A 57510-nucleotide genomic window follows, 5' to 3' on the forward strand; every position below is an offset into this window, starting at 1 on the left:
GCACCACCCATGACGGCGTGGCCAAGCGGATCCGGTTCCTCCAGGGCACCCACTTTCTGGAACTGGTGAACATGAACTTCCTGTACCAGGTCACCGACGGCGCCTTCCGTTTCCTGGGGCGGCACGACCTGGTGCGCGGGAGGAAGGGCTGACAGGAAGATTCAGCCCGTTGACCCAAAGCGAAGATTCCCATTCCGCCGCGCAGAGGCTCCGCGTTCGCCAGGGCGTTCAAGCGCGAGTACGGCACAACACCCGGGCAGTACCGCAAGAGCCGGACAGGTCGGCTGACCGAAGAACCGGCCATCACCCCGGCCGGCGCGGAGCCGTGGTCGAACTGCGTACCACCAGCCGGGAACCGACGCGGATGAGCCGGCCGACACCGTCCGGGCCGGGGCCGCCGTTGTCGGGGCGGCTGTCGATGCGGCGCAACAGTTGCTCCGCGGCGAGTTCGCCGAGGTCGCGGGCGCCGTTGTCGACGACGGTGATCGGCGGGTGCCAGTACGGAAACCAGGGCGCCTCCTCGTGGCACACAAGAGAGAGCTGCTCCGGCACCCGGACGCCGAGCTGCACCAGGGCTCCGAGCGCCCCGAACGTCGCTTCGTGGTTGGCGCTGTACAACGCGGTGGGCGGGTCGTCCGCGGCCATCACCCGCATGACCGCCTCCGCGCCGAACGGCACGGTGTACGGGCCACGGGCACAGAGCGTGGGTTCGGGTTCGAGCCCGGCGGCGGTCAGGGCGGCAGCGAATCCCACGTAACGGTCGCGTCCGGAGTCGACGCCCGGCGGGCCGCCGATGAAGGCGATGCGCCGGTGTCCGAGTCCGAGCAGGTGCTGGACGGCCAGTTCGGCGCCTTCCCGGTCGCCGGCCATCACGGAGTCACCGGGAGCGCCGTCGGGTGTGCGCATCAGGTTGACCACGGGGATGCCTGCCGCGCTCACCTGCCGGACCGTCGCGGTGTTGTCGCCGGTGCCCACGATGATCAGGCCGTCGACGCGGTGGTCCAACAGCATGTCCAGGTAACGACGTTCGCGCACCGGGTCGGAGTCGGTGACGCACAGCAGCACCTGGTAGCCGCACTCGTCCAGCCGTTGCTGGAGCACTCCGGTGATGGTGTGGAAGGAGGCGTTCACCAGGTTGGTGATCACCAGCCCTATGAGGTTGCTGCGCCGCGTACGCAGTCCGCTGGCGATCCGGTTCGGGCGGTAGCCGAGGCGTTCCGCCGCGGACTGCACCGCGCGCTTCGTCCGGTCGCTGACCCGGCTGGAGCCGCTCAGCACTCGCGAGGCCGTGCTCTTGGAGACCCCCGCCGCGTCCGCCACCTGGTCCAAGGTGACCGCCATCGGTCCACCCCCGATCATGAAATCGATCCCATGTCGACTCTCCGCAACCCGAGCCGATGAACGTCATCATGTCAGACGCCTTGAAGTCCATGGCGTAAAAAGTACGTTTCGCAGGCAATTTCAAGCCAATCCTGCCTTGACCCCGCCCCGATCGACTGCAACGGTTCGGTGGAATCGATCCCACAGAGTGGCGTCCTGAGGTGTCACGAAGGGACAGCCACGCGATTGGAGCTCACCATGATCCCCACGGGTGCCGTCTCCTGGCACGGCTACTGGCCGGCCGCACCCACGCCGTTCACCGCCGACGGCTCGCTCGACGAGAGCGCCTGGCGCGCACTGCTGCGGCTGTACGCGGAACACGGCGTGCACGGGGTGCTGGTGAACGGCACGACCGGCGAGTGGTTCTCCCAGACCCCCGAGGAGCGCCGCCGGGTGGCCGAGATCGCGGTCACCGAACTCTCCGGACAGATACCGGTGGTGATCGGCTGCGGCGCGTACACCGCGGAAGAGTCCGCGCGATACGGCGAACACGCGCGCTCGATCGGCGCGGACGGCATCCTCACCACCCCGCCGCCCTACGTCCATCCGAGCCAGGACGAGATCCACGCTTTCTACGCCACACTTGCCCAGGCGGTCGACCTGCCGCTCATGGTCTACAACTGGCCGCGCGGCACCGCCGTCGACATCACGGTCGACACCCTGGCCATGCTGGCCGAACTCGACACCGTGGTGGCCGTCAAGGACAGCTCCGGTGACGAGCTGAAGGTCGCGGACACCTGCGCCGCCCTGGCCGGGAAGGTCCAGGTCTTCGGCCGCTTCATCCACCGCCGGGGCATGGCCGTCATGGCCGAGTTCGGCGGCGCCGGAAACATCGACGGCGGCGGCCTCGGCGCCCTCTTCGCCGTCCCCTTCTACGAGGCCTACTGGGCCGGTGACCTCGACCGGGCCCGGGAATGGTCCGCACGCTACGAACGGCTTGTGAACCTGCTCGTCAACGACGACTACAGCTCACGGTTCGCCTCACCCACCTCGCAGCTCAAAGCCGCCATGCGGCTGCTCGGGCAGCCCGGGGGGCACGTACGCCCCCCGCTGCTCCCCCTGGAGAACCCGTCCGCTCTGCTCGGCCTGTCCGCGGCGCTCGACGAGGCCGGGCTGCACCCCTGTTCCACCAGCACCGGAAAAAGGTGAACCGACCGTGCGCAGACTTCTCATCGCGGCCTCCTCCGCCGCCCTGCTTCTGACCGTGGCGGCCTGCGGCAGCGAGGCCTCGCCCTCGTCGTCCGGCGCCGCGGCCCCGACCGGCTGCTCACCCAAGGTGGGCAAGTCGGACCTGGTCAAGGCGGGCACGTTGACGATTTCGACCAACGCGACCCTGCCTCCCATGCAGTACCTGGACGCCTCCAACAAGATCGTCGGCATGCGGGTGGACCTCGGCAACGAGATAGCCAAGCTCCTCTGTCTCACCCCGAAGTTCGTCAACATCCCCTTCGACGCGCAGATCCCCGGCGTGCAGTCTGGGCGCTGGGACATGATCGACACCGGCATGTTCTACACACCTGAGCGCGCCAAGACCATCAAGCTCCTCCCCTACGAGATCCAGGGCGTCTCCGTCTCCGTCGCCAAGGGCAACCCGAAGAAGATCACCTCCGAGGACGACCTGTCCGGCAAGACCATCGCCGTGGAGGCCCCGGGCTACGAGTTCGACACCCTCACCGCGCTCAACAAGGAATTGAAGGCCGCCGGGAAGTCGCAGGTCGCCGTCCACACCTTCACGACCACCGCCGACGCCTACCAGGCTCTGTCCGCGGGCCAGGTCGAGGGCGTGGCCATCGTCGAATCGGTCACCAGCTACTACCAGAAGGACGGCCGCTTCGAGACGGCGGTCAAGGGCATGAACCCCGCGCCGCTCGCCCTCGGCTTCGGCAAGCAGAAGCCCGCCGACGCGGTCGCGGGCGCGCTCAACACCCTGCGCGAAAACGGCTACTTGGCCAAGTTGTTCAAGAAATACGGCGTCACGGCCTACCGCGGCGACCTCAAGGTGACCACAGGCGCGATCAGCGCGAAGTAACCAGCGAAGGGCGAGAGCCATGTGGTCCTGGGATGCCTTCCTTTCCTTTCTCAGCAATCCCCAGCTCATTCAGGGAGCTTGGACGACGATCTGGCTGACCACGGTCAGCATGGCGCTCGCCCTTCCGCTCGCCGTGTTCGTAGCCCTGGGCAGAGCGTCCCGGATCGCGCCGATCCGGCTCGTCACCGGCTTCTACGTGTGGCTGATGCGCGGCACCCCGCTGCTGGTCCAACTGGTCATCATCTACACAGGGTTGCCCCAGGTGGGCCTGCGCCTCGGCGTGATCAGCGCGGCACTGACCGGCCTGGTCCTCAATGAGGCGGCGTACCTCGCGGAGATCGTCCGCGCCGGGGTCCTCTCGGTCCCGCGCGGCCAGTCCGAGGCGGCCCGCGCGCTGGGCATGCCGCCCTTGAAGGTGTTCCGGGTGGTGGTCATGCCGCAGGCACTGCGGGTGATGGTCCCGCCGCTCGGCAACAGCTTCAACGGCCTGCTCAAGACGACCACGCTCGTCTCGGTGATCTCCGTCGAAGAACTGCTGCGCCGCACCCAGTTCGCCGTCCAGACCAACTTCCGTGTCCTGGAGGGCCTCACCGCGGCGGCCCTGTACTACCTGGCGATGACCACCCTGTGGGGACTGGTCCAGCGGTGGCTGGAGATCCGGGTCGGCCGTGGCCACCAGACGGGGCCGAGCCGTAGCCGCCGCATCAAGAGCGCCACCGTACCGGCACTCGAATTGGAGACCCGATGACCGTCGAGAAGACAGCCGCTCCCGTGGTCGTCGAAGCGCGCCAGGTCCGCAAGTCGTACGGCGAAGTCGAGGTCCTCAAGGGCATCGACCTGACGGTCCGGCAGGGCGAGGTCGTCCTCGTCCTGGGTCCGTCGGGCGGCGGCAAGAGCACGTTCCTGCGCACCCTCAACCACTTGGAGTCCCCCGACTCGGGCACCGTCAGCATCTGCGGCGGACGCATCGGCTACGGCGACCGGGCCGGACGCCAGATCCCTCTGCGGGAGCGCAGGATCGCGGTCCAGCGGCGGCGCACCGGCATGGTGTTCCAGCAGTTCAACCTGTTCCCGAACATGACCGCCCTGGACAACGTGGCGGCCGGCCCCGTGCACGTGAACGGCGTCCCCAAGACCGAAGCCCGCGCCGCAGCAAGGGAGTTGCTGGCCACTGTGGGCCTCGCCGACAAGACCGGCTCCTACCCCTCCCAGCTCTCCGGCGGCCAGCAGCAGCGGGTGGCCATCGCCCGCGCCCTGGCGATGCGCCCCGAACTGCTGCTCTTCGACGAACCCACGTCGGCGCTCGACCCGGAGATGGTCGGCGAGGTGCTCGACGTCATGATCCGGCTCCGCGAGAAGGGCATGACCATGATCGTCGTCAGCCATGAGATGGGCTTCGCCCGCGCGGCGGCCGACCGGGTGGTGTTCATCGCCGACGGCCTGGTGGTGGAGGACAAGTCTCCGGACCTGTTCTTCTCCGCGCCGGAGCACGAACGCACCCGGCAATTCCTGGAGCGGATTCTGTGAACCCCCCACCCCCCTTGAGCCCTGTGAGCACAGCCATGAGCACCAGCCACCTACCAGAGACGGTCACCGTGACCATCGACGGCACCCCCAGCCAGGCCTGGGCGGGCCAGTCCGTAACCGCGGTCCTGGTCGCGGCAGGCATCTGGCCGCTGCGCCGCAACCCGGTCAACGGCCAGTTGCGCGGCCCGTTCTGCGGAATGGGTGTCTGTCTGGAGTGCGAGGTGACGATCAACGGCCGCCCGAGCACCCGCAGTTGCACCGCGCATGTCGCCGAGGGCACCGACATCCGCACCCACACCGAGCCCGTGCCGACGGCCGCACATGGCTGACCACAGCGAGGAGTTGGAGGCGGACGTCGCGGTGGTCGGCGGCGGGCCTGGCGGACTGCACGCGGCGCTGGTCCTCGCCCGGGGCGGACTGCGTGTGGTCCTGCTCGACGAGTCCGACACGCTCGGCGGCCAGTACTACAAGCGTCGGGCCGAGCAACTCGCCGCCGCCTTCGGTGACTTCCGCCCACGCGGCACCGAACTGATCCGCCAGGTACGGGCCGCCGGGGTCGTCTGCCGTACCGGCACCCTGGTCTGGGGCGCCGAGGACGCCGGCCGCACCCTGTTCACCTGCGACGTGCGCACCGGCGCCCAGGCACGGGTACGCACCCGTGCCACGCTCGCCGCCACCGGCGCGTACGAACGCACCCTGCCCTTCCCCGGGTGGACGCTGCCGGGTGTGGTGACCCCCGGGTTCGCCCTGCATCTGGCCACCATGGACCGGGTCCCCGTAGGCCAACGGGTGGTGCTCGCCGGGACCGGGCCGTTCCTGCTCCCGGTCGCCTGCGCCCTGTTGGAGGTGGGCGCCAAGATCGAGGCGCTGGTCGAACTGAACCACCCGTACCGCCCCCGGGCCGCTGTGACCGGCGGCGCGCTGCGGCAGCCGGCGCGGCTCGCGGAGGCCGCCCGCTACCTGCTGACCCTCGCCCGCCATGGCGTCCGCGTCGAGCAGGGCTCCCGCGTACTGGCGGCGTACGGCGATACCCAGGTCACCGCCGTGGACATCGGCAGTGCGGACGGAGGCGTCCGCCGGGTCAAGACCGACGCGCTGTGCGTGGGCTTCGGCTTCCGCCCCAGCACCGAGCTCCCCCAGCTGCTGGGCTGCCGTACCGAGGCCGACCCGGCGGGCACGGAGCGGCTCCCGGTCGTGGACGCGGACGGCGCGACCTCGGTGGACGGGCTGTACGTCGCCGGGGACTGCGCCGGCATCGCGGGCGTGCACGCGGCAGGCGTACGAGGACAGCTCGCCGCCCATGCGATCCTTCGCCGCCTGGCACCCGAACGCGCGCCCGTGCGGGTGGAGGGCCTCCGCCGCCGGGCCCGCGCCCTGGATCGGTTCGCGGCGCTCACCGACCGTCTCTACCCCCTGCCCGCCGACGCCATGGCCGACATCGCCGACGCCACCCAGGTCTGCCGCTGCGAGGGGGTCACCGCCGGCGAGATCCGGCGGGCTGCCGCGACCGGCTGGAACGACCTGCACGGCACCAAAGCCGCCACCCGCGCCGGTATGGGCCCCTGCCAGGGCCGCGAATGCGGCCACATAGTCGCGGCGCTGGCCGCGCCGGGCGAGGCGGAGTGCTTCGCGGCCCGTATGCCGCTTCGACCGCTGCCCATGGCCGGCACGGTCGAAGGGCGGGAGGTGACGGACCAGTGATCGGCGCACAGCCGGACGTCATCGTCATCGGCGCCGGCATCCTCGGCGCCAGTACCGCCTTCCACCTCGCCGAACGCGGTTACCACGTCGTGGTGTTGGAGCGCGGCGCCCCCAACAGGGAAGGCTCTGGCACCACCGCGGGCAACCTCCACATCCAGGCCATCCACACCCGTCGCCCCGGCCAGGAGATGCCGGTCGACAGCGCCCGCCTGCTGCCGCTGCAACGCCGGGCGTCGGACCACTGGGCACAGATCGAGGAGCGTCTCGACGCGGACGTGGAACTGCGGCGGAGCGGCGGCTTTATGGTCGCCGAAACTGCCGCACAGGAAGAGGAGTTGAGGGAGAAGCACGAGTGGGAGCGCCGGGCGGGCATCCCCACCGAAGTGCTCACCGGCGACGAGGTCCGCAAGCAACTGCCCCTGCTTTCGGAGAGCGTACGCGCCGCCAGTTGGTGCCCGCTCGACGGATACGCCAACCCGCTCCTGATCACCCCCGCCTATCTGACCGCCGCCCGGCGCCTCGGCACCCAGTTGCACGCCTTCACCCCGGTGACCGGCATCCAGCGGGTCGGCGACGACTACAAGGTGCTCTCGGGGGACCGCAGTTGGACCGCCCCCGTGGTCGTCAACGTGGCCGGCCCGTGGATCACCGAGGTCTCCGCGCTGGCCGGAATCCACGTCCGTATGTCACCGGTCGCGATCCAGATGCACGTGACCGTGCGGGTGCCGCCGGTGATGCACCACCTGATCCAGCACATCGGCGAGGGCATGTCGGTCAAACAGGTCAGTGCGGGCAACCTGCTGATCGGCGGCGGCTGGCCCGCCGCCGGACTGGACATGGCGGGCCGCAGCACCGTCAGTCCGGCCAGCATGGCCGGCAACCTCGCCCAGGCCGGGCGGATCCTGCCGTTCCTCGGCGGGCTGCGCCTGCTGCGCATGTGGGCCGGACCACTGGCCGCGACCCCGGACGAGATGCCGGTGATCGGCGAAGTCTCCGGGCACCCCGGGTTCTTCGTCGCGGGCGGCACCTACGCGTTCACTCTCGCCCCGGTGTGGGGCGACACGCTGTGCCGCCAGATCACCGGAGAGCCCCCGGCCGACCCGGTGGACGACCTGGGCCCCGGCCGCCTGCTGTACGACGCCGCCACCACTCCCGTATCGCCCTGAAAGGCACTCACCCATGACCTTGAAGATGTTCGTCAACGGCCAGGCCATGGCCGGAGGCAGCCTCAACCACGCGCTGAAGGACGCACGGCTGCTCGGCCCCGCCCGCACGGCGCCCGCCTACCGCTTCTTCTCCGTACGCGACGAGTTCCCCGGCCTGCACCCGGTCACGGAGGGCGGCGCGGCGATCAACGGCGAGGTGTACGAGGTCAGCTACGAGGCGCTGCGCGAGCGGCTGCTCCCCGAGGAGCCCCACGAACTCGAACTTGGCGTCATCACCCTGGAGGACGGATCGGGTTCCTTCTCGATGCGCATGCGTGCCTCCGCACTGACGGCCCCCGGTGTCCTCGACATCACCGCCCACGGCGGCTGGCACGCCTACCTCGCCACGCTCTGACCCCTCGTCCCCCTGTACCGGCCTACTGGAGGCTCGCCATGTCCCTTTCCGAACCGGTCGACCTCGTCGTCCGAGGCGGCACCGTGGTCAACGCCGACTGGCAGGGCGCCGCGGACGTCCTGGTCGGCGGCGGAAAGGTCCTGGGGGTGGTGGAACCGGGCGCGTACCGTTCCGCACAGCCGCCCGGCATCACCGAGATAGACGCCGCCGGACGCCTCGTACTGCCCGGCGGGGTGGACCCGCACTGCCATGTCGGTTTCACCTCGGGGGACTTCACCTCCCTCGACGACTACCGGCAGGCCACGACCGCCGCTGTCTTCGGCGGTACGACCACGATCGTCGACTTCGCGATCCCCCGCCCCGGGCAGAACCCGGCCGATGTCGCGGCGGCCCAACGCGCCAAGGCGGGGCAGGGGTTGTGCGACAGCGCACTGCACGCGTGTGTGGTCCAGTGGGACGACACCGTGCCGGAGCAGCTGCGCTCACTGACCTCCGACGGCATCGTCACGGTCAAGATGTTCACCACCTACCGCGGCGAGACCATGGCCGACGAGAAGACCATCCTCAACGTGATGACCACGCTGAGGGACCTCGGCGGCATGGTGGTCATCCACTGCGAGGCCGACCACATCATCTCCGACGTGCAGGAACGCGGTGAAGCGGCCGACGCGATCAGTGCCTGCCACCACGCCGGCACCAGGCCGGAACTGGCCGAGAACGCCTCCGTCGCCGAGATCCTCGCCATCGCCGAATCGGTCGCAGCTCCCGTGTACTTCGTGCACCAGTCCACGCCCGAGGCCGTCGACCTGGTGGCGCGCGCCCGCAGCCGAGGAGTGCGCGCCTTCACCGAGACCGTCGCCCACCATCTCGTCCTGGACGACACGGCGTACGCGGGCCCGCACCCGGAGCGGTTCGTGTGCTGCCCCCCGCTGCGCGCCGCCGACACGGTCACCGGGCTGCGCTCCCGAGTACTGATGGGCCAGGTCGCCACCATCGGCAGCGACCACTGCTGCTACGACACGGCCCAGAAGGAGTCGGTGAGCCACGACGTACGGGCGATGCCCAACGGTCTACCGGGGGTGGAGACCCGTATGCCGGTGATCTTCAGCGAGCTGGTGCTCAAGGGCGGCCTGTCGGCGGCCCGCTTCGTCGGATTGATGTGCGCCAACCCGGCCAGGCTCAATGGCCTGTACCCCCGCAAGGGAGTCATCGCGCCCGGCTCGGACGCGGACCTGGCGATCTGGGACCCCACGGCCACCCGGACCGTCCGCAGCGCAGGCCTGCACATGGCCACGGACTACACGCCGTACGAGGGCATGACGGTCACCGGCTGGCCGGAGACCGTCGTGGTGGGCGGCCGTCCCGTCGTCGAGGCCGGCCGGCTGACGGACGCCGAGCCCCGCGGCCGTCATCTGCGCTCCGGCCCGCTGAGCCGGTCCCTGGTCTGCTGATCCCGCGGGTCCCCTTGACGCGGCGAACGGCGCTGCAGCGGCAGCGGCAGCGGCAGCGGCAGCGGCAGCGGCAGCGGCAGCGGCAGCGGCAGCCCAACGATCACGCAACTGTGATCGAGCGGGTCGCCAATCCGATTCTGGCAACCCGCCGAAACGCACGGCCCGAACCAGCCCAACCCTCTGCAGCAGCGCTCGGCCATCAGCGAGACAGCGTCCCGGCCTCCGCAATGACCTCGGCCGCAGTCGTCTTCAGTGGCCGCCGCGCTTGCGGTTGGTCCGGTGCGTGCCGACGACCGCCGACCGCGGTGGCCAGGTCCGGGGCAGGGCACCCCGGACCTCGATCGGCTCAGCCACGCACCGGTGGACCGTGGTGATGCCGACGCCGAAACGGGGCGTCGGCTGTAGGTATGACGCACTACACGTGGCCCCCGCATGAGCGCGGCAATCCGCAGCACGCTTTCCCGAGCCGCCCTCAGGCTCAGGGACTCGGCCCGGCAAGGGGTTGTGCAAAACGTTTTGGGTCCATAGCGTCCGGTTCGGACGGAAGGATCCGCATCATGCGCCGACTGATCGTGACCTCCTGCTCGGTGCTGGTCGTGCCCGAATCGGGCCCCTGCCGGGTGGAGGAGGACCAGGACATCCTGGTCGAGAACGGAGTGATCACCTGGCTGGGCCCGGCCGGCTCCGGGCCGGACGCCGTCGGGGCGGAGACCGTGGACGGCACGGGACTGACCGCCGTACCAGGTCTGGTGAACGCCCACACCCACGGCCCGATGACGCTGATGCGCGGGGCCGCTGAGGACGTGAGTGTGGAGGCCTGGTTCAACGAGCGGGTGTGGCCGATGGAGGTCAACCTCACCCCCGCCGACATCGGTCTCGGTGCCGAGCTGGCCTGTGCGGAGATGCTGCTCGGCGGGGTGACCACGTTCGCCGACCACTACTTCCACCCCGGGCGGATCGCCGACGCCGTCGTGCGTACGGGAATCCGGGCCGACATCGCACCGACCTACTTCAGCAGCCGGGGTCGCGCGGCTCTTGAACAGAGCGCCGAGACCGCCGCCGCCCTGCACGGCACCGCCGGCGGGCGGGTCACCGCGTCGCTGGGCCCGCACGCGCCGTACACCGTCGAGGACACGGACCTGGTCCGGCTCGCGGAGCTGGCCCGGGAGACGGGTCTGCGGATCCACATCCACGCCGCCGAGCACCTGGAACAGACCGAGTCGAGCCTGGCGCGGCGCGGCATCACCCCCATCGGAGTGCTGGAGCGGACCGGCGTGTTGGAGGCGGGCGCGCTCATCGCGCACGGGTGCGGCATCGTCCGCGAAGATCTGCCGCTGCTGGCGGCGCACCGGGACCGTACCGGCGTGGCCTGCTGCCCCAAGGTCTACCTGAAGCACGCTCTGCGTCCGCTGACTCCGGTACGGAGCCTGCTGGACGCCGGTGTGGCTGTCGGAGCCGGGACTGACGGGGCGGCCGGGCACAACACGCTCGACGTGTGGGAGGCGATGCGGCTGGTCGCGCTGACCCAGAAACAGGCGGAGCGGGACGCCACCTGGATGACGGTCTCCGACACGGTCCGGCTGGCCACGCGCGGCGGGGCCCAGGCGCTCGGGCTCGGCGACCGGATCGGCGCCCTCGAGCCGGGCCGGGCCGGTGACATCGTGCTGGTCGACCTGGGCGGAGTCCACTGCCGCCCGGTGCACGACCCGGTGGCGGCCCTGGTCTACAGCGCGCGGGCGAGCGATGTGCGCGCGGTCGTGGTGGACGGGCGGGTCGTGGTGCGGGACGGCCGGCTGCTGACCGTGGACCTGCCGGGGCTGCTGGCCGAGGTCGAGGCACGCGTGCCCGCGCTGCTGGACACCTCGCACGGCAGAGCGGTGCAGCACTATGACCCGTGAGCCGGACGAGGACGCGGGCCACCGCCGGATGCGGCGGCCCGCGTCGATCAAGGACGTGGCGGCGGCCGCCCGGGTCAGTGCGACCACGGTGTCGCACGTGCTGAGCGGCAACCGGCCGGTCGCGGAGGAGACGGCCGAGCGGGTCCGCACGGTCGTCAGCCGACTCGGCTACGTTCCCGCCTCAACGGCCCGCAATCTCCAGGCCGGTTCGACCAACGTCATAGGGCTGCTGGTGCCCGACATCACCAACCAGTTCTTCGCCGAACTCGCCAAGGGTGTCGACGACGCCGCCCACGACCTGGGCTACGGGGTCATCCTGTGCAACACCGAGTTCGACCCCGACCGCGAGGACCGCTATCTGGAGATGCTCCGCGGCCGGTTCATCGACGGCATGGTGTACGCCTCCGGCTCGCCGCCCTCCCGTGGCCGGCTGGCGTCACTGCTCGGGCGGTTCCCCATCGCTCTGGCCGACGAGGTCGTACCCGGTCTGCTGGAGCAGACCATCCTGGTCACCGCCGACCACCGGGCGGGCGGCCGACTCATCGGGCAGCACCTGCGGGAGCTGGGCCATCGCCGGGTGCTCGCGATCAGCGGCCCGGTGGACCTGGTCAGCAGCCTGGAACGGATCGCCGGTTTCCGGGAGGCGTTCGGCCACACGGGGGTCACCGAGGTCGAGGGCGCCTTCGTCGAACGGTCCGGCTACAACCTGGTCGCCGCGGCCCTGGAGGACGGCGGCCCGCATCACTTCACCGCGGTGTTCGCCGCCAACGACCTGATGGCGCTCGGCGCGGTCGCCGCCCTGGAGGACGCGGGCCTGCGCGTCCCCGACGACGTCTCCGTGGCGGGCTTCGACGACATCATGCTCGCCTCCCGTGTCCACCCCCGCCTCACCACCGTCCACCAGCCCGCCTACGACGTCGGCCGCACGGCAGGTGCCCAGTTGCTGAGCTACGTCCACCGGGATGAGGTACCCCCCGCCTCCCGGCACATCCTGCCCGTTCGGCTGAAGGTCCGCGCCAGTACGGCTCCCGTGCGTCCGGCCCCCTGACCACCTCACACGAGAACCACCGCACACATCACAGGAAAGGTCGTGCCGCGATGCCCCATGTCCTCGTCGTGGGTGAATCCTGGTTCACCCACTCCGTCCACCAGAAGGGGTTCGACTCCTTCTTCACCTCCGAGTATGTCGAGGGTGCCCAGGTCTTCCTCGACGCGCTGCGCGACCGCGGCCACACGGTGACGTACGTCCCGGCGCACGAGATTGCGACCGGGGTGCCCGCCACGGCCGAGGGCCTGGCGGCCTACGACGTCGTCGTGATCAGCGACGTCGGAGCCAACAGTTTCCAGCTCCCGCCTCAGACCTTCGCCCACTCTGTGCCCTCGCCGGACCGTACGGAACTGCTGCGGGCCTACGTGGAGCGCGGCGGAGGCCTGCTGATGGTGGGCGGCTATCTCACCTTCACCGGCATCGACGCCAAGGCTCGTTGGGGACGCACCCCGCTGGCTGCGGCGCTGCCGGTCGGTCTGCACGACCGGGACGACCGGGTGGAGCTGCCCGCCGGGGCCACACCGCGGGTCGTCGCCCGGCACCAGCTGGTCGAGGGGCTGGACGAGACCTGGCCGGATCTGCTCGGCCTCAACGAGGTGACGGTAAAGGACGGGGCGGACCTGCTCGTCGAGTGCGCGGGCCATCCGCTGCTGGCGGTGGGCGGCTACGGCGCGGGAAGGTCGGCGGCCTTTACGTCCGACCTGGCGCCGCACTGGGCCCCACCCACCTTCCTGGACTGGAAGGGCTACCCCGACCTGTGGGACCGGCTGGTCCGCTGGCTGGCACGGACCCCGGTGGAGGAGGACGTCTGATGGTCACCGCCCACATCTCGGCCGCCCCCGACGACTTCGCGCCGGACGTGCTGATGCCTGGCGACCCCCGCCGAGCACGCCGTATAGCCGAAACGATTCTCCAAGACGCCCGGCTGGTCACCGACGTGCGCGGCATCGAGGGATACACCGGAACATACCAAGGCGTGCCCCTGTCCGTCCTGGCCTCCGGCATGGGGATGCCGTCCGTCACGATCTACGCCACCGAGCTCTTCCGCTTCTACGGCGTGCGCAGCATCGTGCGGGTGGGCACCGCCGGCGGCATACCCGCCTCGGTGGGTCTGCGGGACGTCGTCGTGGCCACCGCCGCCCACACCGACTCGGCAATGGGCAGCCGTCGTATCGACGGAGTGCATCTGAGCCACGCCGCCTCCTTCGGCCTGGCCGCGGCCGCTGCACAGGCCGCCGGGGGCGGAGGCGGGATCGGGGACGGAGGCGGGATCGGGGACGGATCCGGACCGCGCGTGCACATCGGGCCCGTGTTCACCAGTGACCACTTCTACCTGGAGCGTGCGGCGCTGTTCGAGCGGCTGGAGGCGCACGGCACCCTGGCCGTGGAGATGGAGGCCGCGGGTCTGTACGCGACGGCCGCCGCCGAGGGCGGTCGCGCGCTTGCCGTACTGACGGTCAGCGATCACGTGCGCCGCGTGGAGGCGCTCACTCCGGCCGAGCGTGAGACCGACTTCGACCGTGCCGTCACCATCGCGGCCACCGCACTGTTCAGGGAAACAATCTCCTAACACAAGAACCCATAGCCAAATCGTTTTGCATTGCATAGCTTTCGGCCAATGACAAGGAACGGCCCCCGCTTGAGGACCCAAGAACTCAAGAACTCGAGAAAGAGATCGGAACGATGGACAAGATCAGAATTCTGGGGGCCGTCGCGGCGCTCTCCCTCTCCCTCACCCTCGCCGGATGCGGCGCCTCGACAGACACCGACTCCGCTCAGTCCGGAAAATCCGGAAAACTGAGAATCAAGTTCGTCGTCAACGGAAACCTCGGCGACCGTTCCTTCTTCGACTCCGCGTACGCGGGCCTGCAGAAGTCGGAGAAAGACCTCGGTTACAGCCTGAAGGTCGTCGAGCTGGGCAGCGACCGTACCAAGTGGTCCTCGGGCTTCGAGGACGCGGCTGCCGGCGACGACTACGACGTGCTCGCCGCGGGCACTGTCGACACCGTCGGCTTCGTCTCCAAACTGGCCCCGGAGTACCCGGACAAGAAGTTCTGGCTCTTCGACGGATCCGTCGACTACACGGGAAGGAGCGGCTGTTCCAACAAGTGCGCGAATGTCTACTCCGTCACCTTCAAACAGAACGAGGCCGCCTATCTCGCGGGATTCCTCGCCGACAAACTCGTCGCCTCCAAGGCCCTTCCCGGCGGCGCCGGAAACGGGAAGGTGGGGGTCATCGGCGGAGTGAAGATACCGGTCATCGAGGACTTCGTCGTCGGCTTCAAGGCGGGCTTCGAGGCAGCGGGCGGAAATCCGTCCTCCGATGTCCTCGTGCAGTACGTCGGCGGCGACAATCCGTTCGGCGACCCGGCCAAGGGCAAGCAGATCGCCTCGGCGATGTACGGGCAGGGGGCCGAACTGGTGTGGCCCGTCGCCGGATCCTCCGGCCTCGGGGTGTTCGAGTCGGCCGTCGCCACCAAGCGGTACGCCTTCGGGGTCGACTCCGACCAGTACAAGACGCTCACCGACGCGGCCCAGCGGCAGACCGTCGTCACCTCCATCCTCAAGAACGCCGGCAACGCCCTCTACCTGGCGGCGAGGGCGAACAAGGCCGGCACGCTCGCCTATGGCAAGCCCGCCGCCGTCGGCCTGGCCGAGGACGGCGTGGGCTACGTGGACAACGCCAACTTCGACAAGCTCGTTCCCGCCGCCGTACGCGCCGAACTCGAAGCGCAGGCCGCGAAGGTCAAGTCCGATGCCGTCAAGGTCCCTTCGGCCTTCTGACCTCCGAGGAACACTGGTGGAACCCATGGAGAAAACCGACGACACCGTGGACGGAACCCTCGACAAGGCCCCTGTCGCCCTGGAGACCGTGGGCCTGGGCAAGACCTACCCCAACGGCACCCGCGCCGTCAGCGACGTCGACCTGTCGGTCCCCGGCGGCGAGATCAGGGCGATCGTCGGACAGAACGGCGCCGGCAAGTCCACCCTGATGAAGCTGCTGTACGGACTCGAACAGCCGTCAATCGGGCACATCGGCGTGCACGGGCGACGGGTCAGGTTCTCGGGGCCTCAGGACGCCATCGCCCTCGGCGTGGGCATGGTCCACCAGAACTTCATGCTGGTCCCGTCGTTCACCATCGCCGAGAACGTCGTCCTCGGCGTCGAGCCCGGCCGGGCGGGCCGCGTCGACCGTGCGGCCGCCGCTGAACGTACCGTCGCACTCGCCGAGGAGGCGGGGCTCGCCGTCGACCCGGAGGCGAGGGTCGACGCGGTGTCCGTGGGGATGCGCCAGCGCGCCGAGATCCTCAAGGCCCTGCACCGCGGCGCCCGCGTCCTGATCCTCGACGAGCCCACCGCCGTGCTCACCCCCCAGGAGACCACCGACCTCTTCACGGCGGTCCGCAGGCTCCGCGACTCGGGCATGACCGTGCTGTTCATCTCCCACAAGCTCAAGGAGGTACGGGAGATCAGCGACCGCGTCACCGTCATGCGCGCCGGGTCGGTGATCGGCACCGTACGCACCGAGGAGGCGACGTCCGCGCAGCTGGCGTCCATGATGGTCGGCCGGGAGATGTCCCTCGACGTGCCGAAGCCCCCGGCGCGACCCGGGACGAGGGTGCTGCGCGTGCGCGGACTCTCGGGCCCTGCGGTGCACGGCGTGTCCTTCGACATCGCGGCCGGTGAGATCGTCGGCCTCGCGGGCGTCGAGGGCAACGGCCAGACCGAACTCGTCGAACTCCTCGCCGGACTGCGCCGCCCCACCGCCGGATCGGTCACCGTCGACGACGCCGACGTCACCCACCTCGACGCTGCGGGCCACCGCAAGGCCGGTGTCGCCCACGTGCCCGAGGACCGGCTGTCCAACGGGGCGGCCCTGGACCGGTCCATCGCCGACAACCTGATCGTCGACCGCCACGACCGACCCCCGGTCGCACGCCGAGGCATCATGCGCACCCGCCGCGTACTCGAGCTCGCGGAGGACCTGATCGGCCGCTACGCGATCCGCGCCCCGCACCCCGACACGGCGGCCGGGGCACTGTCCGGCGGCAACCTGCAGAAGGTCGTCGTCGCCCGCGAACTGTCCGCCCAGCCTGACCTGTTGCTTGCCGCGCAACTGACCCGGGGCGTAGACATCGGCGCCATGCACTTCATGTACGAGCGGCTCATCGAAGCCCGTGACGCGGGCGCGGCGGTGCTGCTGGTCTCCGCCGACCTCGGTGAACTGCTCGCGCTCTCCGACCGGTTGCTGGTGATCAAGGACGGCCGGCTCGTCGCCCGCTTCGACGACCCGGCCGGACTCACCGAGGAGGCCACCGGCCTGTACATGCTCGGTGTGCAGCGGCACCCGGACGAGCGGATCACGGCAGGTGTCCGATGACCTCCATCCTCAAACCGACCGTGGAACAACGAGAGCCGTCCAAGACGCGGGGGCGCCGGGATTTCCTCGCCACCCGACGCCGCACGGCAGTCGTCGAGCTGACGATGACGGTGCTGACCGTCGCCGTCGCCGTCCTCATCGCCTTCCTGGTGGTCCTGGCCACCGGCAAGGACGTCACCGGCGCACTTGACGCCCTGCTCACCGGCCCGCTGGAGCGCACACCTCGGATCGGCCGCTGGCTCGCCGACGCCACCACCCTGGCGCTGCTCGGCCTGTCCGTCGCGATCCCCTTCCGGGCCCGGCAGATCAGCCTCGGCGCCGAGGGCCAGGTGTACGCCGGCGCCCTGGCGAGCGCGCTCGTGGCGATCAACTTCCATCTGCCGCCCGTCGCCGCCGTCCTGGTACCGCTCGTGGTCGCCGCCCTCGCCGGGGGCGCGCTGGGCGCGGTGCCGGGGGTGATGAAGGCCCGCCTCGGCGCCAACGAGATCGTGACCACGCTGATGCTGAACGCCGTGGTCGTGCGGGTCTTCGACTATCTCCTCACCGACCATCTCAAGGCGCCCGACAGCAGCGCCGTACAGTCCGCCCCCGTGCGGCCCGACTCGGTGCTGCCCTTCCTCTCGGACTTCTTCGGCGTCCCTCTGGACCAGGCGAACGTCGGCCTCTTCGGGATGCTGGCGGTGGCCGCCGCCGTCTGGTTCCTGCTCGCCAGGACACCGCTCGGCTACCGCATCCGCATCACCGGTTCCAACCCGGACTTCGCCCGCTACGGCGGCCTCGACGTGCCGCGCACCATCGAGTGGAGCTTCGTCGTCGGCGGCGCGCTGGCCGGCCTGGCCGGAGCCCACCTCGCGCTCGGGATCTACGGCGGACTCCAACCCGACATGGCCGGCGGGCTGGCCTTCGAGGGCATCGTCGTCGCCCTGCTGGGCCGCAACAACCCGGCCGGCGTGGTCGCCGCCGCGCTCCTCTACTCGTACCTACGCGTCGGCGGCGACGTGATGGAGCAGCAGACGAACGTCGGCTCCGAGGCCGTGACCATCATCCAGGCGGTCATCGTGCTGCTCGTGACCGCCCGGGCGCTGCCCGAACTCGTCAAGCGGTACCTCGCCCGAAGGGAGGCACGCTGATGGGCCCCGTCCTCGACGTCGTGCTCAGCACCGGATTCCTCGCCGCGATCCTCGGGGTGTCGACGCCGTACGTCCTCGCCGCCCTCGGCGGGCTGCTGGCCGAGCGGGCCGGGGTGCCCAACATCGCCCTGGAGGGCTCGATGCTGTCCGCCGCCTGCACGGGCACGCTGATCGCCGGGTACAGCGGCTCGGTGTGGGCCGGCGCCGTCTGCGGGATCGCCGCCGGCGCGCTGCTCGCCCTGCTGCTCGGCGTGCTGCACCTGTACCTCGGCGCGGACGCCATCATCGCGGGCATCGGCCTGAACCTCCTTGCGGCGGGCGTGACCGCGTACACCGTGTACGCGCTGCTCGGCGACAAGGGCGGGACCAGCCGACTGCACAGCGGCGCGCTGCCCTCCGTCCGTCTGCCGCTGGTCGAGGACGTTCCCGGCCTCGGCGCGGTGCTCAGCGGGCAGAACGTGCTGACCTGGGCCGCGCTCGCCGCCGCCCCGGCGGTCGCCTGGCTGCTGTACCGGGCCCGGTTCGGCTTCCACCTGCGCGCGGTCGGGGAGCACCCCGAGGCGGCACGCTCGGTCGGCATCCACGTCCACCGGGTCCAGTTCCGCGCCCTCGCGCTGAGCGGCGCGCTGGCCGGGGCTGCCGGAGTGTTCCTGAGCATGGGCGCCGTGTCCTTCTTCGTCACCGGTATGACCGCCGGCCGTGGTTACATCGCCTTGGCCGCCGTCTTCCTGGGCGCGCTGCGCCCCTGGGGCGTGTTCCTGGCCGCCCTCGGCTTCGGCACCGCCGAGGCCCTCGCCGTCCAGCTCGGCAATCTCGCCGTCCCGTCCCAGCTGGTCTCCGCGATCCCGTACGTCTTCACCCTGCTGGCGCTGGGGTTCTTCGCCTGGCGCCGCCGTCGCGCGTCACGTACCGCTCCCGCATCACCGCCCGGCCTGCCCACCTTGGAGACCCCATGAGCATCCGCGCCGTCCGCGCCCGCATCATCGCTTCCGCCGTCGTTCTCGCCGCGCTCCCCGCCCTCGTCGGCACCCCGGCCGCCGCCCAAGGCAGCGGCATACGGCTGGACTTCCTCGGCGAGCGGGAACTACCGAACGCGATGACCTTCCAGGGCACCACCGTCGGCGGGCTGTCCGCCATCAGCTACGACGCGAGGACCGGCACGTACTACGTGATCAGCGACGACCGGTCGCAGACCGGCCCCGCCCGCCTCTACACCGCTCACGTCGACTTCGCCGACGGCACCCTCAAGGGCGTCGAACTCACCGGCACCCACCCCTGGCTCCGCCCGGACGGCACCACCTTCCCGCCCACCTCGACCGCCACCTCAACCGTGGCACCCGACCCGGAGGGCATCGCCGTCGACCCGCGCGACGGCAGCCTGGCCTGGACGAGCGAGGGCGAACGCATCGTCCCGTCCGACGGCCCGGCCCTCCTCGGCGACCCCTGGATCCGCCGCGCCACCAGGACCGGCGCCTACACCGGACAGCTCCCGCTGCCCCCGCAACTGCACATGGATTCCCAGGAGTTCGGTCCCCGCAAGAACCAGACCCTCGAAGGAGTCACCTTCACCCCGGACGGACGGCGGATCGTCACAGCCATGGAGGACCCCCTCTACCAGGATGGCGACGACCCCACCCCCGAGCACGGCGCGCTCACCCGCATCACCGTCCAGGACGCACGCACCGGACAGCCGCTGGCCCAGTACGCCTACCCCCTGGAACCACTGTTCGCCACGCCCCCCGCGGGCAGCACCGACACCAACGGCGTCAGCGACATCGTGGCCCTCGGCCACGACCGCTTCCTGCTCCTGGAGCGCGCCTCGATCTACACCGACAACAACTGGAAGGCCCGCATCTACCTGGCCGACCTCCACGGTGCCACCGACGTCCTCGGCCGCGATTCCCTCACCGACACGTCCGCGCGGCCGGTCCGGCCGGTCCGCAAGACGCTCGTGACCGACCTGTCCGACGTACCCGGGCTGCCCCGAGTCGACAACGTCGAGGGCATCACCCTCGGCCCCCGACTCCCCGACGGCCGCCGCACCGTCGACCTGGTCTCCGACGACAACTTCGCCGCACGCCAGGTGACCCAGTTCATCGCCTTCGCGGCCCACGGAATCTGAAGTGTCAGTCCCCTGTTCGCGTAGAGACGTCGGTCATGGGGCCCGGCCTTCCTGATCGGTCCGGGCTCGCGCTTTCCGGATGATCCGGTCGAACCCGACGCGCGTTTTCCCGAGGGACTCCTCGACACCAACATCATGATCCTTCGCAAGTGGATCAACCCAGAGGAACTGCCCGCCGAGATGGCCGTCACCGCCATCACCTTGGCCGAACTCTCCGCAGGCCCGCACCAGGTCCGCGGCAACGGTCAGACACTCCCCGCCTGCGTAGGCGGGTCCGCGATGAGGCCGAGGCGTACCGAGCGGCCGACCTCGGAGCGCAGTTCGGTGAACTCGGCCCGGCGGTGGGCGACATGCGCGAGCATCTCCGCGAACGTCAGCGGTGTCGACTGCGTCGACGAGGCCGGCCCGTCGTCGGCCGACGGTTCGATGGGTGGCGTCATCACGGGACTCCTTGAACGGCAACGAGGTCCGGTGGTCGGGCGCCGTACGGGCTTTGGCGGGTGACGAAGACTTTCGTGCCGGGGGCCTGGAGTGATCGCTCCGACGAGGACATCCAGCAGGCCCTGCCCTCATCGTGTACGGCTGGAAATACGGCTTACCCCGTCTCGCAGAGGGACTTGACGTCGATCGGGTCGCCTTCGCAGAAATCGGTGTTGGCGCCCCCGTTGAGGGTGTCGGCGACACCGTCCACGGCTTGGAGGCTGTCCGCGCCGCCCTCGCCGAAGAGGAAGTCGCTTCCGGCGCCCCCGACGATGATGTCGTCGCCGATGCCGCCGAGGATGCTGTCGGTGCCCCCGAGGCCGACCAGGATGTCTGTCGACTCGTTTCCGAAGAGGGTGTCGTCGAACTGGCTGCCGGTGATGCCCTCGAAGTCGTTGAGGACGGTGTCGCCTTCTCCTGCGGCGCCGTCGTCGGCGCCGAGGGCGTCGAGGTCGACGGTCACGCCCGAACCGCTGTCCTCGTAGCTGACGATGTCCGTGGTACCGCCCCCGCCGCCCATCGTGTCGGCTCCGGGGCCGCCGATGACCCGGTCGACGTTGTCGCCGCCGAAAAGGGTGTCGTTGCCCGGCCCGCCGTTGAGGATGTTGGTGAGCGGCCCGGGGCCGCCGTTGATGACGTCGTTGCCCGGCCCGCCCCTCAGATCCCCTGGGACAGCGCCGACCTTGTTGATGGTGTCGTCGCCGTCCCCGGCATTGACTATGACCGTGCTGGTGGGGATGGTGATGCTGCAGCTCACCGTGCCGTCGCTGTTGGACACACAGCCGGCGCCGGCTGTCAGGGTGTCACCTTGGTCCCGGATGGTGACGTTGCTCCCCAACAGGATGATCGTGAACCTGTTCGCGCGGCCCGCCGCCGCGTTCACGATCACGTTGCCGTCGATCCTTGCCACGCCGGTGGCCGCATTCGCCGGCGGCCCGGTCAGGGTTACCGCGGAACCCGCCATCGCGGCGACCACCATGACACGTACCCACGTTTTTCTGCCCATCGGCTCCTCCTCGCCTCTCCTGCCTGGTTCCTGACTGAGAGTGCCTGCGTCGCCGTGGCATCGCTTGAGTAGTCGGTACTCATGTCTACGACGGGCGGTGAGGGTGATCCGGCTGTGCGCCGCGTGGTGGTGTCCCCAGGGTCCGGGCCAGTTCGCGGCGGGTGGTGACGCCGAGTTTGGTGTAGGCGTGGTGGAGGTGGTTGTCGACGGTGCGTACCGACAGGGTCAGGGTGTGGGCGATGTCTTTGCTGGTGTTGCCGGCTGCGGCGAGCAGGGCGATCTCGCGTTCGCGGGTGGTGAGCGCGACAGCGGCCTCGACAGTGGCCAACAGGGGTGTGCCTGCCCCTTCGCAGCGGGCCAGAGCTGTGGCGGCCCGGTGGGCGGCCGCTGAGCCGCGGCGGGGGTGGCCGGTGCGGCGCCAGGCGTGCGCGGCCGCGGTGGCCGCTTCGGCGGCGAGCAGGTCCGCGCCGATGGCCTCGCACGTGTCGGCCGCCTGAAGGAGCTGGTCGGGTTCGTCGGCGGCCAGTGCCACTGCCAGACGGGCGCGGGCGGTGGCAAGCGCCCCGTCGCATGTCTGGGCGATTTCGGTCAGCCGGCGCGCGGCGACCTTGGCTCCGCCGAGACGGGCGACATCGGTCAGCAGCAACGATTCGCCAGTGAGATGGCCGGTCGCGTGGGCTGTGCGGGCGGCGGCGGTGAGTACGGAACGTGCCCGGGCCACATGGCCGCGGGCGGCCAGCAGCCAGGCCTCGCCCAGGCGTTCCTCCCCGGCGGACAGCAGGCCCGGTGCCCGCAGTGGCAGGGTGCGGTGCTCTTCGAGCATGGTTTCGGCCGCTTCCAGGTCCCCCAGCACGGCCGCGCAGGCCGCGAGGCCGCCGAGCACCAGGCGCAGGGCCATGGCGTGGTTGATGGGGCGGGCCAGGGCGGCGGCCTCGGCCCACCAGCGGCGGGCGGTCGCGGGGTGGCCGGCAAGCCACTCCGTGCGGCCCAGAAGAACCGCCATCCAGGTCCGCACACCGGAACCGGCGGCAGTGAGTTCGGTGTAGGCACGCTTACCCTCCCGGCGGGCCTCGGCCGGGCGACCGGCTTCGGTGAGAGCGAGGACGAGCGGGATGCGGTGGAAGGCGGGATGGGAGGCCAGGGCGTGTTCTTCGACCTGCCGGTGGGCGGCGTGAGCGCGTTCCGCCCAGGTCGCTGCCTCGTCGGTGCGGCCCACCAGTGCCAGCCCGGCGGGCTTCATCCAGGCACCTCGTACCCAGGCGTTGACGTCGGAGGCGTCGCTGACCTCGGTTTCGAGATCCTCCAGCAGGGCCAGTCCCTGGGCGGGCCGGCCGGCGGCGATCCGTAGGAAGCCCTCGTTGATCGTGAGGTCGCGGCGAACGGCCGGATCGGTGATCTGATCCAGGGCAGCGGCGTTGACCCCGAGTGCCTCGGTGATCGGAGCGTTACTCCACAGCAGGTTCGTCGTCCGGACCAGAGCGACCGCGAGCTTGTCCTGTTCAGTGACAGCAAGGGTGTCGGCCTGGGCGAGCGCTGCCTCGGCCTGGTTCCAACGGCCCGTCTCCAAAAAGGCCTCGCCAAGCCTCAAGCCGGTGACGACGGTGTGGTGCTTTTCGGGCAGGGCCTGAAGGAGCGCGATGGTCTGGGGATAGTCATGGGCGTGGCGGGCCAGCACAGCGGCCTGGACAAGTAGTTCGGGGTCGGCGGTGCCGGTGGCGGCCAACCGCCAGGTGGCGATGCGCAGCAGGTCGCCGCGGCGGCGGGCGCCACGGGCCTCGACGCGTGCCGCCTGGTCCAGTAACAGGGTCCGGCGGCGCAGGACCGGCAGGCCGGCGCGCAACACCTCACCGTACAGCGGGTGAGCCAGGGACACGGTGGTGCGCCGCCGGTCCTGGGTGACGCGGATCAGCCCGGTCTGTTCCAGGGCTGCCAGCACCGCTGCCGGGGCCAGGGCTTCCGTATCGGCCAGGGACAGAGGTTCGCACAGCGCCAGCAACTCCAGAACGGGGCGCCCGGCGGAGTCCGCGGTGGCCACCCGGGCCCCGATCACTTCGGTCAGCCGTACGGTGTTGGGCAGCCGGCCCTCGCGTAAGTGCCAGATCTCCCCGTCCTCGGCCAGTTCCCCGGTATGCAGGGCCCCGAGGACCAGTTCCCGCAGGTACAGCACGTTGCCGCCACTGGCGGCCGACAACTCGTGCAGGGTACGCAGGGCAACCGGTCCCCCGAGCGCGGCCTGCAGCAGTTCCTCGGTCTGCTCCGGGCTCAGTACGGTCAGGTCGGCCCGGTACACCGCGTCCCCGCCCCGCAGCGCCGCGACAGAGTCTCCGTACGGCTCACCGGTACGGACGGTGCCGATCAGCAGGAGCACTCCGGTGTCCATCAGCTGCCGCAGAAGCATCGCCGAGGCTGAATCCAGATGGTGCATGTCATCGACCAGCAGTGCCCACCGCCGCTGCCCCGACCTGTTGGCCAACTCTTCGGTGACCGCGGCGAACCCGGCCACCGGGTCGGACAGATCCACCCCTGCGGGCAGCAGGTGCGCGATGGCTCCGAGCGGAACCGCACCGGCCGAGGCGCTCGCGGTGGCCCGCCCCACCCGGAAGTCTTCCGCAGCGGCCCGCTCCAGGCACTCCTCGGCCAGCCGGGACTTGCCCACACCGGCGGCCCCGCCCACGACGAACCCCCGGCACTCCCGGTCAGACATCGCGGCGGCGAAAGACGTCAGCTCCGCCCCGCGTCCCACCAACGGCCAACGACCCAGCGAATCCCGCACTCCGACTCCCCACTGCCGTCTTCGTGTCCCTGTCGCAGGGCTACGAAGACGGTAATAGGGGGGTGCCTACAACCGCAGTAGTCCGCCTCCGCCAAGTTCGACGAAGGGGATAGAACCTCCGCACAGCGGATTCCCTTACCAACGCGATGGTGCTCCACCCCGGGCACCGGGGTGGAGCACCATCCCTGACGTCAAGAGGCGAAACGAGTCTCGAACCCGCCCGCAGCGGATTCCCCTTCCAACGCGCAGAGGCCCCACCCCCCGCGCTCGGGGCGGAGCCTCTGTCGCCGTTGTCGCAGGCCCACCCGATTACCCGCTACGGATGCGGGGCGGATCAGCCCCGCATCCGTAGCGGGTAATCGGGTGGCATCACAGGAAGGGACCTGTCTGGTTCGATGGGCAGCGGGGCGGCGGGTCGTCAGGACCCGCTGTTGATTTCGGCGAACCGGCGGCCACCGGAGTGGCCAGTCGCATGCCTGGGGAAAGGGCCGATCAGGAAGTGACGACGGGGGTGGGCCGTGGGCGGAGACTGGCCACAAGAATGTAGATGCTGAGGACAAGAGCCCACGCGGGGAAGACCAGCTCGGACCAGGCGATGCTGCCCGTCACGAGGAGCAGCGTCAGAGCGACGAGATAGCCCAGGAGGGAAAGCCAGCGCGGAAGGACTCCCAGTCGATGTCCGATGTTGGAGGCCGAGAAGGTGAAGACGGCGGCCATGCGCATCGCGTAGGTCGTCAGCAGGCTGAAGGTGATGTGACGGCCGAAGGACCACACATGCAGCTGGGAGTCGGCTCCGGACGCACCGGCCATGACCAACAGGCCCCCGGCCGCCGCCGCGGCGCCGAAAAGGGTCGCCACGAACAGCAGACCACTGCCCAGGAAGACCGTGGCGAAGAACTGGTCCTCCGCCGCTCCGATACGTGCGCGCACGGCGCCCATGAACCACAGGAAGAAGATGCCTGCGAAGGGAATGAGGTTCAGCGCCGTCTGTACCGTATGTAGACGCGAGGGGTCAGCGACCCAGCTGTTACTCAGGTCGCTTGACTCGTCCGGTATCGCTACGCGGACCAGGATGATGGCCGCGGCGAGCAGCAGGGCGAAGACGATCCCCACCAGTCCCGCGGCCCGTGGGGTGCGCAGCGCCTGAAGCTTCCTCTCCATGGGCGGCCTTTCGCCTCCTTTCCCTGCGATGTGCCCCGGTCCGGGGAAAGTCTGTTCCCCCCGCCCGATGGCGGTGGATAAGCGTCGGAGGGCGCCGGTCCCGCCCGCGCGTCACAGGTCTGATGAGCCACTGCGACGTCGCGCGCACGCCCGGAAGGCGACTAGGACCAGCAAGCACCGGTGTAGGTCGGCGTGCCACTGGAACTGTCCGTGCGGGTGACGTTCCCGGACCAGCGGTGAGTGCGGCCGTGTGAGTGTGTCCTCGGTCCTGGCGCCGCCAAGTCGCGAGGCCACGGTGTTCGATCCGGGGATCGGTGGCGTCGACGTGAATGACGACTTCGTTCAGCCCGCCGGGCAGCCGGGCCCAAAGGCGAGGCGCCGGTCACGGACCCAGGAGCGTGGAGGTTTCGTTGGCGGCCGGCGGCCTGTTCTGGCGGACTCTGGGCACCCCGCCCGCCCGGGGCGAGCAGGACGATCGGGTCTCTGGTCGGCTGAGGAGGAGCCCCGGACGGCGCGAGTGCCGTTCCCTTCGCACAAGCAGCCGTACGGAACCGCCGGACCCGGTCCCAGTGTCGTAAGCGCCGTATAGGCTCAGGACCCCCTTAAGTGCCCTGTATCGGCAGGGGAGTTCGGCAACGCATCGGGGAGACTCTCATGACTACCGGCGCAGGCGACTTACTGAGCCCACTGGGACCGCAGGACCCGCGAGAAACCGCTGGTTACCGACTGCAGGCGCGGATCGGTGAAGGCGGTATGGGCACCGTCTACCTCTCGCACACCCGCGGCGGCCAGCCGGTCGCGCTCAAGGTGATCCGCCGCGAGTACGGCCAGGACCAGGAGTTCCGCCGCCGTTTCGAGCACGAGGTCCGGGCGGCCCGCCGGGTGCAGGGCTACCACATCGTACCGGTGGTCGATCACGACACGACCGGCGAACTTCCCTGGCTGGCCTCGGCGTTCGTTGCGGGTATCCCGCTGCACAACGCGCTCGCGGCGTTCGGTCCGCTGCCGCTGCCCGCGGTCTTCCAGCTGGTCGGCTGCACGGCCCGCGCCCTGTCCGCGATCCATGCGGCAGGTGTCGTCCACCGCGACCTCAAGCCCAGCAATATTCTGTTGGGCTCCCAGGGCCCGTACGTCATCGACTTCGGCATCGCACGCGCCGCTGACGCCACCCAGCTCACCTGGTCCGGCGGTGTGATCGGCACCCCGCAGTACATGTCGCCGGAGCACGCACTGGGCGAGCAGGTCGGCCCGGCAACCGACGTCTTCTCGCTCGGCCTGATAGCGGCTGTCGCAGCCGCGGGGCGCCATCCGTACGGCGACGGCGGCGCCATCACGATCGCCGCCCAGATCGCGAACACGGCCCATCGCCCGCCTCAGCTCGGCGGGTACGACGACAAACTGCGCCCCCTGCTGGAACGCTGCCTGACGGCGGACCCGGACGAGCGCATAGGCACGGAGGAGCTGGCTGCGCACTGTCAGGAGCTGGCCGGCTGCCTGCTCAGCGACTTCGGCGGCTGGCTCCCGGCCCCGCTCGCCGCCGAGATCGTCCGCCGCGAGCAGGCCGCGCAGACCCCGCCCCCGCCGACAGTTCCTCCGCTCCCGACGGCCGCTCTGACAGCGCCCCCTGAGACCACTTCCACGACACCGCCGCCGTCCCCGGCCACCGACCGCGGGTCAACCGGGGTGAACGGGGCGACCGGCCCGGAGGTTCCCACCGCGACGCCTGCCGAGGGCTTCGGCCCAGCGGGTCCGGTACCCACGCCGGGCTACGGCTACCCGCCGCCCGGCACCGGCACCGGCACCTACCACCTCACCCCGGCCGACCCCACCTCGGCCTCGCCCGCCCCCGTGAGGCGCCGGGGCCTGAAGATGGCCCTCATCGCTGCCGCCCTGGTCCTCGCGGTGGGCGCGGGCGCGGCGGGGGCCGTGTGGGTGCTCGGCAAGGACGACAACGGCCAAGGCAGCGACCAGGCGGACGGCGACGGCAGCACGGCGAGCTCGACGTCCAGCGCGTCCGGGACCGACGCGGACGGGACACCAGGCAACGGAGAGGAGGCGCCGACGCCGACCAAGCCCCCGTCGGCGCCGGCGGGTGCGTCGTACGAGCTGCAATTCGAGGGCAGGGAGTTTACGCTCCGCACGCCCACCACGCTCGGCTACACCGCCGTCGACTTCGACGAGCCGAAGGCCGACACCGAGGGCGAAATGGACGACGCTCTGCGGGACATGACCGTTGAGGACACCGAGTGGACGTTCGATACCACGATGGGCAAGAGCGCGGGCACCACGGCCGAGGAGTGCCAGAAGGGAGCGAAGGCGGATGTCCTGCCCTCCACCGTGGCCCCCGACTCCTTCGGCGAGAAGGCGTTGATCAGCAAGGGCGCCCGCCTCTGCACGGTCACCAATGACGGCAACCTCGCCATGTACGAGATCACCGGGCTCACCGCGTCTCGGTGGAGCTTCGAGGTGCCCACCGTCCAGGGCAGGCTGACCCTCTGGAAGATCACCGAGTAGGCCCACGTACGTGACTGGGTGCCCGGGTCGGCGGCGCAGTGCGACGGAGGGCCGCAGAACAGCGCCCGAAGCCGCCGGAGTGGCTGATACACGGGGTATCGAGGGTGGGTGCCACATGACGAAGGGCGTCCGGGTCAATGTCCGGGTCAAGGGGATCACCGAGGACCAGGCGAAGCGGGCACTGTATGAGCACGTCGAGGCCCGCTTCTTCTGTGTCGGCGGTCATGTGGTCCGGAAGTCGTCCACCCGCTCGCCCTCCGCCTGGGACGGCTCGGTCCTGGGGACGTCCGGGTGCTGCTCCACTGCCGCACGCTCGGTCGGTTCATCGCGCTCGCCCTCGGCCCTGGTGGCCCTTCGGTTCACCTCCGCGGGCGCGAAGAGCACAGTTCCTGGCGGAGACCGACGGCACCGTGGGACGGCGGGAACCCGTCCGAGGTCGCGACCGCGCAAGCGGTAGCTGTCGCCCTTCACTGAGATGACCTCGGCGTGGTGGACGAGGCGGTCGATCATCGCGGCGGCGACGGTATCGTCGCCGAAGACCTCGCCCCGGCGATTCAAGCGCCTGGTGGAGCTGTCCGGACTCCCACCTGTCCGCCTCCATGAGCTGCGCCACATCTCCGCCACGCTGTCACTGCTCGCGAAGAACGACATCAAAGTGGCGCAGGAGCGGCTCACGCCAAATCACCTCGGACACGTATACGAGCGTCCTGCCTCAGCTGATGACGGCCGAGGCGGAGACGACGATCTCGATCGTGCCTCGGTCGGGCCAGGAGCGCCCAGAGAAGCCCTTGGGAACGGAGCCAGAGGGCGATGAGGATGGTCCGGACGAGGGATTGTGTCCCGCTGCTTGACCTGCGTCCCCAATTTGTCCCCATGATCATGAAAACATGATCAGGTAGGGCCGCCAGGATCCCCCAAGTCACCCGACCCTCCAGCGAAGTTGCTGGTCAGATCGATTCTCCTCGCGTAGCGAGTGGTGGGGCGGGTGGGACTCGAACCCACGGCCGACGGATTATGAGTCCGCTGCTCTAACCGGCTGAGCTACCGCCCCATAACGGCGTGTCGCGTACACGTGTGCGCGCCGTCTGCCGCAGCATAGCCGCTCATACGATCTCCTGCTTCGGATGGTCGACTTCGCCTGGCGTTCACGTCCTTGAGGACCGCGCGGCGTCGTGCGTGGTTCCGCCGGACGTGAAAAAGGGCCCCAACGGGGGCCCTCGTTCATGTGCTCTCCCGACTGGACTCGAACCAGTAACCTGCCGGTTAACAGCCGGCTGCTCTGCCAATTGAGCTACGGAAGACCGAAGCTCCCCCGACTGGACTCGAACCAGTAACCTGCCGGTTAACAGCCGGCTGCTCTGCCAATTGAGCTACGGAGGATTGCCTCGTTGCATCGAACGTACCTCCCTGGGTATTCGCCAGGGGGCGGGCGCTCTCTGCGACACATACATTAGCGCAAGCAGGGGGGTGCTCCGCCAATCGGTTCCCCTCCGGCACCGACACCAGGCCTAGGACCTACGCAAGGGAAGGGTGACCGCCATGCGCTACCGGCTCACGTTCGTCGTCGGGCTCGCTCTGGGTTACGTGCTGGGCACGAAGGCCGGACGCGAGCGCTACGAGCAGCTGAAGAAGTCCGCACGCCAGGTCTCGCAGAACCCCGCCGTCCGCAACACCGCCGAGTCCGCCGCACAGCAGGGCCGGCAGTTCGCGGGCAAGGCGTATCAGGCGGTGAGCGACAAGGTGGGCGACCGGGTCCCGGACTCGGTGGCACAGCGGGTGCGGTCCCTGCGCGAGCGCAACGCGAACGGCTCCGGCGAGGACGACTGGGGTACCAGCAACACCTGAAGAACACACCGGGGAACAGGTCCACCCTTCCGGCCCGGCAACGACACCCCTCACAGTGCGGCAGAATTTTGGCCATGGGGATAGTCGCCGGGTTGGACAGTTCGCCCGAATTCACTCGTATCGTCGTCTGTGACACGGACACCGGTGCCGTGCTCAGGCAGGGGTATGCGCCGCATCCGGTGGATAACGCCGAGGGCGGCGGCCGGCCTGCCGACGTCGATCCGCAGGCCTGGCTGCTGTCCCTCGGTGAGGCCGCCGGCGGCGGACTCCTGGAGGGCGTGCAGGCCATCGGTGTGTCCGCGCAGCAGAACGCGGTGGTGCCGCTGGACTCCCAGGGCAACACGGTGCGGCCGGCCATGGTCGGCGGGGACAGGCGGGCGCAGGTCGCGGCCGCCGATCTCATCGACGCGCTCGGCGGACGCGAGGCGTGGGCGCAGGCGGTGGGCTCCGTTCCGCAGGCCGCGCAGCCGGTGACCAAGCTGCGCTGGCTGAGCAAGACCGAGCCGGACAACGCCCGGCGCTCCGCCGTCCTCCTGCAGGCGCACGACTGGCTGGTGTGGCAGCTGCTCGGCCGGCCGGTGCGAAGGACCACCGACCGGGGCGGCGCCTCCGGGACCGGGTACTGGTCGGCGGCCACCGGCGGCTACCGGCCCGATCTGATCGAGCTGGCGCTCGGTCACCAGGCGATGCTGCCCGAGGTGATCGGTCCCTCCGACGCGGCCGGTACGACGCCGGAGGGGCTGCTGATCTCCGCCGGGACCGGGGAGACCATGGCCGCAGCCTTCGGGCTGGGCCTGGGGTTCGGGGACGCCGTGGTGTCGCTCGGAGCCTCCGGATCCGTGATGGCCATCCATCCCGAGGCGCTCGTCGACAACACCGGGATGATCACCTCCCTGGCCGACGCGACCGGCATGCACCTGCCCGTCGTCACCACCCTGAACGCCGTACGGACCCTGCGCGGGGCCGCCGAGATGCTCGGACTGTCCGACCTGGAGAGCCTGTCGGAGCTGGCGATGAAGTCGACTCCGGGGGCCCACGGGCTCGTACTCCTGCCCTATCTGGAGGGTGAGCGGACGCCCAGCCTGCCGCATGCCGCCGGGACGCTGTCGGGCCTCAGGCGCGAGTCGATGAAGCCGGAGCATCTGGCGCGGGCCGCGTTCGAGGGCATGCTGTGCGGGCTCGCGGACGCGCTCGACGTGCTGCGCGGCCGGGGTGTGGAGGTGCGGCGGATCTTCCTGCTCGGTCAGGCCGCCGAGCTGCCCGCCGTCCAGGCCGCGGCGCCCGCCCTGTTCGGGACGCAGGTCGTGGTACCGCAGCCCGCGGACTACGCGGCGATCGGTGCCGCCCGGCAGGCCGCCTGGGCGCTCGGGGTGTCGCAGGGCACGCTCGATCCGCGCAACCCGCCGGCCTGGCAGGGCGCGGCCGCGCAGGTGCTGGACCCCGGTGAGGAGCTGGCGGTGGGGCAGGCCGTGCGGCAGCAGTTCGTGTCGGTGCGGGAGCAGACGCATCCGGGGGTCTTCCGGGCGTAGCGGAGGGTAAGAAACCGGTAGGAGACGTACCCGTAAGGCCGTATCAGCCACCGCGTCGGCTTAATTCGGTTGAGGTAACACGGGTGGAGTGTTCGACGATAGGGGCCAGGGGCAACCGTTCCAACCGCCGCCCCACCGCCGACTCCGAGAGACACAGCGTGCTCATACGACTTCTGCGGACCCATCTGAGGCCCTACAGAAAACCCATCGCTCTGCTGGTGCTGCTGCAGTTCCTGCAGACCTGCGCCACCCTCTACCTGCCCACGCTGAACGCGGACATCATCGACGAGGGCGTCGTGAAGGGCGACACCGGCTACATCCTGTCCTTCGGCGCCCTGATGATCGGCATCTCGCTGGTGCAGGTCGTGTGCAACATCGGTGCCGTGTACTACGGCGCCCGGACCGCCTCGGCGCTGGGCCGGGACGTTCGAGCCGCGGTCTTCGACCGTGTGCAGTCCTACTCGGCTCGCGAGGTCGGCCAGTTCGGCGCGCCCTCGCTGATCACCCGTACGACCAATGACGTCCAGCAGGTCCAGATGCTGGCCCTGATGACGTTCACCCTGATGGTGTCGGCGCCCATCATGTGCGTGGGCGGCATCGTGCTGGCGCTCGGTCTGGACGTGCCGCTGTCCGGGGTGCTGGTCGCGGTCGTACCCGTGATGGGCATCAGTGTGACGCTGATCATCCGCAGGCTGCGCCCGCTGTTCCGGTCCATGCAGGTGCGTCTGGACACGGTGAACCGGGTGCTGCGCGAGCAGATCTCCGGCAACCGGGTCATCCGCGCGTTCGTGCGGGACGAGTACGAGCAGCAGCGCTTCCGGAAGGCCAACACCGACCTGACCGACATGTCGATGGGCACCGGCAAGCTGCTGGCGCTGATGTTCCCCATCGTGATGACGGTGGTGAACCTGTCGTCGATCGCCGTGGTGTGGTTCGGCGCGCACCGCATCGACAGCGGTGCCATGCAGATCGGCGATCTGACCGCGTTCCTCGCCTATCTGATGCAGATCGTGATGTCTGTGATGATGGCCACCTTCATGTTCATGATGGTGCCGCGCGCGGAGGTGTGCGCCGAGCGCATCGAGGAGGTCCTGGACACCTCCTCCAGCGTGGTCCCGCCGATCGCTCCGGTGCGCGAGCTGCGCCGGCACGGCCATCTGGAGATCCGCGGCGCGGGCTTCCACTACCCGGGTGCCGAGGAGCCGGTGCTCAGGTCGATCGACCTGGTGGCGCTGCCCGGTGAGACGACCGCCGTGATCGGTTCGACCGGCAGCGGGAAGTCCACGCTGCTGGGGCTGGTGCCGAGGCTGTTCGACGCGACCGACGGGGAGGTGCTCGTCGACGGCGTGAGCGTGGCGGCCCTCGAGCCGCGGCTGCTCGCGAGGACGGTCGGGATGGTGCCGCAGAAGCCGTACCTGTTCGCCGGCACGGTGGCCACGAACCTGCGCTACGGCCATCCGGACGCCACCGACGAGGAGCTGTGGCACGCGCTGGAGGTGGCGCAGGCCAAGAGCTTCGTCGAGCAGTTGGAGGGCGGGCTCGACGCGCCGATCGCGCAGGGCGGGACCAATGTCTCCGGCGGGCAGCGGCAGCGGCTCGCGATCGCCCGGACCCTGGTGCAGCGGCCGGAGATCTACCTCTTCGACGACTCCTTCTCCGCGCTCGACTACGCCACCGACGCGGCCCTGCGTGCGGCTCTCGCCCATGAGACCGCCGAGGCGACCGTGGTGATCGTCGCCCAGCGCGTGGCCACCATCCGGGAAGCCGACCGGATCGTCGTCCTCGACGAGGGCCGGGTCGTCGGCACCGGCACGCACCGCGAGCTGATGGCGGACAACGAGACCTACCGGGAGATCGTGCTCTCCCAGCTGACGGAAGCGGAGGCTGCCTGATGGCGGGGCCGGCAGGACGGATGATGGCGGGGGCGGGTCCCGACCAGCGTTCGATGGACTTCAAGGGGTCGGGCAAACGGCTCATCGGCCAGTTCAGGCCCGAGCGGCTGACGATCTACGGGCTGCTGTTCTGCGTGGTGGTGAGCGTCGGCCTGTCGGTGGTGGGGCCGAAGATCCTCGGCAAGGCGACTGACCTGGTCTTCTCGGGCATCATCGGGCGGCAGATGCCGGCCGGGGCCACCAAGGAGGAGGTCCTTTCGTCCATGCGGGAGCGGGGCGAGGGCTCCGTCGCCGACATGCTCCGCAGCACCGACTTCACCCCCGGCAAGGGCATCGACTTCGGTGCCGTCGGCGAGGTGCTGCTGCTCGCGCTGGCGGTGTTCGTCATCGCGGGTCTGCTGATGGCGGTGGCCACCCGGCTGGTGAACCGGGCGGTCAACCGGACCATGTACCGGATGCGCGAGGACGTGCAGACGAAGCTGTCGCGGCTGCCGCTGTCGTACTTCGACAAGCGGCAGCGCGGTGAGGTGCTCAGCCGGGCCACCAACGACATCGACAACATCGGGCAGACGCTCCAGCAGTCGATGGGCCAGCTGATCAACTCGGTACTCACCATCATCGGCGTGCTGGTGATGATGTTCTGGGTGTCGTGGCTGCTGGCGCTGGTCGCGCTGGTCACCGTGCCGCTGTCGTTCGTCGTCGCCACCCGGGTGGGAAAGCGGTCGCAGCCGCACTTCGTGCAGCAGTGGCGCACCACCGGCAAGCTCAACGCGCACGTCGAGGAGATGTACACCGGGCACACCCTGGTGAAGGTGTTCGGCCGGGCGGACGAGTCGGCCGCGCAGTTCGCCGAACAGAACGAGGCGCTGTACGAGGCAGGGTTCAAGGCGCAGTTCAACAGCGGAGTCATGCAGCCGCTGATGATGTTCGTGTCCAACCTGAACTATGTGCTGGTCGCGGTCGTCGGCGGGCTGCGGGTCGCCTCCGGCACGCTGTCCATCGGTGACGTGCAGGCCTTCATCCAGTACTCGCGGCAGTTCTCGATGCCGCTGACGCAGGTCGCGTCGATGGCGAACCTGGTGCAGTCGGGTGTCGCCTCGGCCGAGCGGGTCTTCGAGCTCCTGGACGCGGAGGAGCAGGGGGCGGATCCGGTGCCGGGCGTACGGCCGGAGGAACTGCGCGGGCAGGTGGCGCTGGAGCATGTGTCGTTCCGGTACGCCCCCGAGAAGCCGCTCATCGAGGATCTGTCGCTCACGGTCGAGCCCGGGCACACGGTCGCGATCGTGGGACCGACGGGAGCGGGCAAGACCACCCTGGTCAACCTGCTCATGCGGTTCTACGACGTCTCCGGCGGGCGTATCACCCTCGACGGCGTCGACATCGCGAGGATGTCCCGGGACGAACTGCGCGCCGGGATCGGCATGGTGCTCCAGGACACCTGGCTGTTCGGCGGCACGATCGCCGAGAACATCGCGTACGGCGCCTCGCGGGAGGTCACCCGCGGGGAGATCGAGGAGGCGGCGCGGGCGGCTCACGCGGACCGGTTCGTGCGGACGCTGCCCGACGGCTACGACACCGTGATCGACGACGAGGGCACCGGGGTCAGCGCCGGTGAGAAGCAGCTCATCACCATCGCGCGGGCGTTCCTGTCCGACCCGGTGATCCTGGTCCTCGACGAGGCGACGAGTTCCGTCGACACCCGCACCGAGGTGCTGATCCAGAAGGCGATGGCGAAACTCGCGCACGGGCGTACGTCGTTCGTGATCGCGCACCGGCTGTCGACGATCCGGGACGCGGACACGATCCTGGTGATGGAGAACGGGGCGATCGTGGAGCAGGGCGCGCACACGGATCTGCTGGCGGCCGACGGAGCGTACGCGCGGTTGTACAAGGCGCAGTTCGCCCAGGCGGTGGCCGAGGTGGATTAGCGTTTTCGCCCCCGCCGCCCCTACCCGTCCCGTACCTGGTGGCTCCGCCCCCAGACCCCCGCTCCTCAAACGCCGGAGGGGCTGGAAACAGCGGGTAGGGGCGACGTCACCTGCCTCAGTCCAGGTAGCCCCGCAGTTGGTCCGCGAAGGCGTGGTCCCTGAGCTTGTTGAGGGTCTTCGACTCGATCTGGCGGATCCGTTCCCTGGTGACGCCGAAGATGCGGCCTATCTCCTCCAGGGTGCGCGGGCGGCCGTCCGCCAGGCCGTAGCGGAGTTGGACGACTTTGCGCTCGCGTTCCCCGAGGGTGGACAGGACCGCCTCCAGGTGTTCGCGGAGCAGCAGGAACGCCGCCGACTCGACCGGGCTGGCCGCGTCGCCGTCCTCGATGAGGTCGCCGAGGGCGACGTCGTCCTCCTCGCCGACCGGGGCGTGCAGCGAGACGGGTTCCTGGGCCAGCCGCAGGACCTCGCTGACGCGTTCCGGCGCCAGGTCGAGGTGGTGGGCGACCTCTTCCGGCGTCGGTTCGTAGCCCCGTTCCTGGAGCATCCGGCGCTGGACGCGGACCACCCGGTTGATCAGCTCGACCACATGGACCGGGACGCGGATGGTGCGGGCCTGGTCGGCGAGGGCGCGGGACATGGCCTGACGGATCCACCAGGTGGCGTACGTGGAGAACTTGTAGCCGCGGGCGTAGTCGAACTTCTCGACCGCCCGGATGAGGCCCAGGTTGCCCTCCTGGACCAGGTCGAGCATGGTCAGGCCGCGGCCGATGTACCGTTTGGCGACCGAGACGACCAGCCGCAGGTTCGCCTCGATCAGGCGGCGCTTGGCCATCCGGCCCGTGACGACGAGCCGGTCCAGGTCGAGGGCGAGCCGGCTGTCCAGGTTGGGTGCGGTGCTGAGTTTCTCCTCGGCGAACAGGCCGGCCTCGACCCGGCGGGCGAGGTCGACCTCCTCGGCCGCGGTGAGCAGCGGGATGCGTCCGATCTCCCGCAGGTACTGGCGGAACAGGTCCGAGGAGGGCCCACTGGTGTCGGGCTTGGCACGGGCCGGCTCGGGTGGTTCGACGGGTTCCGGCTCGGGGGCCTCGGCGGTCTCGACCGCGTCCGGGGGTGGTTCCTCCAGCTCGGCCGGGGCCTCCGGCTCCGCCTCGGGGTGGTGCACGGCACGGCTCTGCGGGGGGACCGCGGCAAGTACGTCGGTCTCCGGATCCGGTTCCGTGTCGTCCGTACCGATGTCGGTCTGGGTGAGGGTCTGGGTCTGCACGGGGGCGACCTCCAGGATGATCGCTGCTGAGGTGTGCGGCAGCGGTACTTCGGGGGCGGAGTCGGCGGCTTCGCCGCTGTCCGTCCCGTACGCGATGAGCGGAACCGCGGGGGTGTGGGATCCGCTGGGGACGGATCGACCGCGCTCCGAGGACTCAGGCACCGGAACCCAGTGTGGAGTACGACACATCGTCGCCACGAGGGGCGTGCGGTGACTTTTTGAGTCCGGTCCGTGACCGCGTGGTGACCCGGCCCGAGCGGTTCCCTCAGAGCGCGCCGGCTCCGTGCTCGCGTAGTGCCTGGTCGTACTGCTGGAGTACCCACAACTCGTTCTGTACGGCGGCCGACTGGGCCGGATCGCCGCCCGCGGACAGCCGGGCCATCTGGGACTGGACGTCACGGATCCGGCGCTCCACGGCGCGACGGCGGACCGTGACCAGCACCATGCCCGCGTACACCTCGTCCACCATGCGCCGCATGATGGGCTCGACGGCCAGTTCGGTGACCATCGCGCGTACGGCGTCGTCCGGGGCTGTCTCGCGGACCCGGACCAGGTACTCCTGGGGGTCCTGTACGCCGAGTTCGGCGCTGCCCGCTTCCATGATCGTCTGTCGGACCGCAGCGTAGGGCGCGGCGGTGAACTCGTCGATGCCGTAGGCGTCGAACGCCGGTGAGACCAGCTCCGGGCGCTGGAGGGCGAGTTTGAGCAGTTCGCGCTCGGTGGCGTAGACCGGGTTGCGCAGGTTCAGGGCAGCGCCGTACGGGGTGGGGCGCGGGGCGGCGTCGTACTGCTGCTGTTGCGGGCCGCGCGTCGGCGCGGGGCCCCGGCCACCTCGGTCACGGGCCCAACGGGCCAGCTGGGCCACGCGCTTGACCACGAACTGGGTGTCGAGGATGCCGAGCATGCCGGCCAGCTGGACGGCGACCTCGTGCTGGGCGCCGGTGTTCTTGATGCGGGCGACGATGGGGGCGGCCTCGTCCAGCGCGGCGGCCCGGCCGGCCGGTGTGTCCAGGTCGTAGCGGACGACGATCTGGCGCAGCGCGAACTCGAAGAGCGGAGTGCGGGGTTCCACCAGGTCGGCGACCGCCTCGTCGCCCTTGGCGAGGCGCAGCTCGCACGGGTCCATGTTGTCGGGGGCGATCGCGATGTACGTCTCGGCGGCGAACTTCTGGTCGTCCTCGAAGGCGCGCAGGGCGGCCTTCTGGCCGGCCGCGTCGCCGTCGAAGGTGAAGATCACGCGGGCCGAGCCGTTGTCCATCAGGAGCCGGCGCAGGATCTTGATGTGGTCGCCGCCGAAGGAGGTGCCGCAGGTCGCGATCGCTGTCGTCACTCCTGCCAGGTGGCAGGCCATGACGTCGGTGTAGCCCTCGACCACCACCGCGCGGCTGGACTTGGCGATGTCCTTCTTCGCCAGGTCGATGCCGTACAGCACCTGGGACTTCTTGTAGATCGCGGTGTCGGGCGTGTTGAGGTACTTGGGGCCGTTGTCCGTCTCGTACAGCTTCCGCGCGCCGAAGCCGACGACCTCGCCGCCGATGTCGCGGATCGGCCACATCAGCCGGCCGCGGAAGCGGTCGATGGGGCCGCGGCGGCCCTCCTGGGAGAGGCCGGAGAGCACGAGCTCCTTGTCGGTGAAGCCCTTGCCGCGGAGGTGGCGGGTGAGATGGTCCCAGCCCTGGGGGCTGTAGCCGACGGAGAAGTGTTCCGCGGCGGCCTGGTCGAAGCCGCGCTCGGCGAGGAACTTGCGGCCCATGTCGGCCTCGGAGCTGGTGGCCAGCTGTTCCCTGTACCACTGGGCGGCGGCGTTGTGGGCCTCGACCAGTCGGATCCGCTCACCGCGCTGGTGGGCGGGGTTGTAGCCGCCCTCCTCGTAGCGCAGGGTGATGCCGGCCTGGGCGGCGAGGCGCTCGACCGCCTCGGAGAAGGAGAGGTGGTCGACCTTCATCACGAACGTGATGGTGTCGCCGCCCTCCTGGCAGCCGAAGCAGTGGAAGAAACCCTTGCCGGGGCTGACCTGGAAGGACGGCGACTTCTCGTCGTGGAAGGGGCACAGCCCCTTGAGGTTTCCGCCGCCCGCGTTGCGCAGCTGGAGGTACTCGGACACCACGGCGTCGATCGGGACCGCGTCCCGAACCGCCTTCACGTCCTCGTCGTTGATCCGTCCAGCCACGCATGGATTCTACGGGGACGGTGTGACAGTCGATCGCCCCGTCGGCTCACGGGACCAGACGATCCAGCGGTACGTGCGGGTCTGCCAGCGCCTCGGTTTCCACCTGTGCCCCGGAGCGGATCAGCTGCTGGATCGGCTCTGTGACGTCCCACACGTTGACGTTCATCCCGGCCAGCACCCGGTGGTCCCGCACCCAGAACGCGATGAACTCACGCTTTCCCGCGTCTCCCCGGATCACCACTTCGTCGTAGGACCCCGGGGGTGCCCAGCCGGAGTACTCCATGCCCATGTCGTACTGGTCGGAGAAGAAATAGGGCACACGGTCGTAGGTGACGTCCCGGCCGAGCATCGCGCGGGCCGCCGCCGGGCCGCCGTTGAGGGCGTTCGCCCAGTGCTCGACGCGCATTCGGGTGCCGAAGAGGGAGTGGTGGAACGAGGCCACGTCACCGGCCGCGTAGATGTCGGGGTCGGAGGTGCGCAGTCGGGTGTCGACCGCGATGCCGCCGCCGTCGGCACGGTCGGCCAGCTCCAGACCCGCCGCCTCCGCGAGAGCGGTGCGCGGGGCCGCGCCGACCGCCGCGAGGACGTCGTGCGCGGGGTGCTCCTCGCCGTCGTCGGTGCGGACGGCCAGGACCATGCCGTCCTGGCCGACGATCTCGGTGAGCCGGGCGCCGAAGTGGAAGCGGACGCCGTGCTCGCGGTGCAGTTCGGCGAAGAGGTTGCCGAGCTCGGGGCCGAGGACGCCGTGCAGCGGGGTCGCCCCGGGTTCGACGACGGTGACCTCGGCGCCGTACTCGCGGGCCGCCGCCGCGACCTCCATGCCGATCCAGCCGGCACCCGCGATCACGAGGTGGCCGTTGTCCCGGCCCAGGGCGGCCAGGACGCCCTTCAGGCGTTCGGCGTGGGCGAGGCGGCGCAGGTGGTGGACGCCCGCGAGGTCGGTGCCCGGGACGTCCAGACGGCGGGGCTCGGCGCCGGTGGCGAGAAGCAGTTTGTCGTAGCGCACGAGCGTGCCGTCCTCGCCGAAGCGGACCGTCTTGGCCGTCCGGTCGATGGCGTCCACGGTCTGGCCGAGGTGCAGCTCGATGTCGTTGCGCGCGTACCAGGCCGGTTCGTGCACGAAGACGCTGTCGCGTTCCTCCTTGCCGAGCAGGTAGCCCTTGGACAGCGGCGGGCGCTCGTACGGGTGGTCGCGTTCGTCGCAGATCAGTATCACGCGGCCGGTGAAGCCCTCCCCTCGGAGCGTCTCGGCCGCCTTCGCGCCGGCGAGACCTCCTCCGACGATGACGAATGTCTGATCCGCGTCGACCACTTGATTGCCTCCTCGTAAACGTGCCCCCACATGCGAGCGTCCCGCACGGAGTGTGATGCGGGAAGAGGGAGTGACCCGATCAGGCCACGGAGGGTCACATTCGGGCACGTTTCATGTCACCCCTGTCGCCTCAGCATCACAGATGCCCGGTCAGACGGGCGTGAAGGGAACGGGCGGACGCGTCGGTGAGGGACGCGATCTGATCGACGATCACCCGCTTGCGCGCGCGGTCGTCCGCTGCCTGGTCGAACAGGGCCCGGAACTGCGGGTCGAGGCCGTCGGGGGCGCGGGCGGTGAGCGCCTCGGCGAGTTCGGCGACCACGATCCGCTGGTCGGCACGGAGCCGCTCCTGTTCGGCGCGCTGCATGACGTACCGGTCGGCGACCGCCTTGAGAACGGCGCACTCCAGGCGGGTCTCGTGCGGTACGACGAGTTCGGCGCCGTATCTCGTCAGCCGGCCGGTTCCGTACGCGGCGCGGGTGGCGGCCTCGGCGGCGAGGCAGAAGCGGCCGATGAGCTGGCTGGTGGCGTCCTTGAGGCGGGCCTGGGCGACGGCCGAGCCGTCGTAGCCGTGCGGCCACCACTCCTGCTCCTGGAGCCGGTCCAGGGCGGCGGCGAGTTCGGCGGGGTCGGTGTCCGCGGGAACGTACCGGCCGACGGCGACCGCGAAGACCGCCCGGCGTTCCGGTTCGGCGTGCAGGCAGTCGGGGTCGAGGTGGCCGGCGTGCAGGCCGTCCTCGACGTCGTGCACGGAGTACGCCACGTCGTCCGCCCAGTCCATGACCTGGGCCTCGAAGGTGGCGCGGGTGCCGGGGGCGCCCTTGCGAACCCAGTCGAACACCGGGCGGTCGTCCTCGTAGACACCGAACTTCGGGGACTCGGGGTCGGTGGGGTGGGCGCCTCGGGGCCAGGGGTACTTGGTGGCGGCGTCCAGGGCGGCGCGGGTGAGGTTGAGGCCGACGGAGCCTTCGGCGACGAAGCGTTTGGGTTCGATGCGGGTGAGGAGCCTGAGCGACTGGGCGTTGCCCTCGAAACCGCCGCAGTCGTCGGCGAATTCGTTGAGGGCCTGTTCGCCGTTGTGGCCGAACGGGGGGTGGCCCAGGTCGTGGGAGAGGCAGGCCGCTTCTACCAGGTCGGGGTCGCAGCCGAGGGCCGCGCCCAGCTCTCGGCCCACCTGGGCGCACTCCAGGGAGTGGGTGAGGCGGGTGCGGGGGCTGGCGTCCCAGGCGGTGTTCCGGGTCCCTGGTGTGACTACCTGGGTCTTGCCGGCGAGTCTTCTGAGGGCGGAGGAGTGCAGGATGCGGGCCCGGTCGCGTTGGAAGGCGGTGCGGCCGGGGCGTTTGTCCGGCTCGGCGGCCCAGCGGGCGACTGACGTCGGGTCGTAGCCGGGGGGTGGGGTGTGGGGCTGGTCGTGTGCGGGGGCGGTGCGTTCGGTGCCTTCCATGGATCGACAGTAAGTGCCGGTGGTGACAATCGGGGGTGGCCCGCGCTCCCTGGGGACGTCAGCCTCTCCGGCGTTTCACGTCGGCGGTGCCGGCACACGGCGTTTCAAGCCCACGCCAGTGCCGGTTCCGTCGCGGCAGGTGTCGCCAGGGACTGGTCTTGACGCCCTCGCCTGCCCGAGGGCAGGTGATTCCGGTCCGCACCGCTACGCGGTACCACCGTGGGTTCCTGCTTCACTGGCCCTTGCCGGTCTCCGAGGAGCTCGGTCTTACAGGGGCCTCCACAGGCGTCACTTCCCGCCCGTCCGGCGGTAGATCCGACAACTTCGTCGTCGGATGAGGCGATCTTAGCCATGCCGCTGCGGCCCTCCGGGCCGCTACAGGCAGGATGCCCTACACCTCCACCCTGAAGAGTGAAGCACTGGGCAAGTGTTCCGTAGCGGTGGAGGAGAAGGCGGGCGAGGGCGGGGTGGGTGCCGAGGGGGGCCGAGGCGATCCAGGGGGCCTTTTCCGCGCACTGGGTGGCGAAGAGGCCGGGGGCCGTGAAGTAGGAGGCCACGGCCACCCGGTGGCGGCCTCGGGCGGTCAGCGCTCGGACGGCCGTCTCGATGGTGGGCTTGGCCGCTGAGGCGTAGGCGGGGATCACCGGGACGCCCAGGCGTTCGGCGAGGAGGCGGGCCGTGTGGCCCGTGTCGACCGCCGCGTCGGGGTCGCGGGAGCCGGCCGCCGCGAGGACGACCGCGCTGGTGCGGCGGGTCGCCTCGTCCATGCGGGTGCGCCAGCCGGCCTCGACGAGGCGCTCGTACAGGGCCTCCACGAGCAGCGGGTGCGGGCCGAGCGGGGCGGCCACGCGGGTGCGGGCCCGGGCGGCGGCGGCCATCTCGGGGATGTCCCGCTTGACGTGGTAGCCGCGGCTGAGGAGCAGCGGTACGAGGACGGCGTCGCGGGTGCCCAGGGAGGCGAGCGTGTCGGGGAGCAGAGGCGCGTTCAGCTCGATGTGCCCGAGGCGCACGGGCAGGCCGGGGCGCAGCTCGCGGACCAGGTCGAGGAGCGCGTGGACCGTGCTCAGGGTGCGCGGGTCACGGCTGCCGTGGGCCACGACGACGAGCGTGGGCGGCTCGGGGCGCCGCCGGCCGTCGAGCGAGACGAGGCCGAGCTGGGTGGCGAGCTGGCTGCTGATCCGGTTCATGAGGTGCGCCGTACTGTCGAGGGTGGTGGACACGTCGCGAAGGGTTTCCGACTTGCGCATCGCCGTCATACACCGATGATGACGGCGCGAGGTTGCCTCCCCGTTGCGCAGGAATGACGGGTGTTTTCCGGCGGTTCACGGTGGGGTGTGGGGGGTGTGTGAGGTGTCGTGACCTGCGGTTTCATCCTACGAAGTGAGGCCGGCCACACGGTGTCCGGCGAACCGGGCGGGCTCACCGGTCGTCTCTGACTGTCGTAGGACCGACCGGGGAGGGACCGTCGATGCGTCTGCCGAAACCGCGAAGACCCCGTCTGCCGCGTACCCGAGCCGGGCAGCGGCGGCTGGTGCAGGCCCTGATGGCGGGGTACGTGCTGGCCCTGCTGCCGGCGGCCTGGCTGTACGTCTCGACGGACGGCCGGCTGCGGACCACGGCGGACGCGCCGCGCACCGAGGTCGCCGTCGTCTTCGGCGCCGGTCTGTGGGACGGCGAGCCCTCGCCGTATCTCGCCCACCGGCTGGACGCGGCGGCGAAGCTGTACCGGGAGGGCCGGATCGAGGTGGTCCTGGTCACCGGCGACAACAGCCGCGAGGACTACGACGAGCCCGACGCGATGCGCTCCTATCTGAAGCGGCACGGCGTCCCGGACACCCGGATCGTGAGCGACTACGCGGGCTTCGACACCTGGGACTCCTGCGTCCGCGCGAAGAAGGTCTTCGGCGTCGACGAGGCCGTGTTGATCAGCCAGGACTTCCACATCCGACGGGCGCTCGCGCTGTGCCGGGCGGCGGGGGTGACGTCGTACGGCATCGGGGTCGCCGCCCGGCACGACGTGACCTGGTACTACGGGGGCACCCGGGAGATCTTCGCGGCGGGGAAGGCCGCCCTGGACGCGCTGTTCGAGCCGGATCCGCGGTTCCTGGGGCCGAAGGAGCCCGGCGTCGGTCGGGCGTTGGCGGCGGCGCGCTGATCAGAGGTGGACCGCGGTGCGCCTCACGACGCCCGGGGGGATGCGGGGAGGTCGCCGTCCCGGCCGCGTAACACGGATCCGCCCGGCGCGTAACACGCCCGACGCACCCTGAGTGGCATGGAGAACTCCGTGACGCCCACGCACTGCCCGTACTGCGCCCTGCAGTGCGGGATGAACCTGACGCCCGCGCCCGACGGGACCGTCGAGGTCAGCGAGCGTCCGGATTTCCCGGTGAACCGGGGTGCGCTGTGCGGCAAGGGCCGTACCGCGGCGGCGGTGCTGTCGCCCGACGTCCGCCTGACCTCCCCGTTGGTGCGCTCCGCCGGCACGCTCGTGCCCGCCACCTGGGACGAGGCCCTGGACCGGATCGCCGAGGGGCTGTCCCGCACGCGTACGGAACATGGCCCGGACGCGTGCGGGGTCTTCGGCGGAGGCGGCCTGACGAACGAGAAGGCGTACACGCTCGGCAAGTTCGCGCGGGTGGTCCTTGCCACCTCGCAGATCGACTACAACGGCCGCTTCTGCATGTCGTCGGCGGCGGCCGCCGGGATCAAGGCGTTCGGGCTGGACCGCGGGCTGCCCTTCCCCCTGGAGGACATTCCGAGGACGGGGTGCGTGATCCTCGTCGGCTCCAACCTCGCGGAGACCATGCCGCCGTCCCTGCGGTTCTTCAGCGAGCTGCGGGAGAACGGCGGCACGCTGATCGTCATCGACCCGCGCCGCACGAAGACCGCCGAGCAGGCCGACCTGCATCTGGCGCCCCGCCCGGGCACGGATCTCGCGCTGGCACTGGGGCTGTTGCACCTGATCGTCGCCGAGGGACGGGTCGACGAGGCGTACGTCGCCGAGCGCACGGTCGGCTGGGAGGACGCCCGCGCGGCGGCGATGGCCCACTGGCCGGAGTACGTGGAACGGATCACGGGAGTGTCCGTACCTCAACTCCGGGAAACGGTACGGATGTTCTGCGAGCCGGAGAACGCGATGGTGCTCACCGCGCGCGGGCCCGAGCAGCAGTCCAAGGGCACGGACACCGTGGGCGCGTGGATCAACCTGTGCCTGGCGACCGGCCGCGCGGGCCGTCCGCTGTCCGGATACGGGTGCCTGACCGGGCAGGGCAACGGGCAGGGCGGGCGCGAACACGGCCAGAAGGCCGACCAGTTGCCCGGCTACCGCAAGCTGGACGATCCGGCGGCGCGGCGGCATGTCGCCGAGGTGTGGGGCGTGGACCCCGACTCGCTGCCCGGGCCCGGGCGCAGCGCGTACGAGCTGCTGGACGCGCTCGGCACCGACATCAGGTCATTGCTGGTGATGGCGTCGAACCCGGTGGTGTCGGCGCCGCGCGCCGCGCACGTCGAGGAGCGTCTGCGGTCGCTGGACTTCCTCGCCGTCTGTGACGTGGTGCTCTCTGAGACCGCCGAGCTCGCGGACGTCGTGCTGCCGGTCACCCAGTGGGCGGAGGAGGCGGGCACCACCACCAACCTGGAGGGCAGGGTGCTGCTGCGCCGGCAGGCGATCACCCCGCCCGAGAACATCCGCAGCGATCTGCGGGTCATGCACGAACTGGCCGCACGTCTCGGCGTGGAGAAGGGCTTCCCGACCGACCCCGAGGAGGTCTTCGAGGAGCTGCGTCGGGCCAGCGCGGGCGGACCGGCGGACTACTCCGGGATCACCTATCGCCGACTGGCGGAGGAGAACGGCGTGTTCTGGCCGTGCCCGGCGACGGACGGGGACAGTAACGGGGGCGGGGACGGGGGCGGCTCCAAGGGTGCCTCGCCCGACGCGGGGTCCTCGCCCGACGCCGTGGCCGCCGCCTCGCCGCGGACGCCCGGAAGCCCGGACCCGGTCGCGGGCGACGGTGTCTCCGGCGGGCCGCATCCCGGCACCCCCCGTCTCTTCCTCGACCGTTTCGCCACCGCTGACGGCCGGGCCCGTTTCGTCGCCGTCTCGCATCGGGCGATCGCCGAGGAGCCCGACGACGAGTACCCGGTGCTGCTGACGACCGGCCGGGTCGTGGCCCAGTACCAGTCCGGCGCCCAGACCCGCCGCGTCGACGAGCTGAACGCCGCCGCGCCCGGTCCGTTCGTCGAGCTGCACCCACGGCTCGCGGAGCGGCTCGGCGCGGCCGAGGGCGACCCGGTGGCCATCGTGTCCCGGCGGGGCCGGGCCGTGGCGCCGGCCCGGATCACGACCACGATCCGCCCGGACACCGTGTTCATGCCCTTCCACTGGTCCGGCGAGGGCCGCGCCAACACCCTCACCAACCCGGCGCTCGACCCGACTTCACGCATGCCGGAGTTCAAGGCGTGCGCGGTGCGGCTGGAGACGGTGGAGCCTTAGAGGCGCTGGGCCGGGCTCACCCGGCCGACCAGTCGCCGCTCCCGATGGCCTTCCCGCGGGCGCGCAGGTATGCGGCCACGGAGGGCGCGGCGACGTACACCCAGGCCTGTACGGCCCGCCCGTCGGCGTCGAGGATCACCTCGCGCTCCACGCGTTCGTAGAGGCTGCGCGTGTCCCCCGGCGCGTACTCCTCCAGCCGGTCCAGCGCGACCAGCAACTCCCCGTACGCCTCGGGCAGCGCGGTGACGATCTCGCCGTGCACCACTCCCCCGCGTTCCTCCACGGCGTACGGATAGCCGGGCCCCTCGTACAGCACCGCGCCGATGAGCCGGCCCGGTTCCTCGGACCGGGTGCGGCCACGCAGGAACCGGTCGTGGTTGGGCTCGCCGGGGCGGAGGGTGCCGTAGACGAAGAAGGGCAGTTTCTGGGCGCTCACAGAAACGATTCTCACCCCTCACATACCTCCGCATCCGCGCCATAGACATGACATGTCTATGGCGCCTTAAATCTTGATCAAGATCTGCGGATCCCCCCACATCACGCCCCACCCTCTCTGCCGTCGCGTCCCCACGTCACGCCCCACCCTCTCTGCCGTCGCGTCCCCACGTCACGCGCCACCCTCACGCCCCGCGTGCCCCCTTCACGCCCTCACGCCCTCTCAGGCGCCTTCCCGAGGAGACCGATGAGCCGGATACGGCCGTACGCCCGAGGCACCCGTCGTCTCGCCACCGTCGGCGCAGCCGCCACCACCGCCACCTTGCTGACCGCCGCGCTCAGCCCCGCCGCCGGCGCGGCCGACCGGCCGACCCGGGCCTCCGCGATCGAGAACGCGGCGTCGGTGCTCGCGGACCGGGCCGCGGCTCTGGGTCTCACCGACGCACAGGAGACGACCGTCCGGGACGTCGTGGTGGACGCGGACGGCACGCAACACGTCCGCTACGACCGTACGTACCGCCAACTGCCCGTTCTAGGCGGGGACTTCGTGGTCCACCTGGCCCCCGACGGCAGCTACCGCAGCACCGACCTCGCCACGAGGGGCGCGATCTCGCTCGCGAGCGTCACCCCGAAGCTGTCCGCTCCCAAGGCCGCCGACCTCGCGGTGAACGCGCTGCGCGCCGTCAACCTCGGCGAGACCCTGCGCAGGATCACCGCCAAGTCGCAGCTGGTCGTCGACGCCCTGCACGGCACCCCGAAGCTGGCATGGCGGACGAACGCCGTCGCGCAGGACTCCCTCGGCAACCCCACCGCGCGGACGGTCCTGACGGACGCCGGAACGGGCACCCAGATCGACTCCTGGAACACCATCGAGACGGCGTCGGGCGACGGCAAGTCCCTTTACAGCGGCACAGTTGCGCTGGAGACGACGCTGTCGGGATCGACGTACCAGCTGAAGGACGCCACGCGCGGGAACACGTACACCGGTGACGCGGCGAACCAGACCGACCGTTGTGTCCTGACGGTCTGCCTGAGCCGGGCCCCCTCGACGGTCTTCACCGACGCGGACAACCACTGGGGCACCGGCAAGGCCGCCGACCGCGCCTCGGCCGCGGTGGACGCGCAGTACGGCACGGACGAGACCTGGGACTACTACAAGGACGTCCACGGCCGTAGCGGCATCGCGGGCGACGGCAAGGGCTCGTCCAACCGCGTGCACTACGGCAACAAGTACAACAACGCCTTCTGGGACGACAGTTGCTTCTGCATGACGTACGGCGACGGTGACGGCACGACGTTCGGTCCGCTGGTGTCGCTGGACGTGGCCGGCCACGAGATGTCCCACGGTGTGACGTCGAAGACGGCGGCACTGGCGTACTCGGGCGAGTCGGGCGGCCTCAACGAGGCCACGTCCGACATATTCGGCACCCTGGTGGAGTTCCACGCCGGCAACTCCTCCGACCCGGGCGACTACCTGATCGGCGAGAAGGTCGTCCGCTCCGGCTTCGGCCGGGACGCCCTGCGCCGCATGGACAAGCCGTCCGTGGACGGCAACTCGGTGGACTTCTGGAGCAGTTCGGTCAGCGACCTCGACGTCCACTACTCGTCCGGAATAGCGAACCACTTCGCGTACCTGCTGGCCGAGGGAAGCGGCGCCAAGAGCATCAACGGCGTCGCCTACGACTCCCCCACCTACAACGGCTCCACGGTGACGGGGATCGGACGGGGCAAGCTGGGTGCGATCTGGTACCGGGCCCTGACGGTCTACATGACGTCCTCGACGAACTACGCGGGCGCCCGCACGGCGACCCTGAGCGCGGCGAAGGACCTCTACGGGGCCGGGAGCACCGAGTACGACGCGGTGGCGGCGGCCTGGAGCGCGGTCAACGTCAATTGATGGTCACGGCCGTGGGTACGTGATGCGGCTGCCTCGGCTTTCGGGCCGGGGCAGCCGTCACGACGCCCTATGACCGCCGTGCGGTCAGCCAGGTGTGCGTCGGGCGGCATTCCAGCTTGCCGTCCACGACTCGGCACCAGGTCTGGTAGTCGGAGGAGTAGAGGCGCTCGCCGAGCCAGTCGTAGTCGTGCGCGCCGGGACGGTGCGGGGGCCTGGTGGCGACGAAGTTGGACGCGTCGTCGGTGCTGCCCGTGCCGTCGTAGCGGGCGACCTGGGGGTACGGGTAGACGGGGCGGGTGCGTGTGGTGGTGCCGCCGGTGCTGCCGGCCGCGACGATCCGGCCGGGCTTCGTGGCGCTCTCCGCCCACGCCATCACCGGGGTGAGGACGTCGAAGGTGTTCGGCCCGTCGCCGCCTCCGCAGTGCGCCACGCCCGGGAACATGTACAGCTCGGCGAACCGGTCGACGGCGGCGCCACCCATGGTGTCGCGCAGCGCGTCGTAGTACGCCAGCGTGCCCTGCGGTGAGATGTGCTGGTCGTTCCAGCCGTGCCACAGCAGCAGCTTGCCGCCGCTGTGCCGGAAGGCGCTCAGGTCGGGGTCCAGGGCCGCGAGATAGCTGGAGGACTGGACCGTCCGCCAGAAGGACTCGGCCGTGAACTCCAGGTCGGAGAGCTGGAAGTCGGGGTCCGGGGCGATGGTACGGGCGAGGTAGCGCGCGAAGGACGTCACGAAGTTCTCGCTGGCCACCGTCTGGCCCTGGGCGCGTGGGACGAACAGGGTCCACTCCAGCTCCGATCCCCATTCGTGCGAGACCGCGAGTTCCAGCCTGCGACCCTTGGCGTCCGTGGCGCCGTCATGCAGCCGCTTGACCACGGCGGCCTGCGCCGCGGTGAGACAGGTCGACGGGTCCTGGCCCACGGCGCACACCAGTGTCCGCGGGTCGAAGTCGCAGCGGCGCGGGTCGTCGAGCAGGCCGTCCGTGAGGCCGTCCAGCGCGTCGCAGGCGTCCAGCACGGCCCGGTGGATCAGGGGCAGCCGGTCGGCGAGCAGGATGTAGTCGCCGTTCTCGTCCTTGTTCGTCAGGACGTTCCACGCGTGGTGGAAGGTGTTCTGCACGACCATGTTGTTCGCGGGCGCCCCGGCGGCGATGCCGTCGAAGTCGTCGGGGTAGCGCTGCGCCTCCATCAGCGCCTCACGGCCGCCGTCGGAGCAGCCGGTGAAGTAGGAGTACGCGGGGCGCTGCCCGTAGAAGCGGGTGATGACCGCCTTGGTGACCTGGGCGGTCACATGGACGCCCCGGTAGGCGAAGTCGATCTGGGCCTGCGGGTTGCCCAGCGCCCAGGAGCCGTCGTTCAGGCCCTGGTGCCCCATGTCCGTGGTGGCGCTCGCGACCGTGCCGTCCCGGACCACCGGACAGGTGGACGCCTGGCCGTAGTTGATGCTGGCGGTTCCGCACAGGCCGCCGCAGCCGGTCTGGACGTAGCGCTGTGTCCAGCCGTCGACCGGCAGGCGCATCACCACGGTGTTCGCCGGGGCGACGGTGCCCTTCACCTCGCAGTAGGGGGCGCTCGCGCCGGTGGCCACGACGGTCGCGGAGGTGATCGTGACCGGGGCGTCGGTGACCCCGTCCAGATCGAGTCCCCGCACGTCCGCGCAGTCCATCACGGGCCGCAACGCGGGCAGGTCGGCCAGGCCGTCCGCCGTGAACACGCGCCGGGACTCGGGGGCGGCGGCGGGGCTCCCGACGGCGGAGCTCGCCGCTCCGGCCGGCCCCGACATCACCACGAGCAGCACGGCCGCGCAGGCGCCGGCCACCGCTCTCGCTCGGCCGCGCACGAAGGACCAGGACATGGGTTCCCCTCTCGGGTGGGCGAATGGCGCGGGTAGCGTGACGCACGTCAGAGATATCGTCAACGATTTGGGCAGCAATTTGGCCAGGGGGCGGCCGGAGTGTGGTGCAGGGTGCGACCCGGAGCGTGGCGCGGAGTGCGACCCGGGGCGTGATCGGCAGGTCGCCCGGGACGGCCGTCACCCGTTCACACCCTCGGCCCTCCGCCCTTCGAGGCCTCTTTCCGCGCACCTCCTCCGGACCCCGGTGACCAGCCGAAACGCCGGGCGGATCAGCCCTCGGCGCCTCCCTCCTGACACCCATTCACCCCATTTTTGACCATCCCTCAGGAAGCGGTCCGGGCTCGCTGCCACTTACCTCGTAAGGGCAGTCCCCACCGAAACAGCTCGAGGGAGCACCGATGCGACGTACCGCCCGCCCGCTGACCGCTGCCGCGCTCGCCGCGGTCGCCGCGGGCCTCGCCGCCGCGCCCGCGTACGGCGACGGCACCACCGGCCTGGAGGTGTCCCCGTCCTCGGTCGTGCCGGGCGGACAGGTCACGGTGGCAACGGCGTCCTGCGGGGAGGTCGGTACGGCGGGCGACGCCGGCGCGGTGGGCGCCGGTGTCTTCACGCTGGCGCCCAGTGCTGACGAGGGCGAGGCGATCGGGCAGTTCCGGGTGCCGCCGAGCGCGCAGCCGGGGACCTACGAGATCGTCGCGACCTGCGCGGAGGGCGGCCGGCGAGTGACCGGTGACCTGGTCGTCACGCTGACGTCCCAGCGTGAGCCGGTGTATCCCCGGGGGAGTGTGAAGACGGGGATCGGCGGCGCACTTGGCCCCGATCCCGTACAGACCGCGGCCGGAGTGGCGGCTCTCGCCGTCGCCGCCGCGGGCGGTACCTGGCTCCTGCATCGCCGGGCGAGAGGCGACGGGATCTGACGGACACCCTCCGCTGTCCGTCCGCCGGTACCGCGTGTCCCCTCCCCCTCCGGATCCGACGCCCCTCGCGGCCCGGAGGGGGAACGGGGACCCCAGCAACGGGACCCCGACGAGGAGAGAAAGAGAAGGGGACCCCGGCCAGAAGAGAGGTCGAGCGCCATGCGCAGGCTCGGGAACGCCACCATAGCCGCCGTCACCGCGGCGGCCCTCTGCACCGGGGCCTGGCTGCTGCGCAGCGGCGCCGAGACACACGCCCCGCCGCAGCCGTCCGCCGCGCAGGCGCACGCGGGCCGCGACGCCGGGCAGGACACGCGGCGGTCCGCGGCGCCGGGTGCGCCCGCGCTGCCGGCCTCCACGCCCGACCGGATCCGCATCCCCTCGATCCGGGTGAACGCGCCCCTGACGGGCCTCGGCCTCACCCCGGCCGGCAGCCTCGACGTGCCGCCCGCCGCGCGGGAGAACCTCGCCGGCTGGTACGAGGCCGGCACCACGCCCGGGGAGACGGGCACCGCGATCGTCGCCGGGCACGTCGACAACGCCGACGGTCCCGCCGTGTTCTACGACCTCGGCGCGGTGAAGAAGGGCGCCACGGTCGAGGTGGACCGGCGGGACGGCACGGTCGCCGTCTTCACCGTGGACGCGGTGGAGGCCTACGAGGCGAGGACCTTCCCGGACGCGAAGGTGTACGGCGCCGCCGCGCGACCCGAGCTGCGCGTGATCACCTGCGGTGGCGGCTACTCACGGAGCACCGGTTATCAGGGGAACGTCGTCGTCTTCGCGCACCTCACGGGCAGCCGCTGACCTGCGAGCAGGTCCACCCGTCCCCAGGCGCCCGGCGCGCCAGGTCCACCCGCCCCGGGCGCCCGGCGGCCCCAGCGCCTCGTTCAGGGAGATCCCCAGGGGGTGAGCGAGTACTCCACCCAGCCGTGCGCGAGCGGTCCGCACCTCACAGTGCTCCCCCACCCCCCGCCCCGAACCCTCACACCCGCCCCCCGTCCCCGCTGAGGGCAGCGTTCCCCGCGGGAAACAGACGTGATGCGACCGGGTAACACCCGCAACGCACGCTCCTAGGCATGACCTCGAATACGCGTGTGGTGGTGATCGGCGCCGGGCTCGCGGGCGTTCGACTCGCCCGTCGGCTCGGTGAGCTGGGCACGCCTGTGACGCTCATCGGCGAGGAGGAGCACCGCCCGTACAACCGGGTGCTCCTCGCCGAGGTGCTGGCCGGGCGCTACAGCCCCGAGGTGATCGCCCTCCCGGCGCCCGCCGATCTGATCCGCTCCCGGGTCACCGGCATCGACCGGGACGGACGGACCGTCGAGTGCGCGGACGGTTCGAAGATCGCATACGACACGCTGGTCCTGGCCACCGGCTCCAACCCGGTGCTCCCGCCGCTGCGCGGCCTGTTCACCCCCGACCATGTCCTCCCCGAGGGCGTCCACGCCTTCCGCACCATGGACGACTGCCTGGGCCTGTCCGAGGCGGTCCGGCCGGGTGCGAAGGCGGTCGTCATCGGCGGCGGCCTCCTCGGGGTCTCGGCGGCCCGCGCGCTCGCCCTGCGTGGCGCCCAGGTCGTCCTCGCCCAGCAGTCCGAGCGGCTGATGGAGCGCCAGCTCGACCCGGCCGCCTCCAAGCTGGTCCACCGGCACCTGAAGGACCTCGGCGTCGAGATCCACACGGAGTGCCGGGTACGGGACGTGCGCTGCGTCGGCGGCATGGTCCGCTCGGTCGAGATGGCCGACGGTTACACCCTCGACGCCGACCTGGTGGTCCTGGCCTGCGGGGTCCACCCGCGCGTGGGTCTCGCCCAGGCCGCGGGCCTCGACGTACGCAAGGGGATCGTCGTCGACGACGAACTCCGTACGTCCGACCCGCACATCCGGGCCGTCGGCGACTGCGTGCAGCACGACGGCACGGTGTACGGCCTGGCCGCTCCGGCCCTCGAACAGGCCGACGCGCTCGCCGAGTTGCTCGCCGGCGAGGCGGGCACGGCGGGCGACCTCAGCGCCCGCTACACCGGCACCCGTTCACTCACCCGGCTCACCCTCGCCGGACAGAGCGCCTTCGACCTCGCCGCGTTCGGCGAGACGGAGGCCCGTCCCGGCGACGACGTGATCCAGCTGGCCGACGCCACCCGAGGCACCTACCGCAAGGTCGTCGTCCGCGACGACCGCCTGGTCGGCGGGGTCCTCGTCGGCGAACTCGGCACCGTCGGCGCGCTCGCGCGCGCCTGGGAGGGAGCAGAGCCGCTCCCGTCCGACGGCGGGCCCCTGCTCCACCTGCTCACCAACGACGGAGGCTCCTGATGACTGCCGCCCCGGGGGCGAACCCCACGATCGTGCTCGTCGGCCATGGCATGGTCGGCCAGCGCTTCCTCGAAGCGCTCGCCGAGCGCGGCCTGACCGCCACACACCGCGTGGTCGTGCTGTGCGAGGAGCCGCGTCCCGCGTACGACCGCGTGGCGCTCACCTCGTACTTCTCGGGCAAGACGCCCGAGGACCTCTCCGTGACCGACATGGAGTTCATCAAGGACCACGGCATCGAGCTGTACGTCGGTGACCCGGCGGAGACGATCGACCGCGAGGCGCGCCGGGTGACCGCACGCTCGGGCCTGGTCGTCGACTACGACGTCCTGGTGCTCGCCACCGGCTCGTACCCCTTCGTCCCGCCCGTCCCGAACAAGGACGCCGAGGGCTGCTTCGTCTACCGCACGATCGAGGACCTCCTCGCGATCGAGGAGTACGCCAGGACGAGGACGACGGGTGCGGTGGTCGGCGGCGGTCTGCTCGGGCTGGAGGCCGCGGGCGCGCTGAAGGGCCTCGGGCTCACCTCCCACATCGTGGAGTTCGCGCCGCGCCTGATGCCGGTCCAGGTCGACGAGGGCGGCGGCGCCGCGCTGCTGCGGACCATCGAGGACATGGGCCTGTCCGTCCACACGGGCGTGGGCACGCAGGAGATCGTGGTCGACGAGTCCGGCGCGGTCACCGGCATGAAGCTGTCCGACGGCTCCGAACTCGCCACCGACCTGGTGGTGTTCTCCGCCGGTGTCCGCCCCCGCGACCAGCTGGCCCGCGAGAGCGGCCTCACGGTCGGCGAGCGCGGCGGCATCGCTGTCGACGAACAGTGCCGGACCGTCTCCGACCCGCACGTGTTCGCGATCGGCGAGTGCGCGCTGGCCTCCGACGGCCGGGTGTACGGCCTGGTGGCCCCCGGTTACGAGCAGGCCGAGACCGTGGCCGCGACCATCGCGCGGGACGAGGCGGAGTTCACCGGCGCGGACCTGTCCACCAAGCTGAAGCTGCTCGGCGTGGACGTGGCGTCCTTCGGCGACGCGCACGGCGCGACCGAGGACTGCCTGGACGTCGTCTACTCCGACTCCCGCTCGGGCCTGTACAAGAAGCTGGTCATCGGCCGCGACGGCACGCTGCTCGGTGGCATCCTGGTCGGCGACGCGGAGGCGTACGGCACGCTGCGCGCCTTCACCGGGTCCGTGCCGCCCGTCTCTCCTGAGTCGCTGGTCCTGCCGGCCGGCGCCGGGGAGTCCGTCCAGCTCGGCCCCTCCGCCCTCCCGGACGAGGCGGTCATCTGCTCCTGCCACAACGTCAGCAAGGGCACGATCCGCGGCGCGGTGACGGAGCACTCCTGCACCACCGTGCCCGAGGTGAAGAAGTGCACCAAGGCCGGTACCGGCTGCGGCAGTTGCGTCAAGGTCCTCGGCCAGCTGGTCACCGCCGAGCTGGAGGCGAGCGGCGTCGAGGTCGACAAGGGCCTGTGCGGCTGCTTCTCGCAGACCCGCGAAGAGCTGTACGAGATCGTCCTCGCCCTGCGCATCAACACCTACCAGGACCTGCTGGACCGCTACGGCCGCGACGACGCCCGGGGCGGCGACGGCTGCGACATCTGCAAGCCGGCGGTCGGCTCGATCATCGCCTCCCTCGCCCCGACCATCGGCGCGAGCGGCTACGTCCTCGACGGTGAGCAGGCGGCGCTCCAGGAGACCAACGACCACTTCCTCGCCAACCTGCAGAAGAACGGCTCGTACTCGGTCGTCCCCCGCATCCCCGGCGGTGAGATCACCCCCGAGGGCCTGATCGTGATCGGTGAGATCGCCCGCGACTTCGGCCTCTACACGAAGATCACGGGTGGTCAGCGGATCGACATGTTCGGCGCGCGCGTCGAACAACTGCCGCTGATCTGGACCCGGTTGGTGGACGCCGGCTTCGAGTCCGGGCACGCATACGGCAAGTCCCTGCGCACGGTGAAGTCCTGCGTCGGCCAGACCTGGTGCCGCTACGGCGTCCAGGACTCCGTCCGCATGGCGATCGACCTGGAGCTGCGCTACCGGGGCCTGCGCTCCCCGCACAAGCTCAAGTCGGCGGTGTCGGGCTGCGCCCGCGAGTGCGCCGAGGCCCAGTCGAAGGACTTCGGCGTCATCGCCACCGCGAGCGGCTGGAACCTGTACGTCGGCGGCAACGGCGGCGCCACCCCGCGCCACGCGGACCTGCTCGCCCAGGACCTGACGGACGCCGAACTGATCCGCCTGATCGACCGGTTCCTGATGTTCTACATCCGCACGGCCGACCGCCTGGAGCGCACCTCGACCTGGCTGGAGCGGATCCCGGGCGGCCTGGACCACGTGCGGGACGTGGTCGTGGAGGACTCCCTCGGCATCTGCGAGGAGCTGGAGTCCCTGATGACGGAGCACGTCGCGCATTACGCCGACGAGTGGGCGACGACCATCAACGACCCCGAGAAGCTGTCGCGGTTCGTCTCCTTCGTGAACGCCCCCGACACCCCCGACCCGGTCGTCGGCTTCATCCCGGAGCGCGACCAGATCAAGCCCGACCTGCCGCTGCTGTCCATCGGCATGCGCCCCACCGGTAACCCGGCCGACGTCCTGGAAGGAAGCGCCCAGCGATGACCCTGGCACCCGAGACGACCGACCTGAAGGTCCAACTCCAACTGGACCCGGGCGACGACGCCTGGTTCACCGTCTGCGACCTGACCATGCTGCTGCCGGGCCGCGGCGTTGCGGCGCTGCTGCCCGACGGCAGCCAGGCCGCCCTCTTCCGCGACCGCGCGGGCGAGGTGTACGCCATCGACAACCGTGACCCGTTCAGCGGCGCGGCGGTCCTCTCCCGGGGCCTGACCGGCACCCACCAGGGACGGCCGTTCGTCGCCTCCCCCCTGCTGAAGCAGCGCTTCGACCTGGAGTCGGGGCAGTGCCTGGACGACGAGGCGGTGCGTGTGGCCACGTACGAGGTGCGCGTCTCGTAATCGCGATCGCGGCCGCCGTGCTGTACCGGCGGTGGCGGTGTGGGTGGCCGCGTCACACCTTCAGGGCGTCGTAGGTCACCCCCGTGAGCTGCTCGGAGGCACCCCAAAGCCGTTCCCCCGCCCGGTCGTTGAGGGTCCACGGAGCTCGCCAGGACCGTCCGGGAGCGCCGCGCCACATCGCGAGGGACGGTCCGGTGAACGAGTCGGGGCGTACGTCCGGCGCGGTCGCCGCGTAGAGCGTGGGGAGCGCGCCGGACGCGGCGGACTGGGCGAAGTACCGGTTGCCGATGCGCATGAACCGCTCGCTGCCCTTGCGGCCGGACATCCGGGGCCCCGCGGTCTGGAGGTTGGTGTCCGCGTACCCGGGGTGGGCCGCCGCCGCGACCACGTCCGAACCGTGAGCCGCCAGCCTGCGTGCCAGCTCGTGCGTGAACAGCAGGTTTGCGGTCTTGGAGCGGGCGTAGGCGGTCCACCGCCGGTAGCGGCGCTCGCTGTTGAGGTCGGTGATGTCGATGTTGGACAGCGCGTGGACCGGGCTGGAGACGGTCACCACACGCGCGCCCTGCGTGCCGAGCAGCGTGGGCAGCAGCCGCCCGGTGAGCGCGAAGTGGCCCAGGTGGTTCACGCCGAACTGCGTCTCGAACCCGTCGGCCGTCGTCCCGTACGGCAGCGCCATCACGCCCGCGTTGTTGACGAGCAGGTCGAGCCGGTCGTACGAGAAGGCGTCCGCGAACTCCCGTACGGAGGCCAGGTCCGCCAGGTCCAGGCGGATGACCTCCGCTTCCGCTCCCGGGACTTCGGCGGTCAGCCGGTCGACCGCCGCGGTGCCCCTGGCCTCGCTGCGACACGCCAGCACCACCCGGGCGCCCCTGCGGGCCAGCTCCCGGGCGGTGACGTACCCGATGCCGCTGTTGGCTCCGGTGACGACGGCGACACGGCCGCTCTGGTCCGGGACGTCCTTCTCGCTCCAGCCGGACATGGCCGACCTCCCTTGGCTGACGGGTGGGCTCAGCCTACGAGCGGGGAGCGCCCGGCGTAATCGTCGGGAACAGGACGCGTGTCCAGGTAGAACCATTCGGCTCCGGGGCCGGG

General features: G+C 70.7%; 45 protein-coding genes, 3 tRNA genes and 2 pseudogenes (2 of these 50 cut by a window edge). 32 read left to right on the plus strand and 18 right to left on the minus strand.

The window, feature by feature from the left end:
* Positions 1-152: the final stretch of a bifunctional serine/threonine-protein kinase/ABC transporter substrate-binding protein gene (locus tag AB0H86_RS13280; protein WP_362437340.1), read on the plus strand. Its footprint begins 2047 nt before the window's first position; 152 of the gene's 2199 nt are visible here — the last part of the coding sequence; its start codon lies off the left edge, out of view; it ends in the stop codon at positions 150-152.
* A 151-nt stretch (positions 153-303) separates the two neighbouring features.
* On the opposite strand, the gene AB0H86_RS13285 is transcribed toward AB0H86_RS13280, so the two are convergent.
* Entirely contained in the window at positions 304-1341 is a 1038-nt protein-coding gene (locus tag AB0H86_RS13285; protein ID WP_362436666.1) for a LacI family DNA-binding transcriptional regulator, read from the minus strand.
* 237 nt (positions 1342-1578) lie between these two features.
* Between AB0H86_RS13285 and AB0H86_RS13290 the strand changes: the two genes are divergently transcribed.
* The 18 genes from AB0H86_RS13290 to AB0H86_RS13375 all read left to right on the plus strand — a co-directional run bounded on the left by AB0H86_RS13290 (position 1579) and on the right by AB0H86_RS13375 (position 20227).
* A complete protein-coding gene (locus AB0H86_RS13290; RefSeq protein WP_362436668.1) occupies positions 1579-2529 on the plus strand; it encodes a dihydrodipicolinate synthase family protein in 951 nt (316 codons plus the stop codon).
* Between the two features lie 7 nt (positions 2530-2536).
* Positions 2537-3409 carry an ABC transporter substrate-binding protein gene (locus AB0H86_RS13295; protein ID WP_362436670.1) on the plus strand — a complete coding sequence of 291 codons (873 nt, stop codon included), beginning with the start codon at positions 2537-2539 and terminating at the stop codon, positions 3407-3409.
* 19 nt (positions 3410-3428) lie between these two features.
* Positions 3429-4157 (plus strand): amino acid ABC transporter permease, encoded by a 729-nt coding sequence (locus AB0H86_RS13300; RefSeq protein ID WP_362436672.1) that lies wholly within the window; start codon positions 3429-3431, stop codon positions 4155-4157.
* Positions 4154-4936: an amino acid ABC transporter ATP-binding protein gene (locus AB0H86_RS13305; RefSeq protein ID WP_362436674.1), complete on the plus strand. Its 783-nt coding sequence runs from the start codon at positions 4154-4156 to the stop codon at positions 4934-4936. The genes AB0H86_RS13300 and AB0H86_RS13305 overlap by 4 nt, the downstream gene beginning before the upstream one ends.
* Before the next feature lie 35 nt (positions 4937-4971).
* Positions 4972-5265: a (2Fe-2S)-binding protein gene (locus tag AB0H86_RS13310; protein ID WP_362436676.1), complete on the plus strand. Its 294-nt coding sequence runs from the start codon at positions 4972-4974 to the stop codon at positions 5263-5265.
* On the plus strand, positions 5258-6637 hold the full coding sequence (locus tag AB0H86_RS13315) for an FAD-dependent oxidoreductase (RefSeq protein WP_362436677.1): 1380 nt from the start codon (positions 5258-5260) through the stop codon (positions 6635-6637). Before AB0H86_RS13310 ends, AB0H86_RS13315 begins: the two co-directional genes overlap by 8 nt.
* Entirely contained in the window at positions 6634-7803 is a 1170-nt protein-coding gene (locus tag AB0H86_RS13320) for an FAD-dependent oxidoreductase (protein WP_362436679.1), read from the plus strand. Before AB0H86_RS13315 ends, AB0H86_RS13320 begins: the two co-directional genes overlap by 4 nt.
* Positions 7804-7816: 13 nt before the next feature.
* Complete coding sequence (locus tag AB0H86_RS13325; RefSeq protein ID WP_362436681.1) at positions 7817-8197, plus strand: gamma-glutamylcyclotransferase; 381 nt, start codon at positions 7817-7819, stop codon at positions 8195-8197.
* A 38-nt stretch (positions 8198-8235) separates the two neighbouring features.
* Positions 8236-9648: a dihydropyrimidinase gene (gene hydA, locus AB0H86_RS13330; protein ID WP_362436683.1), complete on the plus strand. Its 1413-nt coding sequence runs from the start codon at positions 8236-8238 to the stop codon at positions 9646-9648.
* A gap of 557 nt (positions 9649-10205) precedes the next feature.
* Positions 10206-11546, plus strand: coding sequence for an amidohydrolase (locus tag AB0H86_RS13335; protein ID WP_362436685.1), 1341 nt, complete (start codon positions 10206-10208; stop codon positions 11544-11546).
* Positions 11536-12594 (plus strand): LacI family DNA-binding transcriptional regulator, encoded by a 1059-nt coding sequence (locus tag AB0H86_RS13340; RefSeq protein ID WP_362436688.1) that lies wholly within the window; start codon positions 11536-11538, stop codon positions 12592-12594. Before AB0H86_RS13335 ends, AB0H86_RS13340 begins: the two co-directional genes overlap by 11 nt.
* 50 nt (positions 12595-12644) lie before the next feature.
* Entirely contained in the window at positions 12645-13406 is a 762-nt protein-coding gene (locus AB0H86_RS13345) for a glutamine amidotransferase (RefSeq protein WP_362436690.1), read from the plus strand.
* Complete coding sequence (locus AB0H86_RS13350; protein WP_362436692.1) at positions 13406-14164, plus strand: DeoD-type purine-nucleoside phosphorylase; 759 nt, start codon at positions 13406-13408, stop codon at positions 14162-14164. The genes AB0H86_RS13345 and AB0H86_RS13350 overlap by 1 nt, the downstream gene beginning before the upstream one ends.
* 113 nt (positions 14165-14277) lie before the next feature.
* On the plus strand, positions 14278-15378 hold the full coding sequence (locus AB0H86_RS13355; RefSeq protein WP_362436693.1) for a BMP family ABC transporter substrate-binding protein: 1101 nt from the start codon (positions 14278-14280) through the stop codon (positions 15376-15378).
* A gap of 25 nt (positions 15379-15403) precedes the next feature.
* Positions 15404-16975 carry an ABC transporter ATP-binding protein gene (locus AB0H86_RS13360; RefSeq protein ID WP_362436694.1) on the plus strand — a complete coding sequence of 524 codons (1572 nt, stop codon included), beginning with the start codon at positions 15404-15406 and terminating at the stop codon, positions 16973-16975.
* Positions 16972-18105 (plus strand): ABC transporter permease, encoded by a 1134-nt coding sequence (locus tag AB0H86_RS13365; protein WP_362436695.1) that lies wholly within the window; start codon positions 16972-16974, stop codon positions 18103-18105. The genes AB0H86_RS13360 and AB0H86_RS13365 overlap by 4 nt, the downstream gene beginning before the upstream one ends.
* On the plus strand, positions 18105-19061 hold the full coding sequence (locus tag AB0H86_RS13370; RefSeq protein WP_362436697.1) for an ABC transporter permease: 957 nt from the start codon (positions 18105-18107) through the stop codon (positions 19059-19061). Before AB0H86_RS13365 ends, AB0H86_RS13370 begins: the two co-directional genes overlap by 1 nt.
* On the plus strand, positions 19058-20227 hold the full coding sequence (locus AB0H86_RS13375) for an esterase-like activity of phytase family protein (RefSeq protein ID WP_362436699.1): 1170 nt from the start codon (positions 19058-19060) through the stop codon (positions 20225-20227). The genes AB0H86_RS13370 and AB0H86_RS13375 overlap by 4 nt, the downstream gene beginning before the upstream one ends.
* A gap of 245 nt (positions 20228-20472) precedes the next feature.
* Here the strand turns inward: AB0H86_RS13375 and AB0H86_RS13380 are convergent, their stop codons facing one another.
* From AB0H86_RS13380 to AB0H86_RS13395, 4 genes are all read right to left on the minus strand, one after another.
* On the minus strand, positions 20473-20667 hold the full coding sequence (locus AB0H86_RS13380) for a hypothetical protein (RefSeq protein ID WP_362436701.1): 195 nt from the start codon (positions 20665-20667) through the stop codon (positions 20473-20475).
* Positions 20668-20822: 155 nt separating this feature from the next.
* The gene (locus AB0H86_RS13385) at positions 20823-21713 is read right to left on the minus strand and encodes a calcium-binding protein (RefSeq protein ID WP_362436703.1); all 891 of its coding nucleotides are present in this window, start codon (positions 21711-21713) and stop codon (positions 20823-20825) included.
* 85 nt (positions 21714-21798) lie between these two features.
* The gene (locus AB0H86_RS13390; protein WP_362436705.1) at positions 21799-24486 is read right to left on the minus strand and encodes a LuxR C-terminal-related transcriptional regulator; all 2688 of its coding nucleotides are present in this window, start codon (positions 24484-24486) and stop codon (positions 21799-21801) included.
* A gap of 492 nt (positions 24487-24978) precedes the next feature.
* On the minus strand, positions 24979-25647 hold the full coding sequence (locus AB0H86_RS13395; protein WP_362436707.1) for a hypothetical protein: 669 nt from the start codon (positions 25645-25647) through the stop codon (positions 24979-24981).
* 654 nt (positions 25648-26301) lie between these two features.
* On the opposite strand from AB0H86_RS13395, the gene AB0H86_RS13400 reads away from it, so the two are divergent.
* Positions 26302-28161, plus strand: a complete 1860-nt coding sequence (locus AB0H86_RS13400; RefSeq protein WP_362436709.1) for a serine/threonine-protein kinase — start codon at positions 26302-26304, stop codon at positions 28159-28161.
* Positions 28162-28659: 498 nt separating this feature from the next.
* Here the strand turns inward: AB0H86_RS13400 and AB0H86_RS13405 are convergent.
* From AB0H86_RS13405 to AB0H86_RS13420, 4 genes and pseudogenes are all read right to left on the minus strand, one after another.
* Positions 28660-28812 (minus strand): annotated as a pseudogene (locus AB0H86_RS13405) (hypothetical protein); the annotation flags it as partial.
* A 323-nt stretch (positions 28813-29135) separates the two neighbouring features.
* Positions 29136-29212, minus strand: a tRNA-Ile gene (locus AB0H86_RS13410).
* A gap of 177 nt (positions 29213-29389) precedes the next feature.
* Positions 29390-29462 (minus strand) — tRNA-Asn (locus AB0H86_RS13415).
* Positions 29463-29468: 6 nt separating this feature from the next.
* Positions 29469-29541 (minus strand) — tRNA-Asn (locus tag AB0H86_RS13420).
* A gap of 159 nt (positions 29542-29700) precedes the next feature.
* Between AB0H86_RS13420 and AB0H86_RS13425 the strand changes: the two genes are divergently transcribed.
* From AB0H86_RS13425 to AB0H86_RS13440, 4 genes are all read left to right on the plus strand, one after another.
* On the plus strand, positions 29701-30006 hold the full coding sequence (locus tag AB0H86_RS13425; RefSeq protein ID WP_362436711.1) for a YtxH domain-containing protein: 306 nt from the start codon (positions 29701-29703) through the stop codon (positions 30004-30006).
* A 74-nt stretch (positions 30007-30080) separates the two neighbouring features.
* Positions 30081-31535, plus strand: coding sequence for an FGGY family carbohydrate kinase (locus AB0H86_RS13430; protein ID WP_362436713.1), 1455 nt, complete (start codon positions 30081-30083; stop codon positions 31533-31535).
* Positions 31536-31693: 158 nt separating this feature from the next.
* Positions 31694-33427, plus strand: coding sequence for an ABC transporter ATP-binding protein (locus AB0H86_RS13435; RefSeq protein WP_362436715.1), 1734 nt, complete (start codon positions 31694-31696; stop codon positions 33425-33427).
* A complete protein-coding gene (locus AB0H86_RS13440) occupies positions 33427-35355 on the plus strand; it encodes an ABC transporter ATP-binding protein (protein ID WP_362436717.1) in 1929 nt (642 codons plus the stop codon). Before AB0H86_RS13435 ends, AB0H86_RS13440 begins: the two co-directional genes overlap by 1 nt.
* A gap of 115 nt (positions 35356-35470) precedes the next feature.
* Here the strand turns inward: AB0H86_RS13440 and AB0H86_RS13445 are convergent, their stop codons facing one another.
* The 5 genes and pseudogenes from AB0H86_RS13445 to AB0H86_RS13465 form a co-directional block, all read right to left on the minus strand.
* Complete coding sequence (locus tag AB0H86_RS13445; protein ID WP_362436719.1) at positions 35471-36784, minus strand: RNA polymerase sigma factor; 1314 nt, start codon at positions 36782-36784, stop codon at positions 35471-35473.
* A 103-nt stretch (positions 36785-36887) separates the two neighbouring features.
* On the minus strand, positions 36888-38792 hold the full coding sequence (gene dnaG, locus AB0H86_RS13450; RefSeq protein WP_362436721.1) for a DNA primase: 1905 nt from the start codon (positions 38790-38792) through the stop codon (positions 36888-36890).
* 46 nt (positions 38793-38838) lie between these two features.
* On the minus strand, positions 38839-40104 hold the full coding sequence (locus tag AB0H86_RS13455; RefSeq protein WP_362436723.1) for an FAD-dependent oxidoreductase: 1266 nt from the start codon (positions 40102-40104) through the stop codon (positions 38839-38841).
* A 136-nt stretch (positions 40105-40240) separates the two neighbouring features.
* The gene (locus tag AB0H86_RS13460) at positions 40241-41548 is read right to left on the minus strand and encodes a deoxyguanosinetriphosphate triphosphohydrolase (protein ID WP_362436725.1); all 1308 of its coding nucleotides are present in this window, start codon (positions 41546-41548) and stop codon (positions 40241-40243) included.
* 434 nt (positions 41549-41982) lie between these two features.
* A pseudogene (locus AB0H86_RS13465) lies at positions 41983-42735 on the minus strand (sirohydrochlorin chelatase); the annotation flags it as partial.
* 281 nt (positions 42736-43016) lie between these two features.
* Between AB0H86_RS13465 and AB0H86_RS13470 the strand changes: the two are divergent.
* Complete coding sequence (locus tag AB0H86_RS13470; RefSeq protein WP_362436727.1) at positions 43017-43703, plus strand: ElyC/SanA/YdcF family protein; 687 nt, start codon at positions 43017-43019, stop codon at positions 43701-43703.
* Between the two features lie 117 nt (positions 43704-43820).
* Positions 43821-46040, plus strand: a complete 2220-nt coding sequence (locus AB0H86_RS13475) for a molybdopterin oxidoreductase family protein (protein ID WP_362436729.1) — start codon at positions 43821-43823, stop codon at positions 46038-46040.
* 16 nt (positions 46041-46056) lie between these two features.
* Here the strand turns inward: AB0H86_RS13475 and AB0H86_RS13480 are convergent, their stop codons facing one another.
* The gene (locus tag AB0H86_RS13480; RefSeq protein ID WP_362436731.1) at positions 46057-46476 is read right to left on the minus strand and encodes a gamma-glutamylcyclotransferase family protein; all 420 of its coding nucleotides are present in this window, start codon (positions 46474-46476) and stop codon (positions 46057-46059) included.
* Positions 46477-46722: 246 nt separating this feature from the next.
* On the opposite strand from AB0H86_RS13480, the gene AB0H86_RS13485 reads away from it, so the two are divergent.
* On the plus strand, positions 46723-48372 hold the full coding sequence (locus tag AB0H86_RS13485) for a M4 family metallopeptidase (RefSeq protein WP_362436733.1): 1650 nt from the start codon (positions 46723-46725) through the stop codon (positions 48370-48372).
* Positions 48373-48439: 67 nt separating this feature from the next.
* On the opposite strand, the gene AB0H86_RS13490 is transcribed toward AB0H86_RS13485, so the two are convergent.
* Entirely contained in the window at positions 48440-50224 is a 1785-nt protein-coding gene (locus AB0H86_RS13490; protein ID WP_362436735.1) for a tannase/feruloyl esterase family alpha/beta hydrolase, read from the minus strand.
* 398 nt (positions 50225-50622) lie between these two features.
* Between AB0H86_RS13490 and AB0H86_RS13495 the strand changes: the two genes are divergently transcribed.
* The 5 genes from AB0H86_RS13495 (at position 50623) to nirD (ending at position 56418) form a co-directional block, all read left to right on the plus strand.
* On the plus strand, positions 50623-51141 hold the full coding sequence (locus tag AB0H86_RS13495) for a hypothetical protein (RefSeq protein ID WP_362436737.1): 519 nt from the start codon (positions 50623-50625) through the stop codon (positions 51139-51141).
* A gap of 159 nt (positions 51142-51300) precedes the next feature.
* Complete coding sequence (locus AB0H86_RS13500; protein ID WP_362436739.1) at positions 51301-51942, plus strand: class F sortase; 642 nt, start codon at positions 51301-51303, stop codon at positions 51940-51942.
* A gap of 272 nt (positions 51943-52214) precedes the next feature.
* Positions 52215-53447 carry an FAD-dependent oxidoreductase gene (locus AB0H86_RS13505; protein ID WP_362436741.1) on the plus strand — a complete coding sequence of 411 codons (1233 nt, stop codon included), beginning with the start codon at positions 52215-52217 and terminating at the stop codon, positions 53445-53447.
* A complete protein-coding gene (gene nirB, locus AB0H86_RS13510) occupies positions 53447-56062 on the plus strand; it encodes a nitrite reductase large subunit NirB (protein ID WP_362436743.1) in 2616 nt (871 codons plus the stop codon). Before AB0H86_RS13505 ends, nirB begins: the two co-directional genes overlap by 1 nt.
* On the plus strand, positions 56059-56418 hold the full coding sequence (gene nirD / locus AB0H86_RS13515) for a nitrite reductase small subunit NirD (RefSeq protein WP_362436745.1): 360 nt from the start codon (positions 56059-56061) through the stop codon (positions 56416-56418). The genes nirB and nirD overlap by 4 nt, the downstream gene beginning before the upstream one ends.
* Positions 56419-56470: 52 nt before the next feature.
* Here the strand turns inward: nirD and AB0H86_RS13520 are convergent, their stop codons facing one another.
* Together AB0H86_RS13520 and AB0H86_RS13525 are read right to left on the minus strand one after the other, a co-directional pair.
* The gene (locus AB0H86_RS13520; protein ID WP_362436747.1) at positions 56471-57397 is read right to left on the minus strand and encodes an oxidoreductase; all 927 of its coding nucleotides are present in this window, start codon (positions 57395-57397) and stop codon (positions 56471-56473) included.
* A 29-nt stretch (positions 57398-57426) separates the two neighbouring features.
* Positions 57427-57510 carry the 3' end of a SulP family inorganic anion transporter gene (locus AB0H86_RS13525; protein WP_362436749.1) on the minus strand. 1779 nt of this gene lie beyond the right edge of the window, so only the last 84 of its 1863 coding nucleotides appear in the window; its start codon lies off the right edge, out of view — the gene reads right to left on this strand; it ends in the stop codon at positions 57427-57429.

The sequence above is a fragment of the Streptomyces sp. NPDC050997 genome, from assembly GCF_040660135.1.
Taxonomy (GTDB): Bacteria; Actinomycetota; Actinomycetes; order Streptomycetales; family Streptomycetaceae; genus Streptomyces.

What these genes read in the sequence shown, in the direction of transcription:
- AB0H86_RS13335 (WP_362436685.1), top strand. Translation starts at nt 10,206, where the DNA reads ATGCGCCGACTGATCGTGACCTCCTGCTCGGTGCTGGTCGTGCCCGAA.
- AB0H86_RS13300 (WP_362436672.1), top strand. Translation starts at nt 3,429, where the DNA reads ATGTGGTCCTGGGATGCCTTCCTTTCCTTTCTCAGCAATCCCCAGCTC.
- AB0H86_RS13310 (WP_362436676.1), top strand. Translation starts at nt 4,972, where the DNA reads ATGAGCACCAGCCACCTACCAGAGACGGTCACCGTGACCATCGACGGC.
- AB0H86_RS13340 (WP_362436688.1), top strand. Translation starts at nt 11,536, where the DNA reads ATGACCCGTGAGCCGGACGAGGACGCGGGCCACCGCCGGATGCGGCGG.
- AB0H86_RS13470 (WP_362436727.1), top strand. Translation starts at nt 43,017, where the DNA reads ATGCGTCTGCCGAAACCGCGAAGACCCCGTCTGCCGCGTACCCGAGCC.
- AB0H86_RS13380 (WP_362436701.1), bottom strand. Translation starts at nt 20,667, where the DNA reads ATGACGCCACCCATCGAACCGTCGGCCGACGACGGGCCGGCCTCGTCG.
- AB0H86_RS13315 (WP_362436677.1), top strand. Translation starts at nt 5,258, where the DNA reads ATGGCTGACCACAGCGAGGAGTTGGAGGCGGACGTCGCGGTGGTCGGC.
- AB0H86_RS13490 (WP_362436735.1), bottom strand. Translation starts at nt 50,224, where the DNA reads ATGTCCTGGTCCTTCGTGCGCGGCCGAGCGAGAGCGGTGGCCGGCGCC.
- AB0H86_RS13375 (WP_362436699.1), top strand. Translation starts at nt 19,058, where the DNA reads ATGAGCATCCGCGCCGTCCGCGCCCGCATCATCGCTTCCGCCGTCGTT.
- nirD (WP_362436745.1), top strand. Translation starts at nt 56,059, where the DNA reads ATGACCCTGGCACCCGAGACGACCGACCTGAAGGTCCAACTCCAACTG.
- AB0H86_RS13425 (WP_362436711.1), top strand. Translation starts at nt 29,701, where the DNA reads ATGCGCTACCGGCTCACGTTCGTCGTCGGGCTCGCTCTGGGTTACGTG.
- AB0H86_RS13290 (WP_362436668.1), top strand. Translation starts at nt 1,579, where the DNA reads ATGATCCCCACGGGTGCCGTCTCCTGGCACGGCTACTGGCCGGCCGCA.
- AB0H86_RS13365 (WP_362436695.1), top strand. Translation starts at nt 16,972, where the DNA reads ATGACCTCCATCCTCAAACCGACCGTGGAACAACGAGAGCCGTCCAAG.
- AB0H86_RS13440 (WP_362436717.1), top strand. Translation starts at nt 33,427, where the DNA reads ATGGCGGGGCCGGCAGGACGGATGATGGCGGGGGCGGGTCCCGACCAG.
- AB0H86_RS13505 (WP_362436741.1), top strand. Translation starts at nt 52,215, where the DNA reads ATGACCTCGAATACGCGTGTGGTGGTGATCGGCGCCGGGCTCGCGGGC.
- AB0H86_RS13395 (WP_362436707.1), bottom strand. Translation starts at nt 25,647, where the DNA reads ATGGAGAGGAAGCTTCAGGCGCTGCGCACCCCACGGGCCGCGGGACTG.
- AB0H86_RS13500 (WP_362436739.1), top strand. Translation starts at nt 51,301, where the DNA reads ATGCGCAGGCTCGGGAACGCCACCATAGCCGCCGTCACCGCGGCGGCC.
- AB0H86_RS13350 (WP_362436692.1), top strand. Translation starts at nt 13,406, where the DNA reads ATGGTCACCGCCCACATCTCGGCCGCCCCCGACGACTTCGCGCCGGAC.
- AB0H86_RS13385 (WP_362436703.1), bottom strand. Translation starts at nt 21,713, where the DNA reads ATGGGCAGAAAAACGTGGGTACGTGTCATGGTGGTCGCCGCGATGGCG.
- nirB (WP_362436743.1), top strand. Translation starts at nt 53,447, where the DNA reads ATGACTGCCGCCCCGGGGGCGAACCCCACGATCGTGCTCGTCGGCCAT.
- AB0H86_RS13430 (WP_362436713.1), top strand. Translation starts at nt 30,081, where the DNA reads ATGGGGATAGTCGCCGGGTTGGACAGTTCGCCCGAATTCACTCGTATC.
- hydA (WP_362436683.1), top strand. Translation starts at nt 8,236, where the DNA reads ATGTCCCTTTCCGAACCGGTCGACCTCGTCGTCCGAGGCGGCACCGTG.
- AB0H86_RS13360 (WP_362436694.1), top strand. Translation starts at nt 15,404, where the DNA reads ATGGAGAAAACCGACGACACCGTGGACGGAACCCTCGACAAGGCCCCT.
- AB0H86_RS13345 (WP_362436690.1), top strand. Translation starts at nt 12,645, where the DNA reads ATGCCCCATGTCCTCGTCGTGGGTGAATCCTGGTTCACCCACTCCGTC.
- AB0H86_RS13325 (WP_362436681.1), top strand. Translation starts at nt 7,817, where the DNA reads ATGACCTTGAAGATGTTCGTCAACGGCCAGGCCATGGCCGGAGGCAGC.
- AB0H86_RS13485 (WP_362436733.1), top strand. Translation starts at nt 46,723, where the DNA reads ATGAGCCGGATACGGCCGTACGCCCGAGGCACCCGTCGTCTCGCCACC.
- AB0H86_RS13355 (WP_362436693.1), top strand. Translation starts at nt 14,278, where the DNA reads ATGGACAAGATCAGAATTCTGGGGGCCGTCGCGGCGCTCTCCCTCTCC.
- AB0H86_RS13370 (WP_362436697.1), top strand. Translation starts at nt 18,105, where the DNA reads ATGGGCCCCGTCCTCGACGTCGTGCTCAGCACCGGATTCCTCGCCGCG.
- AB0H86_RS13520 (WP_362436747.1), bottom strand. Translation starts at nt 57,397, where the DNA reads ATGTCCGGCTGGAGCGAGAAGGACGTCCCGGACCAGAGCGGCCGTGTC.
- AB0H86_RS13285 (WP_362436666.1), bottom strand. Translation starts at nt 1,341, where the DNA reads ATGGCGGTCACCTTGGACCAGGTGGCGGACGCGGCGGGGGTCTCCAAG.
- AB0H86_RS13305 (WP_362436674.1), top strand. Translation starts at nt 4,154, where the DNA reads ATGACCGTCGAGAAGACAGCCGCTCCCGTGGTCGTCGAAGCGCGCCAG.
- AB0H86_RS13400 (WP_362436709.1), top strand. Translation starts at nt 26,302, where the DNA reads ATGACTACCGGCGCAGGCGACTTACTGAGCCCACTGGGACCGCAGGAC.
- AB0H86_RS13475 (WP_362436729.1), top strand. Translation starts at nt 43,821, where the DNA reads ATGGAGAACTCCGTGACGCCCACGCACTGCCCGTACTGCGCCCTGCAG.
- AB0H86_RS13460 (WP_362436725.1), bottom strand. Translation starts at nt 41,548, where the DNA reads ATGGAAGGCACCGAACGCACCGCCCCCGCACACGACCAGCCCCACACC.
- AB0H86_RS13495 (WP_362436737.1), top strand. Translation starts at nt 50,623, where the DNA reads ATGCGACGTACCGCCCGCCCGCTGACCGCTGCCGCGCTCGCCGCGGTC.